This is a genomic window from Kitasatospora sp. NPDC004615 (assembly GCF_042873545.1).
In the GTDB taxonomy this organism is placed as follows: Bacteria; Actinomycetota; Actinomycetes; order Streptomycetales; family Streptomycetaceae; genus Kitasatospora.
In genome coordinates this window covers 716,369-760,031 of record NZ_JBIALQ010000001.1, presented here as the reverse complement: position 1 = coordinate 760,031, position 43,663 = coordinate 716,369, and the positions used below count along the sequence as shown (strand labels likewise).

The 43,663-nt window shown below is 72.4% G+C and carries 42 protein-coding genes (1 of these 42 only partly in view); 14 read left to right on the top strand and 28 right to left on the bottom strand.

Going from position 1 to position 43,663, the window contains the following annotated elements; genetic code table 11:
- Positions 1-752: 752 nt before the first annotated feature.
- Positions 753-1,976 (bottom strand): PucR family transcriptional regulator, encoded by a 1,224-nt coding sequence (locus tag ACFYS8_RS03530; RefSeq protein WP_387635137.1) that lies wholly within the window; start codon positions 1,974-1,976, stop codon positions 753-755.
- A 170-nt stretch (positions 1,977-2,146) separates the two neighbouring features.
- On the opposite strand from ACFYS8_RS03530, the gene ACFYS8_RS03525 reads away from it, so the two are divergent.
- Positions 2,147-3,484, top strand: a complete 1,338-nt coding sequence (locus ACFYS8_RS03525) for a lipase family protein (protein ID WP_387635134.1) — start codon at positions 2,147-2,149, stop codon at positions 3,482-3,484.
- Positions 3,485-3,544: 60 nt separating this feature from the next.
- Here the strand turns inward: ACFYS8_RS03525 and ACFYS8_RS03520 are convergent, their stop codons facing one another.
- The gene (locus tag ACFYS8_RS03520; protein ID WP_387635131.1) at positions 3,545-4,144 is read right to left on the bottom strand and encodes an HdeD family acid-resistance protein; all 600 of its coding nucleotides are present in this window, start codon (positions 4,142-4,144) and stop codon (positions 3,545-3,547) included.
- Positions 4,145-4,307: 163 nt separating this feature from the next.
- On the opposite strand from ACFYS8_RS03520, the gene ACFYS8_RS03515 reads away from it, so the two are divergent.
- On the top strand, positions 4,308-6,158 hold the full coding sequence (locus ACFYS8_RS03515; protein ID WP_387635128.1) for an NAD-binding protein: 1,851 nt from the start codon (positions 4,308-4,310) through the stop codon (positions 6,156-6,158).
- Between the two features lie 50 nt (positions 6,159-6,208).
- Positions 6,209-7,225: a VanZ family protein gene (locus tag ACFYS8_RS03510; RefSeq protein ID WP_387635126.1), complete on the top strand. Its 1,017-nt coding sequence runs from the start codon at positions 6,209-6,211 to the stop codon at positions 7,223-7,225.
- Positions 7,226-7,233: 8 nt separating this feature from the next.
- Here the strand turns inward: ACFYS8_RS03510 and ACFYS8_RS03505 are convergent, their stop codons facing one another.
- A complete protein-coding gene (locus ACFYS8_RS03505) occupies positions 7,234-7,362 on the bottom strand; it encodes a hypothetical protein (protein ID WP_387635123.1) in 129 nt (42 codons plus the stop codon).
- Positions 7,363-7,541: 179 nt separating this feature from the next.
- Between ACFYS8_RS03505 and ACFYS8_RS03500 the strand changes: the two genes are divergently transcribed.
- Entirely contained in the window at positions 7,542-7,727 is a 186-nt protein-coding gene (locus ACFYS8_RS03500) for a KOW motif-containing protein (protein ID WP_387635121.1), read from the top strand.
- A gap of 76 nt (positions 7,728-7,803) precedes the next feature.
- On the opposite strand, the gene ACFYS8_RS03495 is transcribed toward ACFYS8_RS03500, so the two are convergent.
- The 9 genes from ACFYS8_RS03495 to ACFYS8_RS03455 all read right to left on the bottom strand — a co-directional run bounded on the left by ACFYS8_RS03495 (position 7,804) and on the right by ACFYS8_RS03455 (position 17,442).
- Complete coding sequence (locus tag ACFYS8_RS03495; RefSeq protein ID WP_387635118.1) at positions 7,804-8,451, bottom strand: class I SAM-dependent methyltransferase; 648 nt, start codon at positions 8,449-8,451, stop codon at positions 7,804-7,806.
- Positions 8,452-8,533: 82 nt separating this feature from the next.
- Entirely contained in the window at positions 8,534-9,289 is a 756-nt protein-coding gene (locus tag ACFYS8_RS03490) for a hypothetical protein (RefSeq protein ID WP_387635116.1), read from the bottom strand.
- A 183-nt stretch (positions 9,290-9,472) separates the two neighbouring features.
- Entirely contained in the window at positions 9,473-10,249 is a 777-nt protein-coding gene (locus tag ACFYS8_RS03485; protein WP_387635113.1) for an enoyl-CoA hydratase, read from the bottom strand.
- 95 nt (positions 10,250-10,344) lie between these two features.
- A complete protein-coding gene (locus tag ACFYS8_RS03480) occupies positions 10,345-11,382 on the bottom strand; it encodes an enoyl-CoA hydratase/isomerase family protein (protein ID WP_387635110.1) in 1,038 nt (345 codons plus the stop codon).
- A 160-nt stretch (positions 11,383-11,542) separates the two neighbouring features.
- The gene (fahA, locus tag ACFYS8_RS03475) at positions 11,543-12,766 is read right to left on the bottom strand and encodes a fumarylacetoacetase (protein WP_387635108.1); all 1,224 of its coding nucleotides are present in this window, start codon (positions 12,764-12,766) and stop codon (positions 11,543-11,545) included.
- Positions 12,763-13,572 carry a hypothetical protein gene (locus tag ACFYS8_RS03470; protein WP_387635105.1) on the bottom strand — a complete coding sequence of 270 codons (810 nt, stop codon included), beginning with the start codon at positions 13,570-13,572 and terminating at the stop codon, positions 12,763-12,765. The genes fahA and ACFYS8_RS03470 overlap by 4 nt, the downstream gene beginning before the upstream one ends.
- Positions 13,551-14,738, bottom strand: coding sequence for a homogentisate 1,2-dioxygenase (locus ACFYS8_RS03465; RefSeq protein ID WP_387635103.1), 1,188 nt, complete (start codon positions 14,736-14,738; stop codon positions 13,551-13,553). Before ACFYS8_RS03465 ends, ACFYS8_RS03470 begins: the two co-directional genes overlap by 22 nt.
- 41 nt (positions 14,739-14,779) lie before the next feature.
- Positions 14,780-15,991 carry a 4-hydroxyphenylpyruvate dioxygenase gene (hppD, locus tag ACFYS8_RS03460; RefSeq protein ID WP_387635100.1) on the bottom strand — a complete coding sequence of 404 codons (1,212 nt, stop codon included), beginning with the start codon at positions 15,989-15,991 and terminating at the stop codon, positions 14,780-14,782.
- Between the two features lie 134 nt (positions 15,992-16,125).
- Complete coding sequence (locus ACFYS8_RS03455) at positions 16,126-17,442, bottom strand: phosphoribosyltransferase family protein (RefSeq protein WP_387635098.1); 1,317 nt, start codon at positions 17,440-17,442, stop codon at positions 16,126-16,128.
- A 197-nt stretch (positions 17,443-17,639) separates the two neighbouring features.
- Between ACFYS8_RS03455 and ACFYS8_RS03450 the strand changes: the two genes are divergently transcribed.
- Positions 17,640-18,092 (top strand): SPW repeat protein, encoded by a 453-nt coding sequence (locus ACFYS8_RS03450; protein ID WP_387635096.1) that lies wholly within the window; start codon positions 17,640-17,642, stop codon positions 18,090-18,092.
- A 63-nt stretch (positions 18,093-18,155) separates the two neighbouring features.
- Here ACFYS8_RS03450 and ACFYS8_RS03445 read toward each other — a convergent pair whose 3' ends face one another.
- Positions 18,156-19,562 carry a class II fumarate hydratase gene (locus ACFYS8_RS03445; protein WP_387635093.1) on the bottom strand — a complete coding sequence of 469 codons (1,407 nt, stop codon included), beginning with the start codon at positions 19,560-19,562 and terminating at the stop codon, positions 18,156-18,158.
- Positions 19,563-19,676: 114 nt separating this feature from the next.
- On the bottom strand, positions 19,677-20,672 hold the full coding sequence (locus ACFYS8_RS03440) for a chitinase (protein ID WP_387635090.1): 996 nt from the start codon (positions 20,670-20,672) through the stop codon (positions 19,677-19,679).
- A 183-nt stretch (positions 20,673-20,855) separates the two neighbouring features.
- Here ACFYS8_RS03440 and ACFYS8_RS03435 point away from each other — a divergent pair, with 183 nt between their 5' ends.
- The 5 genes from ACFYS8_RS03435 (at position 20,856) to ACFYS8_RS03415 (ending at position 25,789) form a co-directional block, all read left to right on the top strand.
- On the top strand, positions 20,856-22,049 hold the full coding sequence (locus ACFYS8_RS03435) for an acyl-CoA dehydrogenase family protein (RefSeq protein ID WP_387635087.1): 1,194 nt from the start codon (positions 20,856-20,858) through the stop codon (positions 22,047-22,049).
- Positions 22,050-22,092: 43 nt separating this feature from the next.
- A complete protein-coding gene (locus tag ACFYS8_RS03430) occupies positions 22,093-22,452 on the top strand; it encodes a hypothetical protein (RefSeq protein ID WP_387635085.1) in 360 nt (119 codons plus the stop codon).
- Between the two features lie 60 nt (positions 22,453-22,512).
- On the top strand, positions 22,513-23,718 hold the full coding sequence (locus tag ACFYS8_RS03425; RefSeq protein WP_387635082.1) for a helix-turn-helix domain-containing protein: 1,206 nt from the start codon (positions 22,513-22,515) through the stop codon (positions 23,716-23,718).
- A gap of 260 nt (positions 23,719-23,978) precedes the next feature.
- Positions 23,979-24,437, top strand: a complete 459-nt coding sequence (locus ACFYS8_RS03420; RefSeq protein WP_387635079.1) for a hypothetical protein — start codon at positions 23,979-23,981, stop codon at positions 24,435-24,437.
- Positions 24,438-24,517: 80 nt separating this feature from the next.
- A complete protein-coding gene (locus ACFYS8_RS03415; protein ID WP_387635077.1) occupies positions 24,518-25,789 on the top strand; it encodes a multidrug effflux MFS transporter in 1,272 nt (423 codons plus the stop codon).
- A 244-nt stretch (positions 25,790-26,033) separates the two neighbouring features.
- Here the strand turns inward: ACFYS8_RS03415 and ACFYS8_RS03410 are convergent, their stop codons facing one another.
- The 14 genes from ACFYS8_RS03410 to ACFYS8_RS03345 form a co-directional block, all read right to left on the bottom strand.
- On the bottom strand, positions 26,034-27,140 hold the full coding sequence (locus ACFYS8_RS03410; RefSeq protein ID WP_387635074.1) for a hypothetical protein: 1,107 nt from the start codon (positions 27,138-27,140) through the stop codon (positions 26,034-26,036).
- 228 nt (positions 27,141-27,368) lie between these two features.
- The gene (locus ACFYS8_RS03405) at positions 27,369-29,417 is read right to left on the bottom strand and encodes a carbohydrate binding domain-containing protein (RefSeq protein WP_387635072.1); all 2,049 of its coding nucleotides are present in this window, start codon (positions 29,415-29,417) and stop codon (positions 27,369-27,371) included.
- 285 nt (positions 29,418-29,702) lie between these two features.
- Positions 29,703-30,617, bottom strand: coding sequence for an ABC transporter substrate-binding protein (locus tag ACFYS8_RS03400; protein WP_387635069.1), 915 nt, complete (start codon positions 30,615-30,617; stop codon positions 29,703-29,705).
- Positions 30,614-31,348 (bottom strand): ABC transporter permease, encoded by a 735-nt coding sequence (locus ACFYS8_RS03395; RefSeq protein ID WP_387635067.1) that lies wholly within the window; start codon positions 31,346-31,348, stop codon positions 30,614-30,616. Before ACFYS8_RS03395 ends, ACFYS8_RS03400 begins: the two co-directional genes overlap by 4 nt.
- Entirely contained in the window at positions 31,324-31,986 is a 663-nt protein-coding gene (locus ACFYS8_RS03390) for an ABC transporter permease (RefSeq protein ID WP_387635065.1), read from the bottom strand. Before ACFYS8_RS03390 ends, ACFYS8_RS03395 begins: the two co-directional genes overlap by 25 nt.
- On the bottom strand, positions 31,973-33,037 hold the full coding sequence (locus ACFYS8_RS03385; protein WP_387635062.1) for an ABC transporter ATP-binding protein: 1,065 nt from the start codon (positions 33,035-33,037) through the stop codon (positions 31,973-31,975). Before ACFYS8_RS03385 ends, ACFYS8_RS03390 begins: the two co-directional genes overlap by 14 nt.
- A 76-nt stretch (positions 33,038-33,113) precedes the next feature.
- Positions 33,114-33,512 carry a rhodanese-like domain-containing protein gene (locus ACFYS8_RS03380; protein ID WP_387635059.1) on the bottom strand — a complete coding sequence of 133 codons (399 nt, stop codon included), beginning with the start codon at positions 33,510-33,512 and terminating at the stop codon, positions 33,114-33,116.
- The gene (locus tag ACFYS8_RS03375) at positions 33,506-34,006 is read right to left on the bottom strand and encodes a cysteine dioxygenase (RefSeq protein ID WP_387635056.1); all 501 of its coding nucleotides are present in this window, start codon (positions 34,004-34,006) and stop codon (positions 33,506-33,508) included. The genes ACFYS8_RS03380 and ACFYS8_RS03375 overlap by 7 nt, the downstream gene beginning before the upstream one ends.
- A 398-nt stretch (positions 34,007-34,404) precedes the next feature.
- Positions 34,405-34,608, bottom strand: coding sequence for a hypothetical protein (locus ACFYS8_RS03370; RefSeq protein WP_387635054.1), 204 nt, complete (start codon positions 34,606-34,608; stop codon positions 34,405-34,407).
- Positions 34,605-34,991 carry a hypothetical protein gene (locus ACFYS8_RS03365; RefSeq protein ID WP_387635051.1) on the bottom strand — a complete coding sequence of 129 codons (387 nt, stop codon included), beginning with the start codon at positions 34,989-34,991 and terminating at the stop codon, positions 34,605-34,607. The genes ACFYS8_RS03370 and ACFYS8_RS03365 overlap by 4 nt, the downstream gene beginning before the upstream one ends.
- Before the next feature lie 96 nt (positions 34,992-35,087).
- Complete coding sequence (locus ACFYS8_RS03360; protein ID WP_387635049.1) at positions 35,088-36,548, bottom strand: sensor histidine kinase; 1,461 nt, start codon at positions 36,546-36,548, stop codon at positions 35,088-35,090.
- Positions 36,545-37,249: a response regulator transcription factor gene (locus ACFYS8_RS03355; RefSeq protein ID WP_387636824.1), complete on the bottom strand. Its 705-nt coding sequence runs from the start codon at positions 37,247-37,249 to the stop codon at positions 36,545-36,547. The genes ACFYS8_RS03360 and ACFYS8_RS03355 overlap by 4 nt, the downstream gene beginning before the upstream one ends.
- 62 nt (positions 37,250-37,311) lie before the next feature.
- Complete coding sequence (locus ACFYS8_RS03350; RefSeq protein ID WP_387635047.1) at positions 37,312-37,740, bottom strand: DUF4440 domain-containing protein; 429 nt, start codon at positions 37,738-37,740, stop codon at positions 37,312-37,314.
- Between the two features lie 108 nt (positions 37,741-37,848).
- A complete protein-coding gene (locus ACFYS8_RS03345; protein ID WP_387635045.1) occupies positions 37,849-40,341 on the bottom strand; it encodes a DUF6923 family protein in 2,493 nt (830 codons plus the stop codon).
- A gap of 212 nt (positions 40,342-40,553) precedes the next feature.
- Between ACFYS8_RS03345 and ACFYS8_RS03340 the strand changes: the two genes are divergently transcribed.
- From ACFYS8_RS03340 to ACFYS8_RS03325, 4 genes are all read left to right on the top strand, one after another.
- A complete protein-coding gene (locus ACFYS8_RS03340) occupies positions 40,554-40,922 on the top strand; it encodes a VOC family protein (protein ID WP_387635042.1) in 369 nt (122 codons plus the stop codon).
- A gap of 187 nt (positions 40,923-41,109) precedes the next feature.
- Entirely contained in the window at positions 41,110-41,640 is a 531-nt protein-coding gene (locus ACFYS8_RS03335) for an RNA polymerase sigma factor (RefSeq protein WP_387635039.1), read from the top strand.
- A 563-nt stretch (positions 41,641-42,203) separates the two neighbouring features.
- Positions 42,204-43,145, top strand: coding sequence for a hypothetical protein (locus ACFYS8_RS03330; RefSeq protein ID WP_387635036.1), 942 nt, complete (start codon positions 42,204-42,206; stop codon positions 43,143-43,145).
- 63 nt (positions 43,146-43,208) lie between these two features.
- Positions 43,209-43,663 carry the 5' portion of a S26 family signal peptidase gene (locus ACFYS8_RS03325; protein WP_387635033.1) on the top strand. Its footprint extends 190 nt past the window's final position, so only the first 455 of its 645 coding nucleotides appear in the window; the start codon lies at positions 43,209-43,211; the stop codon falls past the right edge of the window.

The following is a 43,663-nucleotide window of genomic DNA, read 5'->3' as shown; positions in this document are numbered from 1 at the left end:
GGCCGCGCGCAGCGCTTGTGCCACCGCCTCTTCCGCGCCGCGCGCAGCGCGTGTGCCACCGCCCGCCCCGTTCCACGCGTCGCGCTTGCCTTGCGGCTCTCGGGCTTGCGGCGCGCAGCGCCTGCCTTGCGGTTCTCGCGCTTGCCGCGCGCAGCGCCCGCGCTGCGGTTCTCGCGCTCGCCGCGCGCAGCGCCTGCCCTGCGGCTCCCGGGCTTGCCGCGCGCACTCCAGCCTCGTTGTTCTCCCGCGCTTGCCGCGCGCAGCGCGTGTACCGTTGCCCGCCCGGCCCCGCGTCGAGCCTGCTTTGTTGTTCTTCCGCACCGGCCGCGCGCAGCGCTTGTGCCACCGCCTCTTCCGCGCCGCGCGCAGCGCGTGTGCCACCGCCCGCCCCGTTCCACGCGTCGCGCTTGCCTTGCGGTTCTCGCGCTTGCCGCGCGCAGCGCCCGCGCTGCGGTTCTCGCGCTCGCCGCGCGCAGCGCCTGCCCTGCGGTTCCCGGGCTTGCCGCGCGCAGCGCAGCCTCGTTGTTCTCCCGCGCTTGCCGCGCGCAGCGCGTGTACCGTTGCCCGCCCTGCCCCGCGCGTCCGCGCCTGCTTTGTTGTTCTTCCGTACCGGCCGCGCGCAGCGCTTGTGCCACCGGCTCTTCCGCGCCGCGCGCAGCGCTTGTGCCACCGCCCGCCCCGTTCCGGGCGTAGCGCCTGCATCGCCGTTCTCCCCACCAGTTGCGTGCAGTGCGGTTGGCGGGTGGGGTGCGTCAGAGCACGGTGTCGTGGGCCGTGAGGGCGGCGTGCAGGGTGAGGAGGTCGGGGCCGCGGGTGGTGTCGAGGCCGGTGAGGTCGGCGGTGCGGCGGAGGCGGTAGTCGACGGTGTTGGGGTGGACGAGGAGGTGCGCGGCGGTGCGGCGGCGGTCGAGGCCGCAGGTGAGGAACGCCCGGAGGGTGTCGAGGAGTTCGGGACGGCCGGTGAGCGGGGCGAGGAGCGCGGCGAGGGCGTCGCGGGCCGGTCCGGGGCGGCTGAGCTGGTATTCGAGCAGGACGTCGTCGAGCAGGTACAGGCCGGGCCCGCGGCCGAGTTGCCGGATCTCGGCGGCCAGCCGGACGGCGTCGGCCACCGCGGCGGGCGGCGCGGTTGTCGCGGCGGCGATCAGCGGTGCGCCGCAGGCCCGGGCGAGCCGTTCGACCAGGGCGGTGAGCGCGTCCCGTTCGAAGGGGGCGGCGGGCAGCAGCACCGTTCCCCCGTCGGCGGCGAGTGCGGCGAGCGGGACGCCGTCCGGGTTGCGGCGCTCCAACTCGGCGCGCAGGCGGCGGAGTTTGCGTCGGGCGGCGACCGAGCGGTTGACGCCGGGGCGGGATTCGTCGGGGTGCGGTCCGATGGCGAGGGAGAGCACGACGTAGCGGGCGGGGAGCCGGATGCCGGCCCGGTCGGCGGCGGTGTGCGGGTCGCCGCCCTCGAGCAGGCGGGAGAGCAGGGCCTGCCGGGCGACCTGTTCGTCGCCGAGTGCGGCCTGCCGTTCCTGTACGTAACCCGCGGCGACCTCGCAGCTGACGGCGTGGAGGTAGCCGAGCAGGCGGTCCTGCGCGGTGGCGATGTCGGGCAGATCGGCGGGTGCGGCGGCAGTGAGCAGGCGGGCGGCGCACAGTTGGGCGCCGAGGTGGTAGGCGCCGACGACGGATTCGAGTGGGACGCCCTCGTCCGCCCGCCGCGCGGACGATTCGCGGATGCGGGCGAGTTCGTCCTCGCCGGGCGGCCGTCCGGTGCGCATGACGTCGGCGAAGGCCCGGATGGCGCGTTCGACCTGGCGGGTGATCTCGCCGCGGAGTTGTTCGGGCGGCAGCGCGTGGTAGGCGGGGAGGCGGTCGAGCAGGCGGGTGGTGACTTCGGCGGCGAGTTCGGGGGCGAGGGCGAGCAGCCGCAGGTGGACCGGGGTGCCGTCGAAGTGTGGTTCGGGGGCGGAGTGTTGGGCGTTGGGCGCGGTCACAATCCACCTCGCGAATCTCTGTGCAGCGGCCCGGCGACGTGGCCGGTCGACGCGTCCATGATGGTTTCCCCGGAGGTTACCTACCCGTAGGTAACTCGCGCGATCCCCCCTCGACCCCCCGTCAGGTCGCGCCCCGTCCCCCAGCCGGAACCGTCAGAAACGGGAGAGCCATGTACCGAGCCGTAGCCCGGACGATCGCCACCGCCCTCGCCGCCGCCGCTCTCGCCACCGCGGCCCCCGCCGTCGCTGCCACGGCCGCCGTCACCGCCACGGCCGCCTCCGCGGCCACGGACACCTTCTACGCGTACGACGGCAGCGCCCCGCTGTCCTCGTTCGCCCCCGGCACCGTGCTGAAGACCCGCACCCTGTCGTACCACCTGCTGGGCATACCGACCCCGGTGCAGGCCGTGCAGCTGCTGTTCCGCACCACCGACGCACAGGGCCGCCCGTCCGCCGGGGTGACCACCGTGGTGCGGGGGCTGGGCAGTGACGGGTCGAAGGCGGTGTCGTACCAGTCGTTCTACGACTCGCTGAACCCGGCCGACGGCCCGTCCCGGGCGATCGCCGGCGGCCTCACCCTCGGCGGGGCGATCCCCAACGCGGAGGCGCTGTTCGTGGTGCCGTTCGTGCTGCAGGGCTACGACGTGGTGATCCCCGACACCGAGGGCCAGACGGCCGACTTCGCCGCCGGGCCCGAGTACGGCACCACCACGCTGGACTCGATCCGCGCGGTCTCCGCCTCCGCGGCGACCGGCATGAACGCCAACACCCGGTTCGGCCTGCTCGGCTACTCCGGCGGCGCGATCGCCACCAACTGGGCCGCCGCCCTCGCCCCCGGCTACGCGCCGGACGTCAACCGCCGCCTGGTCGGCTTCGCCGAGGGCGGACTGCTGGTCGACCCCGCGCACAACCTGAGGTACGTGGACGGCGGGGTGGTGTGGCCCGGCGTCATCCCGATGGCGATCATCGGCGTCGCCCGCGCCTACGACCTCGACCTGACGCCGTACCTGAGCGACTACGGCAAGCAGGTGTACGCGAAGATGCAGGACGCGTCGATCGTCAACGCGCTCGGCCAGTACCCCGGCCTGACCTGGAAGAAGCTCGCCAGGCCGGAGTACTCCGACCCGAACTCGGTCCCGCCGTTCCTGGCCGCCGTCAACAAGGTCAACCTCGGCTCGGCCGCCACCCCCACCGTCCCCGGCTACCTCGCCCAGGGCAACGCCGGCGTCCTGGAGGGCACCTACTCCAACCTGCCGGGCATCGGCACCGGCGACGGCGTGATGGTGGCCGGCGACGTCCGCGCGCTGGCCCGGCAGTACTGCGCCACCGGCAATGGCCGGATCGCCTACCAGCAGTACGACCTGCTCAGCCACCTCGGCGCGGCCGTCCCGTGGGCACCCACCGCCGTCGGCTACCTGAACGACCGGTTCGCCGGGAAGACCGCGCCCAGCGACTGCGGCCGCATCCCCGCCGGCAACTCGCTCGCCCCCGAGCAGCCCGCCCGGTAGCCGATGTGACGACGGGCCCGCCGGGAGCGTCCCCGGCGGGCCCAACGTGCCGACAGCGTCTCAGAGTTCGCGCGGGTACAGCTTCGCGGCGCCGCGGATCCGCATCGCCGCGACCACCTCGGTCACGCCGACCACCAGCAGCGCGACGCCGGCCAGGATCGCCAGCGCGGTGATCGAGTGAGCAGGGAACACCATCAGCAGAATGCCCGCCAGGATGTACAGCACGGAGACGAAACCCTGCCAGCCGCGGGCCGGCATCAGCGGGTCCGAGGCCACCGCGGAGAGGTGCGTGATGCCGCGGAACAGCCAGCCGATACCGATCCACAGAGCCAGCAGCAGGATCGACTGGGCGGCCGAACGGAAGCACAGCAGGCCCAGCAGCACACAGATCGCGCCGCTGACGAACGCCAGCACCCGCAGCGCCGTCGCGACGTGCGTACCGAACGCGGCGACCACCTGCACGATGCCGATCACCACCAGGTACACGCCGAACAGCACGCCGACCACCCACAGCGTCTGCTTCGGCCACACCAGGATCATGATCCCGAGCGCCAACGAGATCAGACCGCCCGCCAGCACCACCTGCCAGGCCATCCGGGCCAGTTGCTGGAACGGTCCGACCAGGCCGGGACCGTCGTCGGTCCGATAGGGGTCTGCCATGGCTCCTCCGGGGTTGCCGCTGCGAACAGGGATCGCTTCCAGCCTCGACGCCCGCCCCGCCTCCGGGCACGGCGGACTACGCCGAACGGGGCAATTTCCCGGTGCGGATCCGATACCGTCTGTTCACCCTGGCGTCCTGACGGGGCGTCTACCATCTGACGCTATGACTGATCAGGGGCGGGGGAGCCCACAGGCCGCAGCCGGCACGGCCGGCACGGCCGACACAGGGGACAGCGGCAGGACAGGACCGAACGGTGGCGGGGCCGGGCCGGTCGAGGGGCACTACATCGTCTGCGGCGGCAACTCGATCGCCTACCGGCTGATCCTCGAACTCACCGAGCAGTACGAAGTGCCGGTGGTCGCCGTGCTGCCCGACCGCTCGCGCGAATACGGGCCGGCGATAGCCGAGTTACCCGGTGTGGCGGCCGTACTGGAGTACTCCACGCTGACCGGCGAGGCGCTCGGCGCGGCCGGTGTCGAACGGGCCCGCGGCATCGCGCTGATGGACGGCACCGACCAGGAGAACATCCACGCCGCGATGGCCGCCGAGAACCGCAACCACGGCGTCCGGATCGTGCTGCGCATCTTCAACCAGCGGCTCGGCGAACACCTGGAGAAGCTCCTCCCCAACTGCGCGGCCCTGTCCGCCTCCGCCACCGCCGCACCGGCCTTCGCCAACGGCGCCCTCGGCCGCCCGCACTCCGTCGAGGTCGGCGGACGCCACCTGTACGTCGCCTACGACGAGGACATCCACAGCAACCAACTGTGCCTGGTCGCCGACCGGATCGACCGTCAGGACCTCACCCAGCTGCGGCTGCTGCCCGACACCGGCGGCCGCGCCGCCGACTTCATCCGGATCGCCGAACGCTTCGGCAGCGGCGAAGGCCCGATCGAACTCGGCCGCCCCGACCTCGCCCCCGCCCCCGAACCCGGCGGCCTCGCCGCCCTGCAACCCCTCGACGCCGAACCGGCCCTCCGCCAGCCCTGGCGCAACCGGGCCAAGTGGTGGCTGCTGGACAGCCTCAAGTACTTCACCAACACCCGGCTGCGGGTCATCCTGATCACCGCCTTCGCCGCCATCGTGGTCGGCGCCGCCGTGCTCTACTACCGCACCCAGCACCCGCCCGGCCTCGGCTGGACGCTCTACTCCACCCTGCTCGATGCGGCCGGCGCCGCCCAACCCGACCTGCCCACCGACCAGGCCCTCGGCGACCCGTGGGCCCGCGCCGCCCAGGTACTGATCACCTTCTGCGGCATCACCTTCGTCCCGCTGGTCACCGCCATCGCCGTCGAAGCCCTCGCCAGCGGACGCCGCGGCCTGCCCCGCCCGCCCGGCGCCCGCACCCGCGACCACGTCATCGTGGTCGGCCTCGGCAACGTCGGCACCCGGGTCGCCACCCTGATCCACGCCACCGGCCTGCCCGTGGTCTGCCTGGAACGCGACCCGCAGGCCCGCGGCATCGCCGCCGCCCGCGCCCTCGGCATACCCGTCCTGATCGGCGACGGCCCCCTGGAGGCCCAGCTCAAGCAGGCCCGGGTCAAGCACGCCCGCGCCGTCGCCGCCGTCACCTCCGACGACGCCGCCAACCTGGAAGCCGCCCTCGAAGCGCGCGCGGTTCGGCCCGAAGTCCGCATCGTGGTCCGCCTGTTCGACGACGACTTCGCCCACCACGTGTACGCCACCCTCGGCAACGTCGCCTCCCGCTCGGTCTCCTACCTGGCCGCCCCCGCCTTCGCCGCCGCCCTGATGGGCCGCGAAGTCCTCGGCACCCTCTCGGTGTTCCGGCACGTCCTGCTGATCGCCGAACTCACCGTCGAGGAAGGCTCCGCGCTGGAAGGCCGCAACATCGGCGACCTGGAATCCACCGGCGGCGTCCGAGTGGTCTCCGTCCGCCTGCAACGCCGCGCCGACGCCTACCAGTGGAACTTCGCCGACCGCTCCCGCCGCCTCACCCCCGGCGACCACATCGTCGTCGCGGCCACCAGGGCCGGGCTGGCCCGTATCATCCAGTAGTTGTGTACGGTCCAACACGACTGTACCCACCGGAGATTGACGGAGCATCAATGATCGGCGCGGTCCTGAACAACAACGTCGTCCTGATCCCGGCCTTCCTGGTGCTGGCCCTGCTGCTCGGCCCCGCCGGGTGGAAGCTCGCCACCCGGCGGAACCTCCCCCGCTGGCCCACCGTGCTGCTCGGTGTCGCCCTGGCCGGCGAACTCGCCGCCACCCTCTACCCCACCGGACCCGGCGGCAGCCAGGACCCGTCCTGCACCTGGGGCGCCGACCTCGCCTTCACCCTCGGCGCCGAACAGGGCCAGCTCAACCTGCTGATGTACGTCCCGATCGGCCTGTTCGCCGTCCTGGCCTTCGGCCGCCCCGCCCTGGTGGCGGTCTCCGTCCTGGCCCTGACCGCCGTCACCGAGACCGTCCAGGGCATGCTCCCGTTCATCGGCCGCGCCTGCGACAGCGGCGACCTCGCCGCCAACGCCCTCGGCGGCCTGGCCGGCGTGCTGCTCGGCTGCGCCGTGCGCCTCGTCCAGCGCCGCCGGATACGGCCCGCCAGGCGGGAGTTGGCGTTCGGCTCCGCCCTCGCCGTGGCGCTCGGGGCGCCGGTACTGGCCCTGCACTTCCTGGTGCTGGAGCCGACGGTCGCCATCGGAGCCTCGGCAGCCACCGGCCACCAGCGCGAACTCGCCCTCCGGGACGCCGAGTTGCTGTTCGGCCCCGGTAGCAGGGTGGTCGCGGTGCAGTACGAGCTGGGCGGCCCCGGGATCGAGCGAGTGGTCGTCACCGGCGAGCACCAGTTCTTCACCCTGGATTGGCCGTCCGGGCTGCTGCTCAGCCTCGACGGCGGATTCCTCCCCGACGAGCCCGACCCCGGCCCCGCCACCGAGCAACAGGCCCGCGAAGCCGCCGACCGCTTCCTCGCCCAGTGGTGCCCCGCCGCCACCGGCGAACCGCAGTTCGCCCCCCATGGCGGGCAGGGTGGACGCCGACGCTTCACCTACGCGCTCGGCAGCGGAACGGTCCACGTGGACGTCGACCGGAACAGCCGGGTGGTCGATTTCCGCCGGGACTGACCAGGTGCTCAGACCACGCCCACCAGCACAATGACCAGCGCGGGCAACGCGATGAAGACCGTCCCGAGGTAGACGGCGAGCACCCATCGGTGCTCGGAGGCGACACGGGCAAGGTTCTCCGCACAGAACAGCGGCACCGGCTGCGCGGCAGCGGTACCACGTAGGGTGCACCTTCCGTCATGAACCAAGGCCAGGAGCACCCACCGAGCACCGCGCGTGGCCGACCCCACAGCCGTGCGAACGGACGGTCGGCGCCACCGGGGTAGGTTGACGTCCGCCAGTGGTGGCTCACGGAAACAGCAACAGGAGGGGCAGCATGTCGCATCCGACAGACCTTCAGGTGGGGGACGACGTACGGGTCATCGGAGGTCCCTTCATAGACTCCACCGGCCCCGTCCTGGCCGTCGACCACGCGCGGGCCCGCGTGCAGCTGACTGTGGACATCTTCGGCGACCCGACCCGGATCGATATCCCGCTGCCGCACGTTGTGCGGGCCGACTGACGCAGTTCTTCCGGGCCGCGGCCAACGCCGACCACGCCATGGTGATCCGGCTCGACCCTCCGAGTGGCTGTGACCACTACCGCTTGCGGGCCAGCAACTGCACCGCCTGCGACCGGTGGCCGTTCATCGTGGCCACCTCGATCCGGCGCTCGTCCACCGGGTCGAAGTCCGAGAGAAGAGCGCGCAGCTCCGCGATGTCGTGGTGCCGACACACCGCACCGTCGTCGGTGGCGAACACCCCGTACGGTGTGCCGAATTTCCGGGCATGGGCGGCGTAGCGGTCGCGGTTTCGTTCGTCGTCCTGCAGAAGCAGGTCGCTGACGTAGAGCAGCCCGCCGGGCGCGAGGGCGCGGTTCAGCTCCTCGACCAACGCTTCCTGGGCGTCGCCGTCGGGGACGCATGTCAGCACGGCGAACAGCAGGATCACATCGAAGCTCTCCGAGGCGTGCATCAGGGTCGGCGGGGACTCCAGGACGGCGAAGCGCAGGTCGGGCTGCAACCGCCGGCCCCGTTCGATGAGTGCGGGAGACAGGTCGACTCCGGATACGTCACGGAAGCCGTGCTGGCTCAGCTCGGCCATGACGCGGCCGTATCCACAGCCGTAGTCCAGGACCCGAGCGTCCGGGCCCACCTCTGCCAGCCAGCTGAGATTCACCGGATGGGTGAATGTTTTCGTTGCGCCGACGCCGTCCCAGTACGCGATCTGACTACCAAGATCCGTCATGCGTGCAGCTTATGGCCCCTTCGGCTCTGAGCGCCCCCGTTTGATCCGCCTCTGAAACAGGCCCGAGTACGGCAGTCGCAGACTACTTCCGCTGCATGGAGAAGTAGCAGGGGTCCAGTTCCTGGGGCTCGCACAGCATGCTCGGGGAGGAGCCCCCGTACACGTCCATGGTTTCGGAGTCGTTCAGGACGATGCTCTGCCCCTGGCCGTGGCCGGATGTCCCTGTGCGGGTCCAGTGCCCCGACAGGTAGACGGGTGGCCGTGTTTCCCAGACCCGGGCCGGGTCTTCGCCGATGAAGTTGGTGCGGTACTGGCCGTCCGGTTGGAGCTCCAGCACCCTGCCGCCGATGCCGGTCCAGGTTCCGACGAGGGCCTGGTCGGAGGGGTTTGACGGTGTCCAGCGCTGTTCGGCCTGGTAGCAGGCGAAGCCCCAGCTCGCTCCGGTGGCCAGGAGGGTGGCCCCGGCGAGTGCGGCGGCGGCGCGCTGCCACTGCGCCCGTTCGCGGGCCTTCACTGCGAAGAGGAGGGCGACGATCAGCGCCTGGAGCGGCCACAGGAAGGCGAGCAGCATGGCCAGGTCGCACCAGGCCAGCCAGGCAAGGGAGTTGCCACTTCCGCGCACCGACCGGTTGGTCGCTCCGACGAGGCCGGTGACCGCCGTGCCGACGGCCCAGGCCATCGCGATATCGACGTACAGACCGAACCCGGCGGCGTCCGCCGGCTGCGGGCCGCTCCGGTCGAACAGCGCCTCGGCGGCACCCCACAGCAGAACCCCGGCGATCCCGAGGCAGGCGAACGCCCCAAAGGCGAACAGCAAAATGCCGCGCGCTGTTCGCACCCAGATCGATCTCTCCACGCAATCCCCCCGGTCAGCACCTGCCCACCAGGAAGGTAGCCCGGATCCATCCAGGGCGACCGAACGGGCCGTCCCTGGTTCAGGATTGTGACCGTAGGGCCGGCTCGGCCGTTTGCCTGATGGTCCTGCTCCCCCCCCGAGGGCAGAGCAGGACCATCGCCGCCCCTACTTGTTGGTGAAGGAGGCCGGCCGCTTCTCCGCGAAGGCGGTCATGCCTTCCTTCTGGTCGGCGGTGGCGAAGGCGGCGTGGAAGAGGCGGCGTTCGAAGCGGACGCCCTCGGCGAGGGTGGTTTCGAAGGCGCGGTTGACGGATTCCTTCATCATGACGGCGGCGGGGAGGGACATCGCGGCGACGGTCTCGGCGACGGAGAAGGCTTCGGGGAGGAGCTGGTCGGCGGGGACGATGCGGGAGACCAGGCCGGCGCGTTCGGCTTCTTCGGCGTCCATCATGCGGCCGGTGAGGCAGAGGTCCATGGCCTTGGCCTTGCCGACGGCGCGGGTGAGGCGCTGGGAGCCACCGATGCCGGGGATGACGCCGAGCTTGATTTCGGGCTGGCCGAACTTCGCGGTGTCGGCGGCGATCAGGATGTCGCAGAGCATGGCCAACTCGCAGCCGCCGCCGAGGGCGTAGCCGGCGACGGCGGCGATGACGGGCTTGCGGAGGCGGCCGAGTTCGTCCCAGGGGCCGAGCCAGTCGTCGAGGTAGACGTCGGGGAAGCGGTTGTCCTGCATCTCCTTGATGTCGGCGCCGGCCGCGAAGGCCTTCTCGGAGCCGGTGATCACCATGGCGCCGATTTCCGGGTCGCGGTCGAAGGCCTTGGCGGCCGCCACCACCTCGGTCATCAGCTGGGTGTTGAGCGCGTTGAGCGCCTTGGGGCGGTTGAGGGTGATGATGCCGACCCGGCCCTTGCGGTCCACCAGGATCGTCTCGTACTCGGTCATCGCCGCAAATCCTCTCCACGCTGAGCGGAACACTGACGGTGGATACGATCTCGGAACGCCGCCCCGGATGCCAGTCTCGACAGGCGAGACGATGGTCACCTCGGCAAAGACAGGTCTCCGCCCTCGGGGGTGGTGAAGAAGCGTGCGACGTCGGCGGCGGTGACCTCGGACAGCGACGCGGGGCTCCAGCGCGGGTTGCGGTCCTTGTCGACGACCTGCGCCCGGATGCCCTCGACCAGGTCGTGGTGGGTGAGGGCGGCGCAGGAGATCCGGTACTCCTGTTCGAGGGTGGCGGCCAGCGAGGGCAGGGAACGGGCCCGGCGCAGGGCGGCGAGGGTGACCTTGAGCATGGTGGGGGACTTGGCGAGGAGCTGTTCGACGGCTTCCTTGGCCTCGGGGAGGCCGGTGGCCTGGAGGCGGTCGAGGATTTCCTCGATGCTGTCGGCGGCGTAGCAGTGGTCGATCCACTCGCGCTGCGAGGCGAGTTCGGAGGCGGGGGCGGGCTGGGCGAGAGCGGCGACCGCGGCCACGGGGTCGGAGGCGGAGAGCAGGGAGGGCAGCGCGGAGGACGGGACGAAGTGGTCGGCGAAGCCGCAGTACAGTGCGTCGCCGGCGGTCATGGTGGTGGCGGTGAGGCCGATGTGGGTGCCGAGTTCGCCGGGGGCGAGGGCGAGCAGGCGGCTGCCGCCGACGTCGGGGACGAGGCCGATGCGGGTTTCGGGCATGGCGACGGCGGTGCGTTCGGTGACGATCCGGATCGCGGCGTGCGCGGACAGGCCGACGCCGCCGCCCATGGTGATGCCGTCCATCAGCGCGAGGTACGGCTTGGGGTAGCGGGAGATCAGCTCGTTGAGGGGGTACTCGACGCGGAAGAACGCCCGGCCGCCGGCGCCGCCGAGCTTGGCGTCGTCGTGGATGGCGCGGATGTCGGCCCCGGCGCACAGCCCGCGTTCGCCGGCGCCGGTGAGCAGAACGGCCGAGATCCGGTCGTCCGTGGCCCAGGCGTCGAGTGCGGCGCGGACGGTCTCCAGCATGGCGTGGGTCAGCGAGTTGAGGGCGCGTGGGCGGTTGAGGGTGATCCGGCCGGTGCGGCCGGTCCGCTCGATCAGCACGTCCTGCGGGGTGTCCGTCATTGCTGCCACCGCTCCGTCCCGGAAAGTTCGAGAAAAGTACGACGATCTTCCGGTGCACGGTACCGGGCCGGCTCGGTCAAAGAGCGGGCGGGACTCTCACCCGAACAGCGGCGAGCTGCGGGCGCGCCGTTGACGCACCCGCAGCCCACAGAGAGACAGATCAGCCGACGATCTGCCCGGTGACCTCGCCGAAGCCGACCCGCAGCCCCCCCGGGCCGGGGGCGGTGGCGCTGATGGACACCTCGTCGCCGTCCTCCAGGAAGGTGCGGGTGGTGCCGTCGGGGAACTTGAGCGGGTGCTCGCCGTTCCAGGTCAGTTCGATGAGCGCGCCGCGGGTGTCCGGCTCGGGGCCGGAGACCGTGCCGGAGGCGTACAGGTCGCCGGTGCGCAGGCTGGCGCCGTTCGCGGTGAGGTGGGCCAGCTGCTGGGCGGCGGTCCAGTACATGGAGGCGAACGGCGGGCGGGAGATGGTGCGGCCGTTGAGCGCGACCTCGATCGCCAGGTCCAGGCCCCAGGGTTCGGCGTCGCGGTCGTCGAGGTACGGCAGCGGTTCGACGTCGCGGGCCGGCGGGGTGACCCGGGCGTGCTGCAGGGCCTCCAGCGGGACCACCCAGGGGGAGACCGAGGTGGCGAAGGACTTGCCGAGGAACGGGCCGAGCGGCACGTACTCCCAGGCCTGGATGTCGCGCGCCGACCAGTCGTTGAGCAGGCAGACACCGAAGACGTGCTCGGCGAAGTCGGCGAGCGCGACCGGCGTGCCCATGGCGCTGGGCGTGCCGACGACGAACGCGACCTCGGCCTCGATGTCGAGGCGGCGGCTCGGTCCGAACGAGGGAGCCGGGTCCGCGGGGGCCTTGCGCTGGCCGTGCGGGCGGGTCACCGGGGTGCCGGAGACCACGATGGTGCCGGAGCGGCCGTGGTAACCGATCGGCAGGTGCTTCCAGTTGGGGGTGAGCGGCTCCGAACCCGGGCGGAAGATCTTGCCCAGGTTGGTGGCGTGGTGCTCGGAGGCGTAGAAGTCGGCGTAGTCGGCGACCTCGAACGGCAGGTGCAGCCGGACGTCCGCCAGGTCGAGCAGGCAGGGCTCGACGGCCGCCCGGTGGGCGGGGTCGGTGAGCCACTCGGTGAGCGCGGCGCGCACCGACTGCCAGGTCGAACGGCCCGCCGCCATCAGCGGGTTGAGCGTCTCGGCGGCGAGCAGATCGAGCAGCTCGGACGGGCTGCCGACCGCGCGGGCAGCCGCGCCGGCGTCCAGCACCTGCTCGCCGATCCGCACGCCGATCCGCCGGCCGGGCCAGTCGGGGGCGGTGAACACGCCGTAGGGCAGGTTGTGCACGCCGAACGGCGAGTCCGCGGGCAGATCGAGCCAGGTGGTGGTGGTCAAGAGTTCTCCAGGAGGCCGAGTCGGGCGAGGTCTTCCAACGGCTCGGCGATGCTACAGGTGCCGAAGGCGGTGAACGCGGAGCGGATCCGCGCGGTCTGGTGCTCCGTCAGCGACTGCACGGCGGTCGCCAGCCGGGCCCCGTCTCGCTCGGCGAGCAGCTCGGTGGCCTCGTCCCGGTCCGAACTCCCGGCCGCCAGCAGCACGTTGAGGAAACCGTGGTGCTCGTAGCCGGTGCCCAGGTCGGTGTGCCGGACGGCGTGGTGCAGGCCGGCCGTGCATTTGTACGCCAACTCCCGCTCGGCGCACGCCACTTGGAAGGAGGCGAGCTCGGCGACGCTCGGGAACGCCGCGAAACTCAGGCCGCCGGTACGGTACTTGGCGCGGTAGCGGGTGCCCGCCAGGGCGTCCAGATCGGAGAGCGTGAAAGAGCGCGACACCTCGACGGCCGCGCCGACGCCGTCCGGCAGCAGCGCGTCAAGCTCCGCCACCGCCGCCCGCACGTCCTCGCCGGCCAGGTACTCCACGCCCGCCAGCGGCAGGCCCGCCGCGGCCTTCAGCGCCTCCGCCAGCCGGCCGGTCGGCACCGTCACCACGATCGGGAACTCCGGTGCCGCCGAAGCGAGTTCGTCCAGCTTGTCGATCGGCGCGAGCAGCGGGCCGACCGCCCCCGCGTACGGGGCGGCGCGGTGCGCCCGGTGCGCGGGGACGGCCTCGGCCAGCGGCAGGTCGCCGGGCGGGAAGACCGCCGCGTCGTCGAAGAGCCCCCGGTACAGCTCGGGTACGTTCATCGCCTCGCCCAGGTCCATGCGTAGTTCGGGTCCTCGCTGGCGGTGGCGGCCTCGCCGAGCTCCAGCGGGCGGAAGGTGTCCACCATCACCGCCAGCTCGTCGAAGAACTCCACGCCGATCGAGCGCTCGTACGCGCCCGGCTGCGGGCCGTGGGTGTGGCCGCCCGGGTGCAGCGAGATCGACCCCTGTCCGATGCCGGAGCCCCTGCGGGCCTCGTAGTTGCCGCCGCAGTAGAACATCACCTCGTCGCTGTCCACGTTCGCGTGGTAGTACGGGACGGGGATCGACAGCGGGTGGTAGTCCACCTTGCGCGGCACGAAGTTGCAGATCACGAAGTTGTTGCCCTCGAACACCTGGTGGGCCGGCGGCGGCTGGTGCACCCGCCCGGTGATCGGTTCGAAGTCCGCGATGTTGAAGGCGTACGGGTAAAGGCAGCCGTCCCAGCCCACCACGTCGAACGGGTGGTCCGGCACGGTGTAGCGGGTGCCGGCCACGCCGCCCGGGCCGCGGTGCTTGACCAGGACGTCCACCTCGCCGCCCTCGACCAGCAGCGGGCCCTCGGGGCCGCGCAGGTCGCGCTCGCAGTACGGGGCGTGCTCCAGCAGCTGCCCGTACTTGGAGAGGTAGCGGCGGGCCGGGGTGATGTGGCTGTTCGCCTCGATGCAGTAGGCGCGCAGCGGCTCGTCCCCGGTCGGCACCCAGCGGTGCGTGGTGGCCCGGGGGATGATCACGTAGTCGCCCTGGCCGACCGTCAGGGTGCCGAAGACCGACTCCAGTACGGCGGTTCCCGACTCGAGGTACACGCACTCGTCGCCCAGCCCGTTGCGGTACAGCTCGCTGGGCGAGCCGGCCGCGACGTAGGAGATCCGCACGTCGGCGTTGCCGAGCACCAGCCGGCGGCCGGTGACGACGTCCGCCGACTTCCACTCCTGGCCGGGGAACAGCTCGTGCAGCTTCAGGTGACGGGGGAGCAGCGGCATGTTGGCGGTGGTGGACTGGTCCGGCAGCTCCCACACCGCGGCGGCCGTGACCGCCGACGGGATGTGCCGGTGGTACAGCAGCGAGGAGTCCGAGAAGAACCCCTCCTCGCCCATCAACTCCTCGTAGTAGAGGCCCCCTTCGGGGGTGCGGTGCTGGGTGTGCCGCTTGGGTGGCACCGAGCCCAGCTGCCGGTAGTACGCCATCGTCCCGCTTCTCCCTCGTCGCCCTGGTTACCGACTGCCCGTCAGAGGTTGCCGCGCCGGTCCTGCTCGCGCTCGATCGCCTCGAAGAGCGCCTTGAAGTTGCCCTTGCCGAAGCCCAGCGAACCATGCCGCTCGATGAACTCGTAGAAGACGGTCGGCCGGTCGCCGATCGGCTTGGTGAAGATCTGCAGCAGGTAGCCGTCCTCGTCGCGGTCCACCAGGATGCCGCGGGACTTCAGCTCCTCGATCGGGACGCGGACCTTGCCGATCCGCTCGCGCAGCTCCGGGTCGTCGTAGTACGAGTCCGGGGTGTTCAGGAACTCGACGCCGCGCGAGCGCAGCACGTCGACGGTGGTGAGGATGTCGTTGGTGGCCAGCGCCATGTGCTGGCAGCCCGGGCCGGTGTAGAACTCGAGGTACTCGTCGATCTGCGACTTCTTCTTCGCGATCGCGGGCTCGTTCAGCGGGAACTTCACCCGGTGGTTGCCGCTGGCGACGACCTTCGACATCAGCGCCGAGTAGTCGGTGGCGATGTCGTCGCCGACGAACTCCGCCATGTTCACGAAGCCCATCACCCGGTTGTAGAACGACACCCACTCGTCCATCTTGCCGAGCTCGACGTTGCCCACCGCGTGGTCCAGCGCCTGGAACAGCCGCTTCGGCGCGCCCTCGGGGCGGACCACGGTCGACTCCTTGGCGACGTAGCCCGGCAGGTACGGGCCGTGGTAGCGGGAGCGGTCGATCAGGGTGTGGCGGGTCTCGCCGTACGCGGCGATCGCGGCGCGGCGGACGGTGCCGTGCTCGTCGGAGACATCGTTCGGCTCCTCGAGGATGGTGGCGCCCTGGGCGCGGGCGTGCTCGATGCACTTGTCCACGTCCGGGACCTCCATGGCGAGGTCCACGACGCCGTCGCCGTGGCGGCGGTGGTGGTCCAGCAGCGGGCTGTCCGGCAGCACGCCGCCCTTGATCACGAAGCGGCAGGAGCCGGAGCGCAGCACGAAGGCCTTGCGGTCGCGGCGGCCGGTCTCCGGGCCGGAGTAGGCGACCAGTTCCATGCCGAACACGGCCTGGTAGAACTGCGCCGTCTGGGTGGCGTTGCCGACCACGAAGACGACCGCGTCCTGGGCGGTCACCGGGAACGGGTCGGTCGAGGCGTCGTACTCGACCAGGCCCACCAGAGTGCGCAGCTGCTCGGCCGTCAGTCCGGCCGCCAGCTCCTCGGGAGTCAGTTCAACAGCGGCGTCGGTGGTCATTGGTGCATTCCTCCACGTCGAGTCGGGTTGCGAGGAGCTTCCTCCAGCTCGGTGAGGTGGGCAACAGGTCCGATTCCGGCTGCTCAATGTGTACAAGATGAGCAGCTCGGGGCCGGTCCCACTGGGCGGATTGCTCAGTGTTCCGGCCGGTCCCCTCCAGGTTGACGCACCGTGAGGTGTCCGGCGAACCACAGCGCGGCCAGGTCGGCGACCGCCTCCAGCGCCCCCGGCTCCTCGAACAGGTGGCCCGCACCGGGGATGACCTGCAGCTCGCTCTCGCAGCGCAGCTCGGAGCGGGCCTGCCGGTTCAACTCCACCACGTCCTGGTCCGCGCCGCCCACGATCAGCAGCGTCGGCGCCGTCACCAGCGGCAGCCGGGCCCGCGCCAGGTCCGGGCGGCCGCCGCGGGAGACGATCGCGCCCGGTTCGGCGTCCCGCTCGGCCGCCGCCCACAGCGCCGCGGCGGCGCCGGTGCTCGCCCCGAAGTAGCCGAACGGCAACCCCGCCAGCGGCGGGTGGCGGCGCACCGTGCGGGTCGCCTCGGCGAGGCGGCCGCCCAGCAGGCCCGGGTCGAACACCTTCCAGCGGTCCTCGGCCTCGCTCGGTGTCAGCAGGTCGAACAGCACCGTGGCCAGGTTCTCGCGGTGCAGCCGCTCGGCGACCTGCCGGTTGCGCGGGCTGCGCCGGCCGGAGCCGCTGCCGTGCGCGAACAGCACGACGCCGATGGGGTGTTCGGGCACCGCGATGGCGGCCGGGCCGGTCGGGAAGGCCAGTTCGTGGGCGGCCACCGTCAAGTGCCGCGGCCGGTTCGCCTGTTCGAGCGCCGCCAGCACCTCGTCGTCCGTGGTCTGCCGGAAGTCCTGGTAGAACTCGCCGACGGCCATGAACCGGGACGGGGTGTGCACCGCGACGAACGCGTCCGCCGCACCGGCCAGCCGGGACGTCCAGTCGGACGGGGCGACCGGCACCGCCAGCACCACCCGCGCCGCGCCCCGGGCCCGCACCAGCCGGCAGGCCGCCAGCGCCGTCGAACCCGTCGCCACCCCGTCGTCCACCACCAGCACGGTGCGCCCGGTCAGCGGCACCGGCGGCCGGCCCTCCCGGTACGCGGCGGCGCGGCGGGCCAGCTCGGCGCGCTCACGGGCCTCGACCGCCGCGAACTGCTCGGGCGTGATGCCGGCCATGTCCACCACGGTCTGGTTCACCACCCGGGCGCCGTCCTCGCCGACCGCGCCCATCGCCAGCTCCGGCTGCTCGGGCACCCCCACTTTGCGGATCACGCACACGTCCAGCGGTGCCCCCAGGGCCGCCGCCACCTCCACCGCCACCGGCACCCCGCCGCGGGGCAGCGCCACCACGACGGCGTTCCGCGCGTCGGCGGCCCTGGCGGGGGTGTCGGTGAGTGCGGCGGCGAGTCGGCGTCCCGCTTCGGTCCGGTCGGTGAAGTGCATGGGCGAACCTCTTCTCCGTTCTCCACCGTACGCGCGCGGGGAGGGAGCGGAGAGGTCGGGACGGCAGGGCACAGAACAGGACAGAACGGGTGATAAGTAAAAAATAAGGATTAACCGGCCGATAGCGTTAGTTTCACCTCAGACCGGGTACCGGCCAAGTGGTTTCGCATTGGCCTGACAACGAGGAGGTGATCCAGGTGTCTACCCAGCTGCCGTCGGGCATGGAGCATCACCCGGACATCCTGGAGATGCGTGAACACGCCGAACGGGCGACATCCACGAACGCGGGGCAGGGGACGGAGGCACTGGCGATCTGCGCCGGTCTGTTCCTCGCCATCTCGCCGTGGGTGGTCGGCTTCAGCGGCTTCACCAACCTGGCTATCAGCAACCTGGTGCTCGGTATCGCCTACACCGTCCTGATGGCGGGCTACGGCCCGGCATGGGGCCGCACGCACGCACGCGCCTGGGCCTGCGCGGTCATCGGCGTGTGGACGATCATCGCGCCCTGGGCCGTCAACGGCGGAGCTCACGTCCGCCGGACCATCCTCACCAACACGATCACGGGCGGCGTCATGACGCTGCTGGCCCTGGCCGCGGTCGGAATGGTGTTCGCCGGAGCTTCCGGCGCGGCCTCGCGGCGACGGCACTGACGCGTCGCGTGACCAGACGTCCGCCCCGGCCCATCGCCGGGGCGGACCTCTGTTCGCAGGCCCTTACGCGGGCCGGGTCATCCGCAGCACGTCGAGCGCCTCGTCCAGCTGGGCCTCGGTGAGCAGACCGCGATCCAGGTAGCCGCGCTCCACCACGACCTGGCGGATGGTCTTGCGCTCGGCGAGGGACTGCTTGGCGACCTTCGCCGCCTCCTCGTACCCGATGTACCGGTTGAGCGGGGTGACCACCGACGGGGAGGACTCCGCGTACTCGCGGGTGCGCTCCGCGTTCGCGGTGATGCCGTCGACCGTGCGGTCGGCCAGCAGGCGGGCCGCGTTCGCCAGCAGGCGCACCGACTCCAGCACGTTGCGGGCGATGACGGGGAGCATCACGTTCAGCTCGAAGTTGCCGCTCGCGCCGGCCACCGTGACGGTGGTGTCGTTGCCGATCACCTGCGCGGCGACCATCAGCACCACCTCGGGCAGCACCGGGTTGACCTTGCCCGGCATGATCGAGGAACCCGGCTGCAGGTCCGGCAGGTTGATCTCGCCCAGGCCGGTGCGCGGGCCGGAGCCCATCCAGCGCAGATCGTTGGCGATCTTGGTGAAGCCGGTGGCCACCGTGCGCAGCTGGCCGCTCAGTTCGACCAGGCCGTCGCGCGCGCCCTGCGCCTCGAAGTGGTTGCGGGCCTCCGTCAGCGGCAGCCCCGTGGCCCGGGCGACCTCGGCGATCACCGCGGCGGAGAACCCGGGCGGGGTGTTGATACCGGTGCCCACCGCCGTTCCGCCGAGCGGCAGTTCGGCGACCCGGGGCAGGGTGGCCGTCAGCCGCTCCACGCCGTAGCGGACCTGCGCCGCGTACCCGCCGAACTCCTGGCCGAGGGTGACGGGCGTGGCGTCCATCAGGTGCGTGCGGCCGGACTTCACCACCTCGGCGAACTCCCCGGCCTTCGCCTCCAGCGCCCCCGCCAGGTGCTCCAGCGCCGGGATCAGCTCGTGCACCACGGCCCCGGTGGCCGCGATGTGGATCGAGGACGGGAACACGTCGTTGGACGACTGCGAGGCGTTGACCTGGTCGTTCGGGTGCACCGGGCGGCCCAGGCGCTCGCTCGCCAGGGTGGCGATCACCTCGTTGGTGTTCATGTTCGACGAGGTGCCGGAGCCGGTCTGGAACACGTCCACCGGGAACTCCGCGTCCCAGCGGCCCTCCGCGACCTCCTCGGCCGCCGACCGGATCGCTGCCGCGACCGGCTCCTCCAGCACGCCGAGGCGCGCGTTCACGGTCGCCGCCGCCGCCTTGATCCGGGCCAGCGCCGCGATGTGGGCGCGCTCCAGGCGCTGGCCCGACACCGGGAAGTTCTCGACCGCGCGCTGCGTCTGCGCCTGCCACTTGGCCGCGGCCGGCACCCGCACCTCGCCCATCGAGTCGTGCTCGGTCCGCCAGCCCTGCTCGTTCTTGCTGTCCGCCATGGTTGGGACACCTCCTGGTCCCGTCAGCCTTCCACGGGCCCCGGGCATTCCCGCAGCTGCGGACGTGTGTGTCGGCCCGCGCCATCCCCCACGGTGGCGCGGGCCGACGCGGCATCAGCCGTGGTAGGAGGCGATGACCTTGGTGAACGCGTAGGCGGACTGGCCGATCCCGCTGCAGGTGTCGCCGGCGGAGGTGCCGGACGGGCACGGGCGGTCGCGGTTGACCGCCCAGAAGGTGAACCGGGCCAGGTGGTGGGCCTTGGCGTAGTTCAGCATGGTGGTGAAGTCGGCGGTGGAGACCGTCTCGTCGGCCTCGTCGGTCTTCCCGTTCATCGAGGAGATCCCGATGTGCTTGTACGCCGTCGCCGAGTCGTAGCCGTAGGCGCTCGCCACCGCGTTCTTCAGGCCGTCGGCGGCCTGGGTGGAGACGGTGCCCATCGCGCCGCTGTGGCCGCCGAAGTCGAACGGCATGACGGTCCAGCCGTCCACCGCGAGGCCGGCCGCCGCGCCCTTCTTGATCAGGTCGGTGCCGGTGGAGTCCGGGCCGGAGGGCGTGGTGCCGAAGGTGACGAACACCTTCAGGCCCGGGTTGTTGGTCTTGACGGTCTTCAGCGCGCTGATCACCCGCTGCCGGACCGTCGCGTTGGACGCCTCGGTGTTCTCGATGTCGATGTCGATCGCCTTCAGCCGGTAGGCGTCGATCACCTTCTGGTACGCGCCGGCCAGCGCGGAGGCCGAACTGCACTTCTCGCCCAGCTTGTTGCCGTCCCAGCCGCCGAACGAGACCAGCACGTCGCCGCCGGCGGCGCGGATCGCGTCGATGGTGCGCTGGTCGCTGCCGCCGGTGAGCGCCCGGGAGCCGTCCCACTTCGGGTTGCAGCCGCCGTCGGAGAGCATGAAGGCCAGCGTGAACTGGGTGGCGCCGGTGGCCCGCATCACCTGCACCGGGTCCTGCGGGCTGCCCCAACCCAGGTACTCGTACGGGGCGTTGAGGCCGACCGGGTCGGGGGAGGCGGCCTGCCCGGCCGGGGCCAGGGCGAGTGCGCCGGCCGACAGGGCGGCGGTGACGGCGAGGGCGAGCAGCGGACGGGCGGGGGCGGGGATGGCCATGGGTCACCGTTCCGGGAGTCGCGGACGCGGCGGGGCGAGGGGTCGCCCGACCGCTCAACTGTTAGGAAAGTTTCCTGATCTGACAGGGAATCAGCTCGCCCTGTCCGCGTCAAGACTCCGGGCCCGACGGGCGGCATACTCCTCGGTAGCCCGTTCCGCGCAACCCTCCGAGGAGCCCGCCCGATGGCCACCACCCCCGACTCCGCCTCCCGCCGCCCCGACCCGCTCGACCTGCTCGGCGTCGACGAACTGCTCACCGACGACGAGCGGTTGATCCGCGACACCGTGCGCGCCTTCACCGACCGGCACATCCGGCCGCACCTCGCCGACTGGTTCGAACGGGGCACCTTCCCGGTCCGCGAGATCGCCCCCGAACTCGGCAAGCTCGGCGTCCTCGGCATGCACCTCGACGGCTACGGCTGCACCGGCTCCACCGCCACCGAGTACGGCGTCGCCTGCATGGAACTCGAGGCCGCCGACTCCGGGCTGCGCAGCTTCGTCTCGGTGCAGGGCTCGCTCGCCATGCGCTCCATCCACGCCTTTGGCTCCGAGGAGCAGAAGCTGCGCTGGCTCCCCGAGCTGGCCGCCGGACGGGCCGTCGGCTGCTTCGGCCTGACCGAACCCGAGGTCGGCTCCGACCCGGCCGCGATGCGCACCCGGGCCCGGCGCGACGGCAGCGACTGGATCCTCGACGGCGCCAAGATGTGGATCACCAACGGCTCGGTCTCCGACGTCGCCGTGGTGTGGGCCGCCACCGAGGACGGCGTGCGCGGCTTCCTCGTCCCGCAGGGCACCCCCGGCTTCACCGCCCGCGACATCCCCGGCAAGCTCTCCCTGCGCGCATCCGTCACCAGCGAACTCACCTTCGACGCCGTCCGCCTGCCCGCCGAGGCGATGCTGCCCGACGCCCGCGGCCTGCGCGCCCCGCTCTCCTCGCTCGGCGAAGCCCGCTACGGCATCCTGTGGGGCACCGTCGGCGCCGCCCGCGACTGCTTCCGGGCCGCCGTCGACTACGCGCGCGACCGCGAACAGTTCGGCCGCCCCATCGGCGGCTTCCAGCTCACCCAGCAGAAACTCGTCGACATGGCCCTCGAGTTGGAGAAGGCCTACCTGGTCGCCGTCCGGATCGGCCGCCTCAAGGACGAGGGCCGCGCCCAGCCCGCCCACATCTCCTTCGGCAAGCTCAACAACGTCCGCACCGCCCTGGAGATCGCCCGCACCGCCCGCACCATCCTCGGCGCCAACGGCATCACCACCGCCTACCCCGTGCTGCGCCACGCCAACAACCTCGAATCCGTCCTCACCTACGAGGGCACCTCCGAGATCCACACCCTGGTCCTCGGCGAGGCCATCACCGGCGAGTCCGCCTACCGCTGATATTCGCTGGTCAGAGCCCTGGCGCGCCCCCTACGGTGACACCATGACGACGCACCGGCCCCCGGCCACCACCACCCTCTGGCGCCCCACCGGCCCCGAGGAACTCGCCTTGGTCGCCGCCTCCGGCTGGCGCGCCTGGCCGCCCCGGCTGCCCGAACAGCCGATCTTCTACCCCGTCCTGAACGAGGACTACGCGATCCGGATCGCCCGGGACTGGAACGTCCCGGCATCCGGCGCCGGGTACGTCACCCGCTTCGAGGTCGACACGGAGTTCCTGAAGCGCTACCCCGTCCAACAGGCCGGCGGCGAGACCATCCTCGAACTGTGGGTCCCCGCCGAGGAGCTGACCGAGTTCAACCAGCACCTGGTGGGCGAGATCCAGGTGGTCCACGAGTTCCGCTGAGTCCCCTCCGGGCGGGGCGGTACCTTCCGGGTACGGCCCGGCACCCGGAAGGGGATCAGGATGACGCAGTGGAGTGACTACACCACCGGCGAGCGCATCAAACTGCTGCGCGGCCCGGACCTGACGCAGGAACAACTCGCCGAAGCCTCCGGCCTGTCCGTGGCGACGATTCGCAAGGCGGAACGCGACCTCGGCGGCAGCCTTCACACGCTGCTGAGGATCTCCGCCGCGCTGAACGCCGATGTCTCAGTGATCCTCGGCCAGCAGGCGCCGCGACGTGCGATGCGCGGCGCCGACCGCGCGATGCTTCGCGAGCTGTCCCGCGCCGTCCACGACACCGCCGCCGGTGTCGGTGTGGACGTGCAGCCACCGGCGCCGGCCGAGCTCGCCGCCGGGCTTGCCGCCGCGTGGGAGACGTACCGCGCCGGTGACTTCGCCGGCGCGGGCGTGCGTGTCGCCCCCGCCCTGCGCGAGGCCGCCGCCGCCCTGCGGGCCGCCACCGCGGACCAGCGGGGAACAGCGGCCGGCATCCTCGCGGACGCGTACCGGCTCGCCGCGTACGTGGCCAACCAGTTCGGCGCCCGCGATCTCGCGTACGCGGGCATCGGCCACGCGCAGGACCAGGCCGACCGGGCCGGGGACATCGTCCGCTCGGCCATGGTCGCGTCCGGCCGGTCGTGGATCTATCTGCGGGACTCCCGCCTCGGCCAGGCCGAGCAGACGGCACGCGCGTCGTACGAGTCCATCGAGCCCCGGTACGGCGACCGTGATCCCGGACTGCTCGCCACCTATGGATGGCACGTGACCTTCGCCGCCGTGGTCGCCGCCAGGAGCGGTGACATCGCCGGTGCGGACGACCTGCTGTCCCAGGGGCAAGCGGTCGCGGCCCGGATGGGCCGGGACGTCACCGTGAACGGCACGGCGTTCGGCCCGACCACGGTCACCGCGCAGGCGATCGGCATCAGCGTCTCCACCGGCCGCCCCGGCAAGGCCCTCGGCCTGTTCGGATCACTCGGCGACCCGTCCAGCCTCACCCCGTCCGCGCACAACCGGCTGATGCTCGACGTCGCCCTCGCCCAGGCGGAGACCCGGCAGTCGGACAACGCGTTGGACACCTTGCTGGACGTCTGCTCGGCGGCACCGGGCTGGGCCCGCCACCAGGCCCTGCCGGGGGTGATCGCCCAGAAGGCGAGCGCGGGCAGCGCGACCACCGCCAAGCTGCGGAAGCTGTCGGCGATCCTCGGGACGTCCATGGTCATCAGCTGACTGATACGGGGCGTATCACTTCCGTCCGATATGCCGAGCTGCCGCCGAGCGGATCACGTCAGGGGCGCCTGCAGGAAGCTGACAGATGAGGGGCCTGGGTCCCCCTTCCGGGTGGGGTGGTCTCCGCCGGAAGTCGGGGCGCGGTGGGCGGGGGGTCAGCCTGCGGGACGATCCAGGTCGGTACCTGGTGCGCATGGGCGGGGGGTCGGGGCGGGGCCACCATGGAGGGGACGGTGAGCGGCGGGACGGGGTGGGCAGGGATGGGTGGCGCGCGGCAGGCGACGGCTTTGGTGTTCGGCGGGGCGGCCGTCGCGGCGCTGGTGGTGATGGTCGCACCGGCCACCATCCAGGAGGCGCAGGACCGGATGGACCAGACCCTGCGCTTCCCGACGGGCGCCGCCGCCAAGGCGGCCGGCAGCCAGGTGCCGGGCTGGCTGCCCGACACGGCGGTGCGGATAGCGTTCCTGACGGGCAGCCAGGACGGCGACCGGCTGATCCGCGCCACGCTCCCCGACCGCGCACTGCCCGCCGGCTGCACCGAGGGGAGGCCGGTCGGCAGCGTCCACCTGAGCGCGCACTGGTTCCCGCGCGACACCCCGCAGCGCGCCACCGCGCACTGCGGCCTGTACGACGTCGCGCTGATCGGCGATCAGCTGTACGGCTGGCAGGACGCCGCGGTGGTGGCCAGCGCCCGGCCCGGCGGCGTTCCCGTGCACTGAGACAGCGCGGGGCCCGGCCTTCCGGGCGACCCGGCGGATGCGATAGGACGGTGCGCATACCTGCCACCCCGAGGAGCACCATGCCAGGCCCGACCGTCGATGCCGACGGCGACCAGACCGTCCCCGCAGCCCCAGGCCGACCCGACTCCATATCCGGCGCACCGAGCAAGGCCCCGTTCGCGGCGGCCACCGTGGCCGTCCTGGGCAGCCTCGCCGCGCTCGGGCCGACCACCACCGACCTGTACCTGCCCGCCCTGCCCGAGCTGACCGCCGACCTGCACTCCACCGCCCCGGCCGCCCAGCTCACCCTGACCGGTTCGCTGCTCGGCATGGCCGCCGGCCAGCTGCTGTTCGGCCCGCTCAGCGACCGGATCGGCCGCCGCCGCCCGCTGCTGGCCGGTCTCGCCCTCTACACCGTGGCCAGCGTGATGTGCGCCCTGGCCACCTCTATGCCGATGCTGGTGGCCGGCCGCGCGCTCCAGGGCGTGGCGGGCTCCGCGGGGCTGGTGATCGCCCGGGCGATCGTCCGTGACCGGCTCGAAGGCGTCGCGATGATACGTTTCCTCGCCACCATGGGCCTGATCTCCGGACTCGCCCCGATCCTGGCCCCCGTCGTCGGTGCCCAGTTGCTGCACATCACCGACTGGCGCGGCACCTTCTTCATCCTGACCGTGCTCGGCGCGCTGCTCACCGTCGGCTCCGCGCTCGGCATCCGCGAGACCCTGCCACCCGAACGCCGGCACGGCGACGGTCTGGGCACCACCGTCCGCGCCATCGGCGGGCTGCTGGGCGACCGCCCGTTCCTCGGCTACCTGCTCACCAGCACCTTCGCGTTCGGCGCGCTGTTCGCGTACGTCGGCGGCTCGTCGGTGGTGCTGCAGGACGTGTACCAGATCTCCCCGCAGACCTACAGCCTGGTGTTCGCCGTCAACTCGATCGCGCTGCTGGCCGTCACCCAGCTGAACGGCCGGGTGCTGGTGCAGCGCTTCCCCGGGCCGGTGCTGCTGGTCTCCGCGCTGACGGTGGCCGTGGCGGCCGGCGTCGCGGTGGTGCTGTGCACCACCGTCTGGGACACCGGCCTGGCCGGGGTGTGGCCCGCGCTCGCGGTGCTGATGGGCTCGATGGGCGTCATCATGCCGAACGCCAACGGGCAGGCCCTCACCATGGCGCCGCACGCGGCGGGTTCGGCGTCCGCGCTGCTCGGCACCGGCACCTTCCTGTGCGGCTCGCTGGTCGCCCCGCTCAGCAGCGCCGGCGGCCACCCGTCCGCGACCGCGCTCGGCGTGATCGTGCTGGGCTGCTCGGTGCTGGCGCTGCTGTCCTTCCTGCCGCTGGCGACCCGCCGGGAGTGACGGGCCGTCGGCGAACCGGCGTCCGGGCAGGCAGGCCGGAGGCGGCGCCGGGCGCCGAGCGGTGGTGACGGGCGCAGCACTCCGTCCGTCACCACCGCACCGCAGGGCATCGCCTCACTGCCCGTCGCGGACGGCGGCCGGTCCCCGGTGAGGGCCGGCCGGGGCCAGTGGCAGCGGCCGCCGCTCCCGAACCGGACGGCGGCCGCGGCGTGACCACGGGAGCAGGAGGCGGCACCGGCCGGTGTCAGTGCCTGCGGCGGGTGCGGCCGACGCGGAGCAGCGCGGCGCCGGCCGCGGCGGTCAGCGCGGCGACGGCGGCCAGCGGACCGCTCGTGGAGGCGCCGGTCTCGGGAAGCGCGGGTGCCGCCGGCGTGCGGGTCGGCTCCGGTGAGGGGGACGCCTCGCCCATCGGCTCCGGTGAGGTGGACGCCCCGCCCGTCGGACTGACGCTCGGTGACGGGCTGGGGCTGGGGCTGGGGCTGGGGCCGCAGGGAATCCACTGGAGCAGGACCTCGCCGTCGCCGCTGCGCACCCCGGTGGTGAACTGGGCTCCGGCGGGGCCGACGCTGGAGCCGCCCCCGCCGCCGCCGCCGTCGAGCGTGCCGGTGGTGGACGAGCCGCCCGCACCGCCGCCGTGGGCGCCACCGCCGCCGCCTCCGCCGCCGCCCATGTGGGGGTCGGCGAGGTTGAGCGCGCCGGATCCGCCGATCATGCCGTTCGCGTCGCCGCCGGCCGCGCCCGGCTGGTCACCGGCGAAGGCCGGGGTTCCGCCGGCCCCGCCCCCGCCGCCGTCGCCGCCCGAGGCGCCGCCCTGGCCGCCGCCCGGGGTGGTGGGCGTCTGGCCGGGCTCGCCGCTCTGGCCGCCGTCGCCGCCGCGTCCGGTGTCGGTGTTGGCGAAGCTTCCGGCGCCGCCGCCTCCGCCGCCCGCGACGATCACCGTGATGTCGTCGAGGGACACGGCTGTCGCCCCGCCGCCACCGGCCGCGGTGGCGCCGTTGCCGGGCATCGGGACGCTGCCGTAGGCGCCGCCCTGGCCGCCGCCACCGTATCCGCCGTGCGGCGGACTGCCGTCGGTGAGGCTGCCGCCGCTCCCGGCACCGGCCACGTTCACCGTCAGCACCTGGCCGCCGTGGACGTCGAGAGTCGCGCGGACCTCGCCGCCCAGCCCGCCGGACGAACCGTAGACCGCGGTACCCCCGGCCCCGCCGAAAGCGGTGACGTCCACCTGGCACAGGTCATCGGGCACCGTGACGGTCTGGGGGCTGCCGGTGAACCCGAGGTCCACCGTCCCGTCGGGGCCCTGCACCGCCGACGGCATTGCCCGGGCCGCGAAGGCGGCGGGCACGGCCACGACCAGACCGGAACTCAGAGCAACCGCGCACGCTGCGCGCACGGTGGGATTTAGTCGTCTCATATGCCCACAGTAGGTTCGCGGATGGTGAGCATATCGACACTCTCGGTAGTCAATTGGGTGTGTCGGCCGCACCGCGGCGAGCGGAACCGGGGACAACGGGCCGCGCCCGGCCGGTGGCGGGGAAGGAGCCACCGGCCGGGCGCGGCCGTTTCACCGAAGGGTGCGTCAGGCGATGGAGAAGTCGTCGCCGTAGACCGCGCCCTGGCCGTACCAGCCGTGCAGGTAGACCGTGACGGTGCCGCTGGCGCCGGTGGTGAACGGGACGCTCACCTTGGTCCAGGAGGTGCCGTTGGCCCAGGTGGAGGCGGTGGCGCCGCCGGTGACCCCGACGTAGGAGTACGGGCCCTGGACCCAGGCGGTCAGGGTGTACGAGTGGTTCGGGGCGAGGGTGACGGTCTGGTCGCACTCACCGGTGGTGCCAGCGGTCGGGGTGACCTGGAGCGCCTTGGAGCCGCTGTGCACGGGGCTGCCGACGACGGCGGCGCCGCTCTGGCAGGTCCACGGGGCGAGGCTGCCGGACTCGAAGTCACCGTTGACCAGGCCGGTGGGCGGGGTGACGCCGGTGACGGTCAGCGCGTACGTCGCGGTGTGGGTCCGGCCCGCGCCGGTGCCGGTGACGGTCAGGTTGTAGGTGCCCGGGGCCGCCGAGGCGGTGGTGGCGACGTTCAGCGTGGCGGAGCCGCCGGCGGTGACGCTCGCCGGGCTGACGGTGGCGGTGACGCCGGCCGGGGCGCCGGAGACCGACAGGCCGACGGCCTGGGCGGTGCCGGAGGTGACGGCCGTGTTGATCGTGCTGGTGGCGGAGGAGCCGGCCTGCACGCTGCCCGCGGCGGGGGAGAGCGACAGCGAGAAGTCGGAGGCGGTGGTGCCGCCGGTGACGGTCAGCGTGTACGTCGCCGAGTGGGTGCCGCTCGCGCCGGTGCCGGTCACGGTCAGCGGGTAACTGCCGTTCGGCACGGCCGAGGTGGTGGAGATGTTCAGCGTGGCGGAGCCGCCGGCGGTGACGGTGGAGGCGCTCAGCGAGGCGTTGAGGCCCGGCACGGGCTGGGTGGCCACCGACAGGTTGACGCTCTGCGCGGTGCCGAAGGTGACGGCCGTGTTGATCGTCGTCGAGGTCGAGGAGCCCGCCACGACCGAGCCGGTGGCCGGGCTGAGCGCCACCGAGAAGTCGTTCGCCGGCACGGTCGAGCTGGTGAACTGCGAGAAGATGTGGCTGAAGTCCCACTTGTTCTGCGCGATGCCTGAGCAGTCGTCACGGCCGCCGGTCCCGGCGCAGCCGCCGTTGTCGCGCTGCAGCGCCCAGAAGGACAGCGTGTTGATGCCCTTGGAGACGGCCCAGTTGTAGACCGTGGTGGCGTTGGCGACGGTGAAGGTCTCGGCGGCGCCGAAGTCGTCGATGCCGGGCATCTCGATGATGCCGATCATGCCCCAGATCTGGGCGGAGGTCTTGGTCGGGTAGAGCTTCGCCAGCTGGTTGTACAGGCCCTGCGCGGAGGTCTGGGTGTCCGCGGCCATGTCGTGCGGCTGGTTGTCGTAGTAGTCGAACGTCATCATGTTGACGACGTCGATGCGCGCGTTGTTGGTGACGGCGTTCTTCAGCACCGCGAGGCCGCTGGAGGCCAGGCCGGTGGTGGTGGTCGGCAGCGTGTAACTGAACTGGATGGAGCGGCCGTTGGCGGCGGCCCAGTCCTCGACGATCTTGATCGCCTTGTTGCGGCGGTCGATGCCGGCCGTGTTGGTCAGCGAGTTGTCCTCGATGTCCAGGTCGATCCGGGAGACGTCGTAGGTGGTGATGACGTTCTCGAACTGGGCGGCGATCTGGTTGACGTCGGTGCACGAGTCGGCGATCTCGGTGCCCGTGTTGTCGGCGGTGTAGCCGCCGAAGGACGGGATCACGTCGCCGCCGTTGGCACGGATGGTCGCGATGTCGGCGCCGAACACGGAGTTGGACACCGGCATCGTGGTGTCGCCGTTCCACAGCGCGGTGCAGGAGCCCTTGGTGGCGGCCTGCAGGAACGCCATGGTGAGGTGCTTGACGCCGGACTGGGAGGCCAGCGCGGCCGGGCTCTCGCCCGTCCAGGACTCGAAGTACGGGGCGAAGACGTGCTGCGGCAGCGGAGTGGCGGCCTGCGCGGGGGCGGAGATCAGCCCCAGCGAGGCGGCCGCCATCGCGCCCGTGGCGAGCAGCGCTTGGAGTGGTCGGTGAAGGCGCATCGAGGCTCCATCAGGCATGGGTGGATGGCCTCGTGCCGCAGTTCGGGCACGGGGCAGGGGTGGTCGGCCTGGTACAGGGAGTGCCGGGGTGGTGCGGGGCGTACGAAGCCCCGGCCGGTGGTCACACCCCCACGATGCGTTTCCGGTCGGGAAAACAACGCTCCCATGGTTGGTCTGGACCACTCATCTGTCAAGACTCCTAACTGTCCGTCCCACCAGGTGTCCTGACATGCCCTCGGCCCCGCACCCGATGCCGAGGGGTGCGGGGCCGACGGGCGGCGCGGGTCAGTTCAGGCCGTTGCTCTTCAGCCAGTCCTTGGCGACCGCCGACGGGTCCTCCTTGTCCACCGCGACGCGCTTCATCAGCGCCGTCAGCCCGGCGGTGTCCAGCTTCGCCGAGACCGCGTTCAGCGCGGCCGCCCCGGTCGGGTCGATGCCCGTCTTGTTCACCAGCGGAGTGACGTTCTGCGAGCTGAACAGGTTCTTCGGGTCGCTCAGCGACACCAGCTTCAGCTGGACGATCTTCGGGTCGGTGGTGAACACGTTGCCGACCTGGACGGTGCCGTCCTTGAGCGCGTTGGCGGTGGTGTCGGCGGTCGGCTTCCACTCCTTGAAGGTGACCCCGTACACGTCCTTGAACTGCTGCTCCCGCCGCGACTTGAACTCCGGCGGGCCACCCACCACCAGGTCCTGCGCCTTGCCCGCGAGATCGGCGATCGACTTCACACCCAGCTTGTCGGCCGTCTCCTGGGTGACCGTCAGCGAGTCCTTGTCCTCGGCCGGCGCCGAGTCGAGTATCCCCAGCGCCGCCGGCAGCTTGGACGCCAGCTCACTGTTCACCGCGTCCTTGCCGGTCGCCGTCGACTTGGCGTCCAGGTAGCCGAGCAGCGCACCGTTGTACTCCGGCAGCACCGTCAGCGCACCGGACTGCAACTGCCCGTACAGCACCTCCCGGCTCCCGATGTTGAACTTCTCCTCGACCTTCACCCCCTTCGCCCGCAACGCCTGCGAGTAGATCGACGCCAGCAGCACGTTCTCCGGGAAGTTCGCCGATCCCACCACCACGGTCTTCCCCGAACCACCGGGCGCGGCAGGGGACTTCGCGGCCAACGGGTCGCCCCCGCCGGAGGAGGAGCAGGCCGCCGCGCCGAGCATCAGCGCGGCGACGGCGACGGCGGTTCTGACCGGACGGGAAGTCATATCGAGTCCTTTGCAAGTGCGGGCAGGCCCGCGGGTTCGTCAACAGGGGCGGTGCGCGCGCCGCGTGGCGTCGCGTACCGGATGAGCAGGGCGAAAAGGAGCTGGACGGCGACGGCGAGCAGGACCACCAGGAGGGCGCCGCCGACGGTGGTGGGGAAGTTGCGGGTGGCGAGGCCGTCGATGACGTAGCGGCCGAGGCCGCCGAGGCCGACGTAGGCGGCGACGGTGGCGGTGGCGATCACCTGGACGGCGGCGGTGCGGGCACCCGCGAGCAGGGTGGGCAGGGCGGACGGGAGGCAGACCTGGAAGAGCGTCTGCGGGTGGGTCAGGCCGATGCCGCGGGCCGCGTCGCGGACATCCGGGTCGGTGCCGCGGATGCCCTCCGCGGTGGCCACCAGCAGCGGCGGCGCGGCGAGCGCCGTCAGCGGGAGCAGCACCGCGGTGTCGCCGACGCCCGCGAGCAGCACCGCCAGCGTGACCAGGCCCAGGGTGGGCAGCGCGCGGGCGACGCCGGTCAGCGCCGTGACCAGGAACAGGCCGCGCCCGGTGTAGCCGATCAGCAGGCCCAGCGGCACCGCGAGCAGCGTGGCGAGCGCCAGCGCCTCGGCGGAGAACACCAGGTGTTCCAGGACGCGGTTGAGGATCGAGTCCGGCCCGCTCCGGTGCGCCGGGTCGGCGAAGAAGTCGTGCAGCCAGCCGAACCAGTTCACCGCGCCACCCCCGTCGCCCACGGCGCCAGCACCCGGCGGGCCGCGACCAGCAGCAGGTCGCAGACCAGTGCCAGCAGCGCCACCAGCACGATCCCGGCCAGGATCGGAGTCGGGAAGGTCCGCTGGAAGCCGTCCACGAACAGGTAGCCGAGCCCGCCCCGGCCGATCAGCGCGCCGACCGCCGCCAGCGAGATCGAGGACACCGCGGCGACCCGCAGGCCCGCTATCAAGTACGGCACGGAGGCCGGGAGTTCGACGGCGGCCAGCCTGCGCCACGGCCCGTAGCCCATCGCCGTGGCGGCCTGCCGCACCGGTTCCGGCACGGCCCGCAGCCCGTCCACCGTGGTCGGCAGCAGCACCGCCAGCGCGTAGAACGTCAGCGGCACCATCACGGTCTCCCGGGTGGCCAGCCCGGTGTACGGGATCAGCACCACGAACACCGCCAGCGAGGGCAGCGCGTACACCACGTTGAACACCGCCGCGAGCGGCTGGTACAGCCGCGGGTAGCGGGTGCAGGCCAGGCCCAGCGGCACCGCCAGCAGCAGGCCGATCAGCACCGGGACCAGCGCGATCACCGCGTGGTCGCCCGTCAGGCCGGCCAGGTAGCCCAGGTGGTCGCCGAGCCAGTGCCAGCGCACCAGCGGCTCACCGTCCAGCATGGTTCACCTGCGCCCCCGACTCGTGCCTGTCCGTCCCCGGCTCGGCGAGCGCGGCCACCACGGCGGCCCGGCTCGCGGTGCCGATCGCCCGGCCCTCGGCGTCCACCGCCACGGCGTGGCCCGACGGGGCCAGCACCGCGGCGTCCAGTGCCGAGCGCAGGTTGTCCCGGGCCGGGGCGAACACCGGCACCGGGTGGCGCCGGTCGCCGCGCACCCAGTGCTCGGGGCGGCCGTCCGCGTCGAGCGTCAACGCCCAGTCGTCGTAGGCCGGTTCGAGCTTGGTGAGCGGGACGTCGGCGGCCGGGCGCAGACCCAGACCGCGCAGGCCCCGGTCGCGGCCCAGGAAGGCGGCCACCCCCGCGTCCGCCGGGGCGGTCAACAGGGTGTGCGGGTCCGCGAGTTGGGCGATCTCGCCGTGCTCGCGCAGCACCACCACCCGGTCGCCGAGCCGCACCGCCTCCTCGATGTCGTGCGTCACGAACAGCACCGTCTTGCCCAACTCGGCCTGCAGGCGCAGCAGTTCCTCCTGCAGCCCGGCGCGCACCAGCGGATCGACCGCGCTGAACGGCTCGTCCATCAGCAGCACCGGCGGATCCGCCGCCAACGCCCTCGCCACGCCGACCCGTTGCTGCTGGCCGCCGGAGAGCTGCGCCGGGTATCGGCGGGCGGTCTCCGGCGGCAGGCCGACCAGCTCCAGCAGTTCCGCCGCCCGGGCCCGGGCCCGCTTGCGGTCCCAGCCGAGCAGCCGCGGCACGGTGGCCACGTTGTCGATCACCCGGCGGTGCGGGAACAGTCCGGCCTGCTGGATGACGTACCCGATGCCGCGCCGCAGTTGGGCCGCGGGCAGGGTGGCGACGTCGGTGCCGTCAAGAAGGACCTTGCCGCCGGTCGGCACCACCATCCGGTTGACCATCCGCAGGATGGTGGTCTTGCCGCAGCCGGACGGGCCCACCAGGACCGTGGTCCGGCCCGCCGGTACGTCGAGGTCCAGGCCTCGGACGGCAACCGTGCCGTCGGGGTGGCGCTTGGCGGCGCCCTCGAATCTGATCACGGAAGGGTCCTAGCGATGGCCGAGCGAATAATCGAACACTGATCTGAATACGTCTGTCCGGCTTCCCATGAGTCGGTCACCGCAAACCTTGATCCACCGAACGGGTGGGCAGGCCGGCCGCAGCCCAGGCCACGAACCCGCCGTCCAGGTCGGTCGCCCTGAACAGGCCCAACTCCCGTAGCGAGGCTGCCGCGAGAGAGGAGGCGTAGCCCTCCGAGCAGACTACAATCCACGGCACGTCGTGTCCGGTTGCTTCGGGAATCCGGTGACTGCCCGTCGGGTCGAGCCGCCACTCCAGCACGTTGCGTTCGATGATCAGCGCACCCGGAATCTCACCCTCCCGGGCACGCTGTGCCGCCGGACGGATGTCCACCAACCGTGCGCCGGCCGTCACCGCCGCCCACGCCTGCTCCGGCCCCGGCCGCTCGAGCCCCGCGCGGGCCCGCGCCACCAGCTGATCCACCGTCGTCACCACTGCTCCGGTCCTTCCGTCGCCGTGCGCACCAGGCCGCCGGCCCGCAGCTCGTACCGGGACATCTCGCTCAGCGGCGGCGAGTACGCGTGCAGCGTCACCGCCGGCCCCGGCGAGGTGTTGCGCACATCGTGCAGGTACTGCGGCCCGAACGCCCGCTCGGCGCCCGCCGTCAGCCGGCGCGAGGTCAGGCCGTGCTCCGGACCGGCCAGCGCCAGCTCCTCCAGCTCGCCCAGCGCCACCGTGAACGCCCCGCGCGAGCCGCCGTGGTCGTGGAACCCCGTCGACTGCCCCGGCAGCCAGCTGATCAGCCACACCTCGTAGTCCTGCGCCAGTTCCAGTCGCTCGTACCACCGGTCCTCGGCGGCCAGCCGTACCCGGTGCAGCCAGCGCTCCGGGCGTTCGGCCAGGTCGCGGACGATCCGGCGCAGCGCGTTCGGCGACAGCGGCGGGCGGGTGGGGGCATCGAGTGCGGGGGTGGCCGGGGCGGCGGGCATGGGTCTCCTCCGGGGAGTGCCGGGGCAGCCGTCGCCGGAGCTCGGCGGGCGGCTGGAAGGCAGGTGGGCGTACCGCCGGACGGGCGGATTCGGGGGTGCTGCGTGGGATCGCGCGACGGCCCTGGCTCGACTCACAGGGGCGTGCGGAGGTTACCGAGGGAAGGTCAACAGGCACACATGTCGCTCGCCTGGCGTCGCAGATCGACGTGCAGGCGGCAGACCAGGAAGGTGCCGGGGTTCATGCCGCCGATGCTTCAGGACGCGGTGGCGGCGCGTCAAGTTCCGCCACGCTCCGATCGAATGCTGAGCACTTCTGTCTCGGCAGTCGAGAAAACGGCAAAAAACCGATGGCCCGCGCTCCGGGGAGAGCACGGGCCACCGGGGTTCTCGGGGTGGGTTCAGTTGTCCTGGCCGGCGTTCTCGTCGGCCTGGGCGGCGGCGCTGTCCGCCGCGTCCACCTTCTGCTGCATCTGCTGTTGGACCTGCGAGCCGTCCGGCCCGTCGGCCGGCGCCGCGGTCGGGCCGCAGGCCGTCAGCAGGGCCGCCGAGGCCAGCGCGAGCGCGGCCAGCGCGGCGGCCGCGGCGGTGGGGCGACGGGTCACTTGGAGGCCGCCGGGGCGTTCTTCGCGCACCAGTCCGCGACCGACTTCAGGTCCGCCTTGCGGGTGTCCAGGGTCGACACCAGGCCGCGACGCGCCGTCAGGCGGTCGTTCAGGTACTTCTCGACCTCGGTGTGGCCGGCCTTCTTGGCGTCGTCCACCCGCTGCTCCAGGCGGGCGATCGAGCCGTTCACGCTCGCGTCCCCGTGCAGCCGGGTGAGCGCCTTGTCGATCTTCTCCTCGGTCTTCGGCAGCCGCTTGCAGATCGACTTCGCCCCGTCGCCCTTCGGCGCCGACCCGTTCGCCGCCTGTGCGGGCCCCGCCGCCAGCAGCGCGCCCGCCAGCGCGAGCACTCCGGCCGCGGCGACCGTCCGGTTGATCCGCATGGCAGTCCCCTTCCCACTTCTCACGGCCGGACCGCCCGGCCGTGGACGCGACCGTACGGGGGCTTCTTGTGGAAACCCTGTGGAACGCCCGCCCGGTCAGGAATCCGTCCCGGCGGGCTCCTCCGTCGCGGTCAACCAGGCGCGGGGAGCGGGGAGTTCGGGCGCGGGGGCGTGCTCGCGGAGCAGCGGGAGGCGGAGGTCGAGGCGGCAGCCCGGGGGATCGGGGCGGGTGGTGGCGGTGACGGAGCCGCGGTGCAGGGCGGCCTGTTGGGCGACCAGGGTGAGGCCGAGGCCGGAGCCCGGGCTGTCCGGGCGGCGGTGGAAGCGGTGGAAGACGGCGGCGCGTTCGGCGGGCGGGATGCCCGGGCCGCGGTCGTCGACGGTGAGGTGCGCGGCGCCGCCCTCGATCCGCAGCCGGACGTCCACCTCGGCGGGCCGTTCGGCGGTGCGGCCGTGCACGGCGGCGTTGCCGAGCAGGTTGTCGAGCAGGATGCGCAGGCCCGACTCCCAGCCGAACACCCTTGCCTCCGGCGGGAGTTCGGTGCGGAAGACGGCCCCCGGGTGGCGGCGGCGGGCCTGCTCGACGGCGGCGTCGACCAGCTCGGCGAAGTCCACCGGGGCGAACGCGGAAACCTCCACCAGGTCTCCCCGGGCGAGCGTGGACAGGGCGCTCAGCAGGTCCACCGTGCGGGCGTGGTCCTGCTGCAACTCGGCCAGGATCTCGGCGCGTTCGGCCTCCGGCAGGTTCGGGTGCGTGGAGAGTACGTCCAGGTTGGTGCGCAGGCTCATCAGCGGGGTGCGCAGTTCGTGCGAGGCGGCGGAGGAGAACGAGCGCGCGGTGTCCAGGGCCTGTGCGGTGCGGGCCGCCTGCTCGTCGTACCGGGACAGCAACAGGGCAATCGCACCGGAGAGTTCGTCCACCTCGGCGGTGCCCGTGCGGGAGTGTGCGAACACCGCGTGCCCGGTCCGCGGGTCCAGCACGGCCGCCCGGCGGCCCAGCCGGCGCAGCGGCAGGGTGGCGCGTTCGGCCAGTGCGAAGGCGATCAGGCCGGAGAGCGGCGCCGCCACCAGCGCCACCAGTAGCACGCGCTGCCGCACCGCCCGCAGTTCGTCGGCCGGCTGCCCGGCGGGGGAGAGCACCCACAGCGTGCCGGTGGTGTCCCCGCTGTTCAGCTTCACCGTCAGGACCCGCCAGGCGTTGCCCCGCTCGTGGACCGTCACGGTGCCGGCGGCGGGCAGCAGTTGGGGATCGTCGGGCTGTGATCCGGCCGCCAGCAGGACGGAGCCGTCGGCGGCCGTGACGCGGACGCCCGCGTCCAGGGCGGCGTCGAGCATCTTGCGCTGCTGGTTCTGCTCGGCCTTCGGCCTGCCCTTGCTGCCGGCGGCCAGCAGGGCGCGGGCGTTCGGGAGCAACGCGGCGGCGCGGTCGCCCAGCCGGGTGTCCTGGCGGCGGTGCAGGTCGGCGTTGACCAGTGGCAGCAGCAGGGCCGCGGCGGCGGTCACCAGCAGCGGCACCAGCAGCGCGGCGCCGAGCGCGATCCGGGTGGAGAGCTTCAACGCGCGCCGATCTCACCGGAGTTGGGGACGCGCAGGACGAATCCGACGCCGCGCACGGTGTGGATCAGGCGGGGCCGCTGCCCGGACGCCTCCAGCTTCCGGCGCAGGTAGGAGACGAAGGTGTCGACGGCGTCGCTGCGGACGTCGAAGTCGTAGCCCCAGACCCGGTCCAGCAGCAGTTCCCGGGAGAGCACGATGCCCGGGTTGCGGGCGAACTGGGTGAGCAGCTCGAACTCGCGCCGGGTGAGCCGGAGTTCGTCGTCCTCCCAGAACGCCTCGCGGGTCTCCGGGTGGATCCGCAGCGGGCCCACCCGGAGCAGGCCGGAGGGCTGGGGCGGTCGGCGGCGCAGCAGGGCGTGCAGGCGGAGCACCAGCTCCTCCAGGGCGAACGGCTTGACCAGGTAGTCGTCCGCCCCCGCCTGCAACCCGGCCACCCGGTCGGCGAGTTCGTCCAGCGCGGACAGCATCAGCACCGGGGTGTCGTCGCCGCGCGCCCGCAGCGTCCGGCACACCTCGGTGCCCGCCAGGCCCGGCAGGCCCACGTCGAGCACCACGACGTCCGGTGGCGCGTCCGTGAGTTGCGCGAGCGCGCCGGGCCCGTCCGCGGCGAGCGCCACGGCGAAACCGCTCAGCCGCAGCCCCCGCTCCAGACTCCGCCGGATCGCCGCGTCGTCGTCCACCACCAGTACCCGCCCGACCACCCTGGCCACCTCCGGGACGACTGTGGCACAGGACCGCCGCGGTCCCGGACCCGGGGACCGGACTACGGTTGCGGGTCGTCGTCCCAGGCGAAGGCCGTGATGCGCCAACCGTCGGGGGTGCGGGCGAACTGCATGGTCTTGGTGCCGCCGCCTTCGTAGCGTTCGCCGTCGAGCAGGCCGGACTTGCGGTACTCGAGCATGCGGCTGGCGACGGAGCCGGCGATCTCGGTGTTCTCGCTGGTCTCCCACTCGTGGAACTCGGTCAACCGGCCGCTGGAGAACAGGAGTTCGCGGGGTTCGATGAACTCTTCGAGGGTGAGGGTGAGGTACCGGGGCGCGGTGATCACGATGATGCTGCCGGGGAGCATCAGGCGGCGCAGCCGGGCGACGTCGGCGGGGCGGCCGTCGCGGTTGTCGAAGGCGTCGAAGAACTCGGCGGTGAGGCGGTCGAGTTCGGCCTTCACCTCGGGGTGCGGAAGCGGGAGCGACATGCGCCGAACAGTAACATTTTACTGTCCCTGGTGGGTGAAATACCGGGGGCGGGCCCGCCGCTTAGACGGACCCGCCCGGTCGATCAGTCAGTGGTCAGCGGTCGGAGGTCAGTGGCGCTGCCCCTTCCGGCGCCACCAGAGCAGTCCGCCACCGATGAGCAGCAGCAGGCCGGCAGCGACCGCGGCCGGGACGGTGAGGTCCGAACCGGTCTCGGGCAGGCGCTCGTGCTCGCCCTTCTCGCCCTTCTCACCCTTGTGGTGGGGCTTGCTGGGCTTGGGCTTCGGGGTCGGGCTGGGCGACGGGCTGACGACCGTCGTCTCGGTGGCGCAGGTGCCGGCGCAGGTGCCGTCGTCGCCGGGGGTGGCCAGGTTGCGCAGGACCATGTCGCCCGTGTCGGGGTCGTTGACGGTCACGCTGTAGGTGATGGTGGTGCTCGCGCCGACTGCCAGCGGGCCGGACCAGGTCAGGAGGTCACCGGTGACGGTCGCGCCGTTGGTGGCGTCGTTGTTGTAGGTGGCGTCGTCCAGGACGTCGGCGAGGTTGTCGGTGAAGGAGGCCGGGTCGGCGTCGGTGAAGTCCGAGCCGCCGGTGTTGGTGACGGTGACGGTGTAGGTGACCTTGTCGCCCGGGTCCGCCGTGTTGGCCGAGACGGCCTTGGAGATGGTGAACGCCGCGGGCGGGAGGATCGGGGTGCTGGTGGTGCAGTCGGCCGCAGTGGTGCAGTGGCCGAAGTGGTCGGGCGCGGCCAGGTTGGTCAGCTTGGCGCCGGCCGGGACGTCCTGGTCGGCCGTGACCGAGTAGGTGACGGTCACGCTGCCGCCGACCGGCACGCTCAGGTCCCAGGCCAGCGTGTCGCCGGTCAGGGTGCCGCCGTCGCTGGCGTCGTCGTTGTACGTGGCGTTGTCGAGGACGCCGGTCAGGTCATCGGTGATGTGCACCGCGGGCGCCGAGCCGGGGCCGTTGCCGAACGGGACGTCGCCGGTGTTGGTGACGGTCAGCGCGTAGGTGACGATGCCGCCGGGGGCGACCGAGGCCGGCTCGGCGCTCTTGCTCAGCGAGTACTCGGCGACGCGCGTGACCCGCGAGCAGATCTCCGCACAGTGGCCGGTGGCGCCGGGGACGGCCGCGTTGCGCAGCACGTGGTCACCGGTGCCCGGGTTGTTGACCACCACCTCGTAGGTGACGACGTGGGTCTCGCCCACGGCCAGCGGGCCGGACCAGGTGATGCTGCCGTTGACGGACTGGGCGCCACCGGTGAGGGACGCCGGGTCGAGCGTCGCGTCGTCCAGCACGTCGGTCAGGTTGTCGGTGAACGACGCCGGGTCGGCCGCCGGGTAGTCGATCAGCCCGGTGTTGTGGATGGTGACGGTGTACTTCACCCGGTCACCGGGGCCGGCGAAGTTCGGGGCCTCGATCGAGGCGTTCTTGGAGATGGAGAACGAGGGTTCGACCGTGCCGGCCGGGCAGGCGGTGGAGGTCGAGGTGTTGTTGGAGAGGTTCGGGTCCGACTCGTTGCCGATGATCTCGGTGGTGTTGCTGATCCGGTCGGTGGTGCAGTCGGTGCCCGCCTCGGCCGGCGCGGTGCCGGTCACCACGATGTCGGTGTGGCTCCCGTCGGCGAGCGGGGCCCCCGCGCACTCCAGGAAGTGGTGACCGTCCGGGTCCACGGTGATGGTGCAACCGTCCGTGGGGGTGGTCGGGTTGAGCACGGTGTCCGGCAGTTCGTCGTTGACGATGAAGCCGGAGGAGTCGCCGGGCCCGTGGTTGGTCACCGTGAGGGTGTAGGTCAGCGTCTGGTTGGGGCTCCAGTCGGTGGGCCCGGACTTGGTGATCCCCAGGTCGACGGGCAGACCGGGGTAGGAGGCGCCGTCGTTCTGGGTGGAGGCGGGGCCGGGGGTGGACGAGACGAGGATCGCCGACGGGGTCGCGGAGCCCGGGTTCACCAGCTTGAGCTGGAAGACCCTGCCAGTGACATTGTCGGAGATGCCGATGTTGCCGTTGCCGTACACCCACTGGGCGCCGAACGGGTCGGTGGGCAGCTTGGGCGCGGCGAAGTTGATGACCTCACCGGTGGTCGGGTTGATCCGGTAGATCCGGTTGGTCGGCCCGTACACGCCCCAGATGTAGCCCTGCGTGTAGACGAAGTCCGACAGGTTCGGCACGTCGGCGTTCAGCGTGATGTGGGTCGTGGTGTGGGTGACCACGTTGACCGCGTACAGGTTGCGGTCGGTGACGGCCAGCCGGACGTACAGCAGGTCGCCGGTGGCTCCCTCGCCGAAGGTGCCCTGGTTGTAGTTGGCCGCGTTCGACGGCAGACCGACCTGGCCGAGGTTGGTGGCCGCGCCGTCCTGGCCGATCCGCACCAGGCCGTTGTTCTCGTTGATCGCGTACAGGAACATGTCGGCCAGGTGGAAACCCATGGCGTTGTAGCCGAATGCGGCGGTGCCCTGCTTCACGAAGACGATCTGACCTGGGCCCTGCACCGCCTCGTACAGCGTCGTGGGCTCGCCGCGGGCCGGGCCCTGTGCGACGAACACCAGGGCAGGGCCCGCCGGGAACGGGTCGCCCGGTGCCGCTTGGGCCTGCTGAGGCCCCAGCATCGGGAGACTGGCGGCCGCCAACCCGCCTGCAACGATCAATCCGGCCCACCATCGACGCGCCATTGCGGCCGTCCTCCATTCGCTGTTCGGGAATGCCGGGATCGTAGGCTGGCGAATCAATATAAAACGGGCATTTCGGGCCGAACGGGGGCATGTCGGAAGAGCGTAAATGCCGTTGCGGGCAGGCGATATGGGGGGTGACGATTTGTCATATGAGCTCTGTAATTCGTCATGTGACCATTGACTGCCTCGACCCCTACACCCTCGGCTCCTTCTGGGCGCAGGTGCTCGAACAGCCGCTGCAGCCCGAGGACTTCCCCGGAGACCCGGAGGCGCTGATCGCGGGCGCGAACCTGCTGTTCATCAGGGTGCCGGAGGCCAAGGCCGGCAAGAACCGGCTGCACTTCGACCTCCAGCCGCAGGACCGAACCCGGGACGAGGAAGTTACCCGGCTGCTCGGCCTGGGCGCGACGCTGGTCGACGACCGGCGCAACGCCGACGGCACCGGCTGGGCCGTGCTGGCCGACATCGAGGGGAACGAATTCTGCGTGGAGCGCAGCAAGGCCGAACGCGAGAACTGAGACGGGCCGGGGCGATCGGGGCTGAATCCTTTTCGGCGGCCGCCCCCTCTTACGGGCACACGTACCGGCGGACGGCCGCCGGACACGACAGCTCGGAGGAACCCCATGGTGGTGGCCATCGCCATCGGCGCCGGCGCGGTACTGCTCTGCACCTGCGTCCTCGCGCTCAAGTCGAAGCGGGGCAAGCGTGGTTGAGACGTCCTGGCCGCCCGAGGAAGTGATCGCCGCGGCCCGCCGCGGCGACCCCGAGTCGATCGACGCGCTGGTGGCGGGCGCCCACCCCAAGGTGCGGCGGTTCGCCCACTCGCTGTGCGCCAGCCCCGAGGACGCGGAGGACGCCGCGCAAGAGGCGCTGATCATCCTCTACCGCCGGATCGGCATGCTGCGGGCCACCGGCGCGCTCGCCTCCTGGCTGTTCCGGATCGTCCGCAACGAGTGCCTGCGGCGGGTCCGCCCCGCCCCGGCCGCGCCCGAGGCGCCGGCCGGGGAGGCGGACTCCGCCGAGCAGGAGGCGCTGCGGCGGCTGGACACCGAACGGGTCGCCGCGGCTATCGCCGCGCTGCCCGCCGACCAGCGGCGGGTGCTGATCATGCGTGACCTGCGGGGGTACGGCGGCCGGGCGGTCGCGGAGGCGCTCGGGCTGAGCACCGCCGCGATGAAGTCCCGGCTGCACCGCGCCCGGGCCGCCGTCCGGGCCGAACTCGGAGGCCCCCGATGAGCGGGCCCGGCGACTTCGCCAGCGCCACCCTGACACGTCATCTGGTGCGCGGCGGCCTCGGGTTCGGCGCGATCGTCGTCGGATTCGCGCTGCTCCCGGTGGCCGGACCGGTCTCGCTGCTGCGAGTGCCGCGTCAGGCAACCTTCGCCCCGTCGCGACGCCCGGCACGCACTCTCGCCGCACCGGTCGAAAACCCAAGTACATCCAGTACGAGGGCTTCCGTCCGGCACGCCGATAGCACGCACCGGACGCCGCTCCTTGACGGGCAAAGGCTGCCTGACGCGGCACTAGCGCCGCTCGGGCTGGTCGCGCTGCGCGGCTGCCCGATGTGCTGGGCGATCGGCCTGGCGCAGACGCTCTCCCGGGGACGGCTACAACGGGCGTGCCACGACGGGCAGTGCACGCTCCGGCGGAGCTGACACCGGGGCATCGGGCGCATGATCGGATGAACGGGTGGATCGGCCGGGCGGGGGAACGGCCGTCGGTTCTGCACCGCAACTCGGGGGCGTTCGACCAGACTTCGTCACGTCGAACGCCCCCGAGCGGCGGAGGAACCAGCCGTCATGAGCCCAGCCAGCGCGTACCTCGCACCGACCGGGCCGATGGCCGAACTGCTCGCCCGGACACCTCTGTTGACGCCGCACCCGCACACCGACGCGCTGCGCGCCGAGATCGCGCACTGGCTCACCGGCACCGGCGTCCTGGACGCGGCCGCCGCCGCCCGCTGCCTCGACCGGGGACACCTGGACCTTGCCGCCCGCAGCTGGGGCGACGTCCCCGCCGGGCCCGGACTGCGGGCCGCCACCAAATGGCTGGTGCTGACCCGGATCCTCGACGAGCACATCGAACTGGACAAACCGGGCGACACGGCCCGGCGGACCGTCGGCGCACTCCGGGCACTGACCACCGGCGGCCAGGTGCCGGCCGCGCGGAGCGAGGACGGCTCCGTGCTGGTGCGGGCGTTCGAGGGGCTCTGGCGGGACAGCGCGACGCTCGCCGGACCCGACTGGCAGAACCGCTGCGGCGCCGACTTCCGGTCCCACCTGGACAGTTCACTCGCCCGGCTGGGCGCCGGGCCGAGCGTCCCGACCGTCCCGCAGTACCTGACCCAGTACGGCCGCGACGGCGCGGTGCGGTGCGCGGCCCACTGGGTGGAACTCGCCCACGGCCTCGACCTGCCCGAGCAGTTGTACCGCCACCCGCAGCTCGCCGACCTGTTGGCGCGCTTCCAGCACCTGGTCTGCTGGATCGGCGACCTCGGCGCCGGGAGCGGGATGGTGCGCGCCCTGGAGGTGCACCGCGGACTGTCGCCGCACACCGCCGCCGCGCGGGTCGCCGAGCTGTGCGCCGCCGAGCTCACCACCCTGGAGTTCCTCGCCGACGGCCTCGCCCGCGGCTCCCACTGGCCCACCCAAGCCCGCCGCCACGCCCGGGGGTTGGTCCGCCACGTGCACGCGCTGATCCACTGGACGGCGACCACGACCGGTCACGCACGGGAGATTTGACAGAAGATCATTTGAACCGCCACGCTCACCGCCACACGGGGCCGGTCGGCGAGGGGGCGAACGATGGTGCCGGCGCGAACGCGCGGACACTGGTGGCGAGTTGCGCTCGGGGTGCTCGGGGTGCCGGCGGCGTCGTTCGCTGCCGCCCTGATGCTCGCCGTCCGGGTCGACGACCGGAGCATGAACCCCAACCTCGGGCCGAACTCGCGGGTGCTCACCGTCCCCGGCAGCGGCGGGCGCGCCGAACGCCTCGACGCGGTGGCGCTGCGCGCACCCGGACAGGACACCACCACGATCAGGCGCGTCATCGGCCTGCCCGGCGACCGGGTCGAGATCACCTCCGACCCGCGCGACCCGTACCACCCCACGGCGGGCGAGCCGTTCGTCCTGCTGGTCCAGCCCGGCGGGAGCGGCCAGTGGTTCCGTGTGGACCTGCCCACCGGGCGCGGCCAGGACCGGCCCGCCAGCCCCTGCTGCTCCGCCGACGGCCGCGGGCAGCCGACCGCGGCGGCCCCACT

What these genes read in the sequence shown, in the direction of transcription:
- ACFYS8_RS03525 (WP_387635134.1), top strand. Translation starts at nt 2,147, where the DNA reads ATGTACCGAGCCGTAGCCCGGACGATCGCCACCGCCCTCGCCGCCGCC.
- ACFYS8_RS03520 (WP_387635131.1), bottom strand. Translation starts at nt 4,144, where the DNA reads ATGGCAGACCCCTATCGGACCGACGACGGTCCCGGCCTGGTCGGACCG.
- ACFYS8_RS03515 (WP_387635128.1), top strand. Translation starts at nt 4,308, where the DNA reads ATGACTGATCAGGGGCGGGGGAGCCCACAGGCCGCAGCCGGCACGGCC.
- ACFYS8_RS03510 (WP_387635126.1), top strand. Translation starts at nt 6,209, where the DNA reads ATGATCGGCGCGGTCCTGAACAACAACGTCGTCCTGATCCCGGCCTTC.
- ACFYS8_RS03500 (WP_387635121.1), top strand. Translation starts at nt 7,542, where the DNA reads ATGTCGCATCCGACAGACCTTCAGGTGGGGGACGACGTACGGGTCATC.
- ACFYS8_RS03495 (WP_387635118.1), bottom strand. Translation starts at nt 8,451, where the DNA reads ATGACGGATCTTGGTAGTCAGATCGCGTACTGGGACGGCGTCGGCGCA.
- ACFYS8_RS03485 (WP_387635113.1), bottom strand. Translation starts at nt 10,249, where the DNA reads ATGACCGAGTACGAGACGATCCTGGTGGACCGCAAGGGCCGGGTCGGC.
- ACFYS8_RS03480 (WP_387635110.1), bottom strand. Translation starts at nt 11,382, where the DNA reads ATGACGGACACCCCGCAGGACGTGCTGATCGAGCGGACCGGCCGCACC.
- ACFYS8_RS03470 (WP_387635105.1), bottom strand. Translation starts at nt 13,572, where the DNA reads ATGGACCTGGGCGAGGCGATGAACGTACCCGAGCTGTACCGGGGGCTC.
- ACFYS8_RS03465 (WP_387635103.1), bottom strand. Translation starts at nt 14,738, where the DNA reads ATGGCGTACTACCGGCAGCTGGGCTCGGTGCCACCCAAGCGGCACACC.
- hppD (WP_387635100.1), bottom strand. Translation starts at nt 15,991, where the DNA reads ATGACCACCGACGCCGCTGTTGAACTGACTCCCGAGGAGCTGGCGGCC.
- ACFYS8_RS03455 (WP_387635098.1), bottom strand. Translation starts at nt 17,442, where the DNA reads ATGCACTTCACCGACCGGACCGAAGCGGGACGCCGACTCGCCGCCGCA.
- ACFYS8_RS03445 (WP_387635093.1), bottom strand. Translation starts at nt 19,562, where the DNA reads ATGGCGGACAGCAAGAACGAGCAGGGCTGGCGGACCGAGCACGACTCG.
- ACFYS8_RS03440 (WP_387635090.1), bottom strand. Translation starts at nt 20,672, where the DNA reads ATGGCCATCCCCGCCCCCGCCCGTCCGCTGCTCGCCCTCGCCGTCACC.
- ACFYS8_RS03435 (WP_387635087.1), top strand. Translation starts at nt 20,856, where the DNA reads ATGGCCACCACCCCCGACTCCGCCTCCCGCCGCCCCGACCCGCTCGAC.
- ACFYS8_RS03430 (WP_387635085.1), top strand. Translation starts at nt 22,093, where the DNA reads ATGACGACGCACCGGCCCCCGGCCACCACCACCCTCTGGCGCCCCACC.
- ACFYS8_RS03425 (WP_387635082.1), top strand. Translation starts at nt 22,513, where the DNA reads ATGACGCAGTGGAGTGACTACACCACCGGCGAGCGCATCAAACTGCTG.
- ACFYS8_RS03420 (WP_387635079.1), top strand. Translation starts at nt 23,979, where the DNA reads ATGGGTGGCGCGCGGCAGGCGACGGCTTTGGTGTTCGGCGGGGCGGCC.
- ACFYS8_RS03415 (WP_387635077.1), top strand. Translation starts at nt 24,518, where the DNA reads ATGCCAGGCCCGACCGTCGATGCCGACGGCGACCAGACCGTCCCCGCA.
- ACFYS8_RS03405 (WP_387635072.1), bottom strand. Translation starts at nt 29,417, where the DNA reads ATGCGCCTTCACCGACCACTCCAAGCGCTGCTCGCCACGGGCGCGATG.
- ACFYS8_RS03400 (WP_387635069.1), bottom strand. Translation starts at nt 30,617, where the DNA reads ATGACTTCCCGTCCGGTCAGAACCGCCGTCGCCGTCGCCGCGCTGATG.
- ACFYS8_RS03390 (WP_387635065.1), bottom strand. Translation starts at nt 31,986, where the DNA reads ATGCTGGACGGTGAGCCGCTGGTGCGCTGGCACTGGCTCGGCGACCAC.
- ACFYS8_RS03375 (WP_387635056.1), bottom strand. Translation starts at nt 34,006, where the DNA reads ATGCCCGCCGCCCCGGCCACCCCCGCACTCGATGCCCCCACCCGCCCG.
- ACFYS8_RS03365 (WP_387635051.1), bottom strand. Translation starts at nt 34,991, where the DNA reads ATGCGGATCAACCGGACGGTCGCCGCGGCCGGAGTGCTCGCGCTGGCG.
- ACFYS8_RS03350 (WP_387635047.1), bottom strand. Translation starts at nt 37,740, where the DNA reads ATGTCGCTCCCGCTTCCGCACCCCGAGGTGAAGGCCGAACTCGACCGC.
- ACFYS8_RS03345 (WP_387635045.1), bottom strand. Translation starts at nt 40,341, where the DNA reads ATGCTGGGGCCTCAGCAGGCCCAAGCGGCACCGGGCGACCCGTTCCCG.
- ACFYS8_RS03340 (WP_387635042.1), top strand. Translation starts at nt 40,554, where the DNA reads ATGAGCTCTGTAATTCGTCATGTGACCATTGACTGCCTCGACCCCTAC.
- ACFYS8_RS03330 (WP_387635036.1), top strand. Translation starts at nt 42,204, where the DNA reads ATGAGCCCAGCCAGCGCGTACCTCGCACCGACCGGGCCGATGGCCGAA.